Origin of the sequence: Micromonospora sp. 067-2 (assembly GCF_046549295.1) — a bacterium.
In the GTDB taxonomy this organism is placed as follows: Bacteria; Actinomycetota; Actinomycetes; order Mycobacteriales; family Micromonosporaceae; genus Micromonospora.
Genome location: NZ_JAJPWB010000003.1, coordinates 168841 through 224508, shown reverse-complemented (window position 1 = coordinate 224508; position 55668 = coordinate 168841). Strand labels below are relative to the sequence as shown.

55 protein-coding genes, 1 tRNA gene and 1 pseudogene (2 of these 57 cut by a window edge) are annotated in these 55668 nt (G+C 71.6%); 25 read left to right on the top strand and 32 right to left on the bottom strand.

The genetic code is table 11. From position 1 onward, the window contains the following. From ACLJN9_RS07740 to ACLJN9_RS07715, 6 genes are all read right to left on the bottom strand, one after another. Positions 1-21, bottom strand: the beginning of a protein-coding gene (locus ACLJN9_RS07740) for a type II secretion system F family protein (protein WP_410810797.1). The gene continues 882 nt to the left of window position 1, outside the view; the window shows 21 of its 903 coding nt (coding positions 1-21); the start codon lies at positions 19-21; the stop codon falls past the left edge of the window. A 7-nt stretch (positions 22-28) separates the two neighbouring features. Then, complete coding sequence (locus ACLJN9_RS07735) at positions 29-1573, bottom strand: ATPase, T2SS/T4P/T4SS family (RefSeq protein WP_410810408.1); 1545 nt, start codon at positions 1571-1573, stop codon at positions 29-31. Continuing rightward, on the bottom strand, positions 1563-2363 hold the full coding sequence (locus tag ACLJN9_RS07730; RefSeq protein ID WP_410810407.1) for a ParA family protein: 801 nt from the start codon (positions 2361-2363) through the stop codon (positions 1563-1565). The genes ACLJN9_RS07735 and ACLJN9_RS07730 overlap by 11 nt, the downstream gene beginning before the upstream one ends. A 2-nt stretch (positions 2364-2365) precedes the next feature. Continuing rightward, on the bottom strand, positions 2366-3025 hold the full coding sequence (locus ACLJN9_RS07725; RefSeq protein ID WP_410810406.1) for an SAF domain-containing protein: 660 nt from the start codon (positions 3023-3025) through the stop codon (positions 2366-2368). 34 nt (positions 3026-3059) lie between these two features. Next, a complete protein-coding gene (locus tag ACLJN9_RS07720; protein ID WP_410810796.1) occupies positions 3060-3929 on the bottom strand; it encodes a hypothetical protein in 870 nt (289 codons plus the stop codon). Between the two features lie 89 nt (positions 3930-4018). Further along, complete coding sequence (locus tag ACLJN9_RS07715) at positions 4019-4555, bottom strand: hypothetical protein (protein ID WP_410810795.1); 537 nt, start codon at positions 4553-4555, stop codon at positions 4019-4021. A 574-nt stretch (positions 4556-5129) separates the two neighbouring features. Between ACLJN9_RS07715 and ACLJN9_RS07710 the strand changes: the two genes are divergently transcribed. Further along, positions 5130-6047: a prepilin peptidase gene (locus ACLJN9_RS07710; protein ID WP_410810405.1), complete on the top strand. Its 918-nt coding sequence runs from the start codon at positions 5130-5132 to the stop codon at positions 6045-6047. A gap of 23 nt (positions 6048-6070) precedes the next feature. Here ACLJN9_RS07710 and ACLJN9_RS07705 read toward each other — a convergent pair whose 3' ends face one another. After that, positions 6071-6700, bottom strand: a complete 630-nt coding sequence (locus tag ACLJN9_RS07705; RefSeq protein WP_410810404.1) for a phosphatase PAP2 family protein — start codon at positions 6698-6700, stop codon at positions 6071-6073. A 151-nt stretch (positions 6701-6851) separates the two neighbouring features. Here ACLJN9_RS07705 and ACLJN9_RS07700 point away from each other — a divergent pair, with 151 nt between their 5' ends. Beyond that, positions 6852-9251: a glycoside hydrolase family 65 protein gene (locus ACLJN9_RS07700; protein ID WP_410810403.1), complete on the top strand. Its 2400-nt coding sequence runs from the start codon at positions 6852-6854 to the stop codon at positions 9249-9251. Between the two features lie 52 nt (positions 9252-9303). Here ACLJN9_RS07700 and ACLJN9_RS07695 read toward each other — a convergent pair whose 3' ends face one another. After that, on the bottom strand, positions 9304-9768 hold the full coding sequence (locus tag ACLJN9_RS07695; RefSeq protein WP_410810402.1) for a hypothetical protein: 465 nt from the start codon (positions 9766-9768) through the stop codon (positions 9304-9306). Positions 9769-9914: 146 nt separating this feature from the next. Here ACLJN9_RS07695 and ACLJN9_RS07690 point away from each other — a divergent pair, with 146 nt between their 5' ends. Then, positions 9915-10712 (top strand): SAM-dependent methyltransferase, encoded by a 798-nt coding sequence (locus ACLJN9_RS07690; RefSeq protein ID WP_410810401.1) that lies wholly within the window; start codon positions 9915-9917, stop codon positions 10710-10712. Positions 10713-10916: 204 nt separating this feature from the next. On the opposite strand, the gene ACLJN9_RS07685 is transcribed toward ACLJN9_RS07690, so the two are convergent. Continuing rightward, the gene (locus tag ACLJN9_RS07685) at positions 10917-11105 is read right to left on the bottom strand and encodes a hypothetical protein (protein ID WP_410810400.1); all 189 of its coding nucleotides are present in this window, start codon (positions 11103-11105) and stop codon (positions 10917-10919) included. Here ACLJN9_RS07685 and ACLJN9_RS07680 point away from each other — a divergent pair. Next, positions 11104-11478 carry a hypothetical protein gene (locus ACLJN9_RS07680; RefSeq protein WP_410810399.1) on the top strand — a complete coding sequence of 125 codons (375 nt, stop codon included), beginning with the start codon at positions 11104-11106 and terminating at the stop codon, positions 11476-11478. The genes ACLJN9_RS07685 and ACLJN9_RS07680 overlap by 2 nt on opposite strands. Here ACLJN9_RS07680 and ACLJN9_RS07675 read toward each other — a convergent pair. Next, positions 11453-12901 (bottom strand): serine/threonine-protein kinase, encoded by a 1449-nt coding sequence (locus ACLJN9_RS07675; RefSeq protein ID WP_410810398.1) that lies wholly within the window; start codon positions 12899-12901, stop codon positions 11453-11455. The genes ACLJN9_RS07680 and ACLJN9_RS07675 overlap by 26 nt on opposite strands. A gap of 44 nt (positions 12902-12945) precedes the next feature. On the opposite strand from ACLJN9_RS07675, the gene ACLJN9_RS07670 reads away from it, so the two are divergent. Continuing rightward, positions 12946-13494 (top strand): RNA polymerase sigma factor, encoded by a 549-nt coding sequence (locus ACLJN9_RS07670; protein WP_410810397.1) that lies wholly within the window; start codon positions 12946-12948, stop codon positions 13492-13494. Between the two features lie 44 nt (positions 13495-13538). Here the strand turns inward: ACLJN9_RS07670 and ACLJN9_RS07665 are convergent. The 5 genes and pseudogenes from ACLJN9_RS07665 to ACLJN9_RS07645 all read right to left on the bottom strand — a co-directional run. Then, a pseudogene (locus ACLJN9_RS07665) lies at positions 13539-13613 on the bottom strand (DALR anticodon-binding domain-containing protein); the annotation flags it as partial. A 101-nt stretch (positions 13614-13714) separates the two neighbouring features. Beyond that, positions 13715-16546, bottom strand: a complete 2832-nt coding sequence (locus tag ACLJN9_RS07660; RefSeq protein ID WP_410810396.1) for a hypothetical protein — start codon at positions 16544-16546, stop codon at positions 13715-13717. A 253-nt stretch (positions 16547-16799) separates the two neighbouring features. Beyond that, positions 16800-18023, bottom strand: a complete 1224-nt coding sequence (locus tag ACLJN9_RS07655) for a hypothetical protein (RefSeq protein WP_410810395.1) — start codon at positions 18021-18023, stop codon at positions 16800-16802. Positions 18024-18196: 173 nt separating this feature from the next. Beyond that, positions 18197-18370 carry a hypothetical protein gene (locus ACLJN9_RS07650; protein ID WP_410810394.1) on the bottom strand — a complete coding sequence of 58 codons (174 nt, stop codon included), beginning with the start codon at positions 18368-18370 and terminating at the stop codon, positions 18197-18199. After that, the gene (locus tag ACLJN9_RS07645) at positions 18367-18585 is read right to left on the bottom strand and encodes a flavin reductase (RefSeq protein ID WP_410810393.1); all 219 of its coding nucleotides are present in this window, start codon (positions 18583-18585) and stop codon (positions 18367-18369) included. The genes ACLJN9_RS07650 and ACLJN9_RS07645 overlap by 4 nt, the downstream gene beginning before the upstream one ends. 496 nt (positions 18586-19081) lie before the next feature. Between ACLJN9_RS07645 and ACLJN9_RS07640 the strand changes: the two genes are divergently transcribed. After that, the gene (locus ACLJN9_RS07640; RefSeq protein WP_410810392.1) at positions 19082-19306 is read left to right on the top strand and encodes a winged helix-turn-helix domain-containing protein; all 225 of its coding nucleotides are present in this window, start codon (positions 19082-19084) and stop codon (positions 19304-19306) included. A gap of 186 nt (positions 19307-19492) precedes the next feature. Here ACLJN9_RS07640 and ACLJN9_RS07635 read toward each other — a convergent pair whose 3' ends face one another. Next, on the bottom strand, positions 19493-19666 hold the full coding sequence (locus ACLJN9_RS07635; RefSeq protein WP_410810391.1) for a hypothetical protein: 174 nt from the start codon (positions 19664-19666) through the stop codon (positions 19493-19495). 454 nt (positions 19667-20120) lie between these two features. On the opposite strand from ACLJN9_RS07635, the gene ACLJN9_RS07630 reads away from it, so the two are divergent. Together ACLJN9_RS07630 and ACLJN9_RS07625 are read left to right on the top strand one after the other, a co-directional pair. Then, complete coding sequence (locus ACLJN9_RS07630; RefSeq protein WP_410810390.1) at positions 20121-20615, top strand: SMI1/KNR4 family protein; 495 nt, start codon at positions 20121-20123, stop codon at positions 20613-20615. 245 nt (positions 20616-20860) lie between these two features. Continuing rightward, positions 20861-21265: a DUF6188 family protein gene (locus tag ACLJN9_RS07625; protein WP_410810389.1), complete on the top strand. Its 405-nt coding sequence runs from the start codon at positions 20861-20863 to the stop codon at positions 21263-21265. Positions 21266-21665: 400 nt separating this feature from the next. On the opposite strand, the gene ACLJN9_RS07620 is transcribed toward ACLJN9_RS07625, so the two are convergent. After that, positions 21666-21740, bottom strand: a tRNA-Lys gene (locus ACLJN9_RS07620). 157 nt (positions 21741-21897) lie between these two features. Between ACLJN9_RS07620 and ACLJN9_RS07615 the strand changes: the two genes are divergently transcribed. Next, positions 21898-22980: an NAD-dependent epimerase/dehydratase family protein gene (locus ACLJN9_RS07615; protein ID WP_410810388.1), complete on the top strand. Its 1083-nt coding sequence runs from the start codon at positions 21898-21900 to the stop codon at positions 22978-22980. A 12-nt stretch (positions 22981-22992) separates the two neighbouring features. Here ACLJN9_RS07615 and ACLJN9_RS07610 read toward each other — a convergent pair whose 3' ends face one another. The 4 genes from ACLJN9_RS07610 to ACLJN9_RS07595 all read right to left on the bottom strand — a co-directional run bounded on the left by ACLJN9_RS07610 (position 22993) and on the right by ACLJN9_RS07595 (position 27037). Further along, on the bottom strand, positions 22993-24201 hold the full coding sequence (locus ACLJN9_RS07610; RefSeq protein WP_410810794.1) for a hypothetical protein: 1209 nt from the start codon (positions 24199-24201) through the stop codon (positions 22993-22995). 84 nt (positions 24202-24285) lie between these two features. Then, positions 24286-25032: a ZIP family metal transporter gene (locus ACLJN9_RS07605; RefSeq protein ID WP_410810387.1), complete on the bottom strand. Its 747-nt coding sequence runs from the start codon at positions 25030-25032 to the stop codon at positions 24286-24288. A gap of 41 nt (positions 25033-25073) precedes the next feature. Then, positions 25074-26264, bottom strand: a complete 1191-nt coding sequence (gene eis, locus ACLJN9_RS07600) for an enhanced intracellular survival protein Eis (RefSeq protein WP_410810386.1) — start codon at positions 26262-26264, stop codon at positions 25074-25076. 53 nt (positions 26265-26317) lie between these two features. Beyond that, positions 26318-27037, bottom strand: a complete 720-nt coding sequence (locus ACLJN9_RS07595) for a PP2C family protein-serine/threonine phosphatase (RefSeq protein ID WP_410810385.1) — start codon at positions 27035-27037, stop codon at positions 26318-26320. Positions 27038-27169: 132 nt separating this feature from the next. Between ACLJN9_RS07595 and ACLJN9_RS07590 the strand changes: the two genes are divergently transcribed. After that, positions 27170-28453, top strand: coding sequence for a benzoate/H(+) symporter BenE family transporter (locus tag ACLJN9_RS07590; RefSeq protein WP_410810384.1), 1284 nt, complete (start codon positions 27170-27172; stop codon positions 28451-28453). A 25-nt stretch (positions 28454-28478) separates the two neighbouring features. On the opposite strand, the gene ACLJN9_RS07585 is transcribed toward ACLJN9_RS07590, so the two are convergent. The 4 genes from ACLJN9_RS07585 to ACLJN9_RS07570 all read right to left on the bottom strand — a co-directional run bounded on the left by ACLJN9_RS07585 (position 28479) and on the right by ACLJN9_RS07570 (position 30938). Next, positions 28479-28850, bottom strand: a complete 372-nt coding sequence (locus ACLJN9_RS07585) for a hypothetical protein (RefSeq protein WP_410810383.1) — start codon at positions 28848-28850, stop codon at positions 28479-28481. A gap of 563 nt (positions 28851-29413) precedes the next feature. Beyond that, entirely contained in the window at positions 29414-29665 is a 252-nt protein-coding gene (locus tag ACLJN9_RS07580) for a hypothetical protein (protein WP_410810382.1), read from the bottom strand. Between the two features lie 79 nt (positions 29666-29744). After that, positions 29745-30206 (bottom strand): large conductance mechanosensitive channel protein MscL, encoded by a 462-nt coding sequence (mscL, locus tag ACLJN9_RS07575; protein ID WP_410810381.1) that lies wholly within the window; start codon positions 30204-30206, stop codon positions 29745-29747. A gap of 39 nt (positions 30207-30245) precedes the next feature. Beyond that, positions 30246-30938 (bottom strand): FadR/GntR family transcriptional regulator, encoded by a 693-nt coding sequence (locus tag ACLJN9_RS07570; RefSeq protein ID WP_410810380.1) that lies wholly within the window; start codon positions 30936-30938, stop codon positions 30246-30248. Between the two features lie 50 nt (positions 30939-30988). On the opposite strand from ACLJN9_RS07570, the gene ACLJN9_RS07565 reads away from it, so the two are divergent. Continuing rightward, positions 30989-32287 (top strand): CynX/NimT family MFS transporter, encoded by a 1299-nt coding sequence (locus ACLJN9_RS07565; protein ID WP_410810379.1) that lies wholly within the window; start codon positions 30989-30991, stop codon positions 32285-32287. A gap of 13 nt (positions 32288-32300) precedes the next feature. Here the strand turns inward: ACLJN9_RS07565 and ACLJN9_RS07560 are convergent, their stop codons facing one another. Beyond that, positions 32301-32657 carry an STAS domain-containing protein gene (locus ACLJN9_RS07560; RefSeq protein WP_410810378.1) on the bottom strand — a complete coding sequence of 119 codons (357 nt, stop codon included), beginning with the start codon at positions 32655-32657 and terminating at the stop codon, positions 32301-32303. 168 nt (positions 32658-32825) lie between these two features. Here ACLJN9_RS07560 and ACLJN9_RS07555 point away from each other — a divergent pair, with 168 nt between their 5' ends. From ACLJN9_RS07555 to ACLJN9_RS07530, 6 genes are read left to right on the top strand one after another with little or no spacing between them, the layout of a single operon-like run. Then, the gene (locus ACLJN9_RS07555) at positions 32826-33686 is read left to right on the top strand and encodes an STAS domain-containing protein (RefSeq protein ID WP_410810377.1); all 861 of its coding nucleotides are present in this window, start codon (positions 32826-32828) and stop codon (positions 33684-33686) included. Then, positions 33686-34096, top strand: a complete 411-nt coding sequence (locus ACLJN9_RS07550; RefSeq protein WP_410810376.1) for an STAS domain-containing protein — start codon at positions 33686-33688, stop codon at positions 34094-34096. The genes ACLJN9_RS07555 and ACLJN9_RS07550 overlap by 1 nt, the downstream gene beginning before the upstream one ends. Continuing rightward, a complete protein-coding gene (locus tag ACLJN9_RS07545; protein ID WP_410810375.1) occupies positions 34093-34509 on the top strand; it encodes an ATP-binding protein in 417 nt (138 codons plus the stop codon). Before ACLJN9_RS07550 ends, ACLJN9_RS07545 begins: the two co-directional genes overlap by 4 nt. Beyond that, on the top strand, positions 34506-35519 hold the full coding sequence (locus ACLJN9_RS07540) for a SpoIIE family protein phosphatase (protein ID WP_410810374.1): 1014 nt from the start codon (positions 34506-34508) through the stop codon (positions 35517-35519). Before ACLJN9_RS07545 ends, ACLJN9_RS07540 begins: the two co-directional genes overlap by 4 nt. After that, on the top strand, positions 35516-36871 hold the full coding sequence (locus ACLJN9_RS07535; RefSeq protein WP_410810373.1) for a sensor histidine kinase: 1356 nt from the start codon (positions 35516-35518) through the stop codon (positions 36869-36871). Before ACLJN9_RS07540 ends, ACLJN9_RS07535 begins: the two co-directional genes overlap by 4 nt. A gap of 1 nt (position 36872) precedes the next feature. After that, a complete protein-coding gene (locus tag ACLJN9_RS07530) occupies positions 36873-38411 on the top strand; it encodes a SpoIIE family protein phosphatase (RefSeq protein ID WP_410810372.1) in 1539 nt (512 codons plus the stop codon). A 38-nt stretch (positions 38412-38449) separates the two neighbouring features. Here ACLJN9_RS07530 and ACLJN9_RS07525 read toward each other — a convergent pair whose 3' ends face one another. Then, positions 38450-38716, bottom strand: coding sequence for a helix-turn-helix domain-containing protein (locus ACLJN9_RS07525; RefSeq protein WP_410810371.1), 267 nt, complete (start codon positions 38714-38716; stop codon positions 38450-38452). 90 nt (positions 38717-38806) lie between these two features. Between ACLJN9_RS07525 and ACLJN9_RS07520 the strand changes: the two genes are divergently transcribed. From ACLJN9_RS07520 to ACLJN9_RS07510, 3 genes are read left to right on the top strand one after another with little or no spacing between them, the layout of a single operon-like run. Next, complete coding sequence (locus tag ACLJN9_RS07520) at positions 38807-39343, top strand: PadR family transcriptional regulator (protein WP_410810370.1); 537 nt, start codon at positions 38807-38809, stop codon at positions 39341-39343. Then, positions 39340-40041, top strand: a complete 702-nt coding sequence (locus ACLJN9_RS07515; protein ID WP_410810369.1) for an ABC transporter ATP-binding protein — start codon at positions 39340-39342, stop codon at positions 40039-40041. Before ACLJN9_RS07520 ends, ACLJN9_RS07515 begins: the two co-directional genes overlap by 4 nt. Beyond that, a complete protein-coding gene (locus tag ACLJN9_RS07510) occupies positions 40038-41570 on the top strand; it encodes an FtsX-like permease family protein (protein WP_410810368.1) in 1533 nt (510 codons plus the stop codon). Before ACLJN9_RS07515 ends, ACLJN9_RS07510 begins: the two co-directional genes overlap by 4 nt. 40 nt (positions 41571-41610) lie before the next feature. Here the strand turns inward: ACLJN9_RS07510 and ACLJN9_RS07505 are convergent, their stop codons facing one another. Continuing rightward, a complete protein-coding gene (locus ACLJN9_RS07505) occupies positions 41611-41796 on the bottom strand; it encodes a hypothetical protein (protein WP_410810367.1) in 186 nt (61 codons plus the stop codon). Between the two features lie 79 nt (positions 41797-41875). Continuing rightward, positions 41876-43972: a S9 family peptidase gene (locus ACLJN9_RS07500; RefSeq protein WP_410810366.1), complete on the bottom strand. Its 2097-nt coding sequence runs from the start codon at positions 43970-43972 to the stop codon at positions 41876-41878. Between the two features lie 95 nt (positions 43973-44067). On the opposite strand from ACLJN9_RS07500, the gene ACLJN9_RS07495 reads away from it, so the two are divergent. Beyond that, positions 44068-45426 (top strand): FAD-binding oxidoreductase, encoded by a 1359-nt coding sequence (locus tag ACLJN9_RS07495; protein WP_410810365.1) that lies wholly within the window; start codon positions 44068-44070, stop codon positions 45424-45426. Between the two features lie 61 nt (positions 45427-45487). On the opposite strand, the gene ACLJN9_RS07490 is transcribed toward ACLJN9_RS07495, so the two are convergent. Next, the gene (locus ACLJN9_RS07490) at positions 45488-45919 is read right to left on the bottom strand and encodes a hypothetical protein (RefSeq protein ID WP_410810364.1); all 432 of its coding nucleotides are present in this window, start codon (positions 45917-45919) and stop codon (positions 45488-45490) included. A 46-nt stretch (positions 45920-45965) separates the two neighbouring features. After that, entirely contained in the window at positions 45966-48035 is a 2070-nt protein-coding gene (locus ACLJN9_RS07485) for a SpoIIE family protein phosphatase (protein WP_410810363.1), read from the bottom strand. A gap of 325 nt (positions 48036-48360) precedes the next feature. Between ACLJN9_RS07485 and ACLJN9_RS07480 the strand changes: the two genes are divergently transcribed. Both ACLJN9_RS07480 and ACLJN9_RS07475 read left to right on the top strand, forming a co-directional pair. Continuing rightward, positions 48361-52728, top strand: a complete 4368-nt coding sequence (locus ACLJN9_RS07480; protein ID WP_410810362.1) for a HAMP domain-containing protein — start codon at positions 48361-48363, stop codon at positions 52726-52728. After that, positions 52725-53279: a two-component system response regulator gene (locus ACLJN9_RS07475; RefSeq protein WP_410810361.1), complete on the top strand. Its 555-nt coding sequence runs from the start codon at positions 52725-52727 to the stop codon at positions 53277-53279. The genes ACLJN9_RS07480 and ACLJN9_RS07475 overlap by 4 nt, the downstream gene beginning before the upstream one ends. Positions 53280-53288: 9 nt before the next feature. Here the strand turns inward: ACLJN9_RS07475 and ACLJN9_RS07470 are convergent, their stop codons facing one another. Next, on the bottom strand, positions 53289-53786 hold the full coding sequence (locus ACLJN9_RS07470) for a GbsR/MarR family transcriptional regulator (RefSeq protein ID WP_410810360.1): 498 nt from the start codon (positions 53784-53786) through the stop codon (positions 53289-53291). A 91-nt stretch (positions 53787-53877) separates the two neighbouring features. On the opposite strand from ACLJN9_RS07470, the gene ACLJN9_RS07465 reads away from it, so the two are divergent. Next, on the top strand, positions 53878-54771 hold the full coding sequence (locus ACLJN9_RS07465; RefSeq protein WP_410810359.1) for an ATP-binding cassette domain-containing protein: 894 nt from the start codon (positions 53878-53880) through the stop codon (positions 54769-54771). Then, on the top strand, positions 54768-55668 hold the 5' portion of the coding sequence (locus tag ACLJN9_RS07460; protein ID WP_410810358.1) for an ABC transporter permease. 713 nt of this gene lie beyond the right edge of the window; 901 of the gene's 1614 nt are visible here — the first part of the coding sequence; its start codon is at positions 54768-54770; its stop codon lies off the right edge, out of view. The genes ACLJN9_RS07465 and ACLJN9_RS07460 overlap by 4 nt, the downstream gene beginning before the upstream one ends.

Below are 55668 nucleotides of genomic sequence, written 5' to 3'. Positions count from 1 at the left end.
GATCACCTCGAGGCTGCTCATCATCGGGTCACCGCCGGGCCAGTCGGGTCTGCCGAGGCCGGCGCCAGGCGCCGGTGCCGGCCTCGATCCACCTGGTCAACAGCCGGGCGTCGTAACCCACCCGCAGCAGCTGGTCGCGGACCCGTTCCGGTAGGTGCCGGGGGACCGCGCGCCCGTCCGGGCCGGGGCCGAAGACGGTGGTGGTGGTGATCCGGCCGGCCTCACCTGCGCCGATCACCTCCTCCACGTGCGAGACGAACCGGTGCTTGCGTCCGCCGATCGCGGTCTCGTCCTCGACGGTGACGTAGACGATGAGGTCGAGAGCGTTGCCGGCCATCCGGCGGGCCTGGTCGACGGTCATCTCGCGACCGTGCGCCAACGCCAACTCGACGATCCGTTCACCGACGCCTGCCGACGTACGGGCGTGGATGGTGCACATCGAACCCCGGCTGGTGGTCATCGCCTGCAACATCGGCACGATCTCCCGGGACCGCACCTCACCGACGATGATCCGCAGCACACCCATCCGCAGCGAGAGCGGGATCAGGTCGGCGATGGTCACCTCACCGGCCGGTCGGCCGTCGAAGCCGCGCTCACCGTGCCCCTCGCGGGCCTCGAAGCTCATCACCGCCCGGTGTCGCTCCCGACGGCGGGCCGGCAGCAGCTCCCGGCTCTCCTCCAGCAGCACGTACGGCTCGTCGGCCGGGATCTCGTTCATCAAGGCCCGGATGATCGTGGTCTTTCCGGCGCCCGCCAGCCCGGCGACCATGATGTTGAGCCCGGCGCGCATCGCGGCACGGAGGAAGTCGCGCAGCAGCGGATCGATCATCTCGTCCAGGTCGCCCCGGGCGCCGGCCACGTCGTCCAGGCTGACGTCCAGGGTGTTGTGCTTGCGGATCACCGCGTACGGGCGGTGGCTGACCAGGAACACCGCGGCCAGCCGGCTGCCGTCGGGCAGTTGCAGGTCGAGGGTGGGCTTCACGGTCGATAGCGACCGCTCGGTCGCGCCGGCCCGGCGGGCCGCCGCCTGGAGGATCTCCACCAGCTCGCTGTCGCTGTCGGCGATCGGCTCGGCCCAGTCCACCCCGCCGCCATGTCGGGTGATGCGCACCTGGTCGCAGCCGAGGATGTGCACCTCCTCGATGGTGTTGTCGACCAGCAGGGTCTGCAGCCGGCCGAGCCCGACCAGCTCGGCGGTCACCTGGTCGAGCAGCAGGCGTTCCTCGCCGGAGGCCATGGGCGTGCCGGCCCGGCGGACCGAGTCCGCGTACTCGGAGACCACCGCGACGGCCAACCGGGCCCGTTCGGTGTCCTCCTCGTCGACGGTGAACTCCCGGCCGCGCTGCCACTGGGTGAGCCGTTCGGTCAGCTCCCGGCGCAGCTCCCGGACCACCTGGAAGTCCATTCGGGGGCGGGGCGTCGGCTCCGGGGGCGCGCCGGCGGCGGGCGTCGGCGTCGGTGACGGCACCGCCACCGACTGGTGCCGACCGTTCGGCGTGGGCAGCGGTGGCGCGGTGGAGGTGGCGCCCGGCGGTTGCTGGCGCGGGTCGGCGGAGACCGGCTCAAACCGCATCCGGCACTCCCTGCCGCGCCGGCCACGCCAGCCGGGCCCGCCGTCGTTCCAGCAGCGCGCCGACCGGCACCTCCAGGGCGGCCGCCGCGCGCACCAGCGGCCGTCCGGCCCGCACCGTCCCGCCCAGGCCGAGCACCCCGGCGGTACGCGGATCGTGCGGCAGCCGCGCGATCACCGGCAGCTTCAGCGCGCGGCTGATCTCGGCCCTTCCGTGCCCTCCGCCGACCAGCAGCAGCCGCAGGGTGCCCGGGGGGACCCGGTGTTCGGCGAAGTCCCGCTCGATCGCGCTGACCACCGCCCGGGTGCCGGAGAGGTCCGGCAGGTGGGCCCGGGTCACCAGCAGCACCACCGAGGCGGCCCGCAGGAGAGGCCACGGGGGACCGCCGACGTGCAGCCGCCCGCAGTCGACCAGCACGTCGTAGCCGGGTGTGCCGCGGTCCAGGGCGTTGAAGTAGTCGGCGAAGCGTTGCCACAGCGGAGTGACGCTGCCGGCCTGGGTCGGGTCGACCAGCCCGGGCAGCAGCAGCCGTTCCCGGCGGGGCGCGTCCAGGTCGACCAGTTGGGACCAGAACGCGGTCTCCAGGTTGCCGTCGCGGAGCTCTCCCACCGCCAGCTCGCCGATGCCGCGCGGCCCGTCCAGTTGACCACCCAGGTAACCGGCAAGGATCGACCCGCCCGCCGGGTCGCACTCGGCGAGCACCAGCCGGCGGTGCCAGGCAAGTGCGCAGGCCAACGCCGAGGTGGTGACGCCAGGCGAGCCCTTCGCCGACACCAGCGCGATGATCGCCATGTTCAGGACGCCTCGGTCAGCACGACGGCGATCCGCTCCTGGGCGGCCAGTGCCACCACCGCAGGGACGTCCCGGACGGCGAGCGCCAGGTACAGCACCCTGTCGTCGTTCGCCGGGCTGTCCATGTCGATCACCGTGGCCGTGAACCGGGTGCCGGCGGTGGCGGCCCCTTCGGTGGCGTTGTCGTCCGGTGTGCTGACCAGGAGGACCTTGTCCCCGGGGTGCAACTCGCGCGCCGGCACCTGCGCGGTCTTCAGCCCGAGCGCGATCTGCTGCTGGCCAGGGCCGAGCAACGGGTCGTCGGTGACCTGCCCCAGGGTGAGCAGGGTGCCCGGGACGAGCGCCACCGCGGCTCGCTTGCCGATCACCTCGTCCAACCGTCCGGCGGGCACCGGGCGCAACCCCTGGCCGCCGGCGACCTGCACGGTGACCAGGTCGGCCTGGCTGATCTCTCCGCCCACCTGCACCGGCCGGGCCACCGCGAGGTAGCTGCCGGTGGCCCGGACCGAGGTGACCGCGAAGGCCGCGCCCAGCCCGCCCAGGGCGATCAGGAGTACGGCCAGACCGAGCAGCCCCGGGCGGACCCGCCGCTGACGGACCACCTTGGGTGGGCTGACCGGCGCGTCCACCGGAGTGGTCCCGTTGCGCGTCGCGATACTCACCGGGCCACCGCCCGGAGCAGCTCGTTCCTCGCGTTCATCGCGTCACCACCTGGAGTTCGTTGATCTGGATCGGCACGGTGCCGCTGGTCCGGGTCTGCAGGATCGGTTCGCCCTCGACGCCACCGTCGGTCCACCAGCGCACCTTCCAGTGCGTGGTGGCGCCAACCTGGTAGGTGCCGGCCTTCGGGTAGCCGCTGTCGTAGCCGCAGTCCGGGGAGGACTGACCGGCGCGACTGCCCTTCGGGTCGTACGGGGTGCCGGGACCGTCGCAGGGCACCTCCACGTCGTTGCCCATGTCCCAGACGATCTGGTCGACCTTCGCCTCGATGGAGACGGTCAGGCCACGGTCGGTCGCGGAGGCGCGCAGCGGGCCGAAGTAGTTGGCGCTCGGCGTCGCCCACATCCAGACCGGCAGACCGACCAGGCCGGGGCCGACGCTCTTGCGGGGCGCCACCCTGAGCCGCGCCGGAAGCAGCTTGATCGAGGCCAGGGCGCGACGCGCCAACTCCTGCGGGTCCGGCGGCGCGCCGTAGCCGGGTGGCGGCCCGTTCCGCAGCACCACGTCCTGCGCACCCAGGTCGCCGCCGTTGCAGGTCTGCAGATACCACTGCTGATCCTCGGGCGGCGCGACCGGCCCGTTTGTCACCTTGTAGTAGCAGCCGTCGCCGTTGTTGAACCAGCCCAACAAACTGTCGTAGCAGGGGATGGTCCGGCCGCCCCACTGGCAGACGCCGCCTCCACCGCCGCCGCCGGAGTTCCCGCCGCCGTTGTCCCCACCACCGCCGGGACCGCCCGGCGTGCCGGGCTCGTCGTCCCAGACGCTGCAGTCCGGCTGGTCGACGGGGCACTCCCCGCCGGGGTCGGCGCGCTTGGCGGCGAATGCCGGCAGCGTTCCGCCGACCATCAGCAGCAGCACGAGACCGATCCCGGTGAGTGCTCGGCGGGGCGTCCCGACCCGGGCGGTGCGGGCCGGGCCACCCCTTCCTCCCCAGGTCAGCACGGCTGGTCCTGGTGCCCCGCGCTGGACTTGATCAGCCACCGGCCGTCGGGATAGCGCGCGGCGGTGGCGGTGGCGAGGTGCCGGCCGCCGCCACTGCCCGGGACCACCCGTTGGTCCTTGGCGTAGACCAGCCGGTAGCCGGTCGCGTCCAGGCAGTCCTGGATGTCCACGGTGGCCGGGTTCGAGTCCAGGCTGACCGCTGTCACGGCCGGGTCGGACTTCAACGTCCCGGTACGCAACGCGCCGTGCTCCTTGGCCTCGCGAATGGACACCCGGACCCGAGTGAGCAGCGGATCGGCGAGGAACCGGGACAGTTCCGGCGCGTATGGATCACTGCGTCGGCTCGCCGTGCGCGAGGCCGTGAGATAACCGGAGTACGCGTCGAGCGCCGCTTTCTCGGCGGCCCGCCTTTCGACCTCCGGAGCCACGGCCTGCGCGTCGCCCCGGGTCGCGACCGGCCGTTCGGCGGCCTCCCGTCCGCTGCCGCAGCCGGTGCATGACACCGCCGCCACGACCGTCAGCAGGCAGATTGCCGCTCGTCTGAGCTGCCGTCCGCGCACCGTCGAGCCTCCTCGTGGTCGCACCGGCGCGGTGAGGTGCTCACCGCCGCCGGGCATGCGGAAGCGCGCCCGGATCAGCACATCCGGAGCTGTTCTTTGCGCTTCTGCATTCACCGATACGGATCTTTTACAAATGCCGGGTCCTGTGTCTTCCGGTTGTTGAGGTGAGGCTTGCGTCACACCCAAGGGGCGAGCATAGGCTGACGCTCGCCGATGCAACAGAGGCAATTCAACTGAACACTCTCCGTGATGACAGGTGGTGGTGGTGGGTGTCCGGCCTACGCTCCGAGCGATTGCCGACCGAGAGGTCGCCCAGGGGTGGGCGGCGCACGCCGTGGCGGTCAGGCCCTGGCCCCTCCGCGGGTCCCGGGAGTGGGACATCGCGGCGTCATCCCGGCATCCGGCCGGGGCCAGCGCCCGACCGGCGCGTCCTGTCGAACGGCGCACCGGCCCGGTCGGCTCCCGCCGAGGACGCCGTCCGGCGGCCGGTCACGCCTGTCGCTTTCCGCGCCATCCGTCACACCCAAGCGATCGTCCGGTCACGATGCGTGTTCGCCCGCCCGGGCCACGCCCCGCGCCCAGTGGCGTCGACATGGCGCTGACCGGGCCCTCGGCCGCCGCCTCGGGTCAGGAGAACCCGCCCGATCGGGGAGCCGCACCCCCACCGTCCGGCGGTACGACGACACCCGGTGAGCCGGCGCCGAACGTCCGCGCACCGGCTGTCGAAGCCGCACGCTCCCCGCTCTCGGCCGTGCCGGCGATCCTGGCGGTCAGTCCGCTGCTGCGGTTGGCCGCCCTGCGCCACGCCGTACCCCCGGGGACCGCCAGCCGGACCGGCTGCGACGCCTGCGGTACGACGGTCGTCCTGACCCGGCCCTGGCCGGCGCTCGGCCCGGCCGGCCGGTGCGGGGGCTGCCGGGCCCGGGTGGGCCCCCCGCCGGGCACGGTCGAGCTGGCCGTACTCGCCGCCGTGGTCCTGCTGGCGCTGGTCGACGCGCCGGTCGGTGCGCTGGCGGCGCTGGCCTGGTGGCTCGGCTGGACGATCCCGGCGGTCTTCGTCGACGTGGCCGTGCACCGGCTGCCGGACCGGCTCACCCTGCCGGCGGCGGCCGGGACCTGGCTGCTGCTCGGCGTCGCGACCCTCGGCGACGCTCAGACCGGGCCGTGGCTGCGTGCCGTCACCGCCGGTGCGGGCCTGGCCCTGCTCTTCGCGGCCAGCACGCTGCTGCTCGGCCGCCGTGGCTTCGGCCTCGGCGACGCCAAGTTGACGCTCGGCGTGGGCGCGCTGCTCGCCTGGTACGGATGGCCGGTCCTGATGTTCGGGATGCTGCTCTCGTTCGGGCTGTCCGCCATGGTCAGCCTGGGCCTCCTGGCCACCCGTCGAGCCGGCTGGGCAACCCATCTGCCCTTCGGCCCGTTCCTGCTGCTGGGCACCGTGGGCGCCCTCCTGGCAGCCACCTGACCCCCGCGCTGCCCGCGATCCTGTCAGGGGCGGGGTCGACCGGCCAGGTCGGGGACCGGGTGGCGGGCGCGGTTGGGCCGGCGGCGGAGCGCCCCGGTTGCCACGCGGGCCAGCAGCGGGGTGACCAGCGCGGCGACCAGGGCGCCGAACAGCACGCCCGCGGCCACGTCGTGCGGGTAGTGCACGCCCACGAAGACCCGGGAGAAGGCGGCCAGGGCGGCCAGCGGCAGCGCGACAAGTCCGAGTCGGCGGGACAGCAGCAGCGTCGTGACGGCCAGCGCACCCGCCAGGGTGGCGTGGTTGCTGGGGAACGACCAGTCTCCCGGGGGCGGGCAGGTACCCGCGATGATCGCCGAACCCATCGTCCGGCACGGGCGTTCCTCGTCCACCACCGTCTTGAGCCACTCGCTGCCCGCGTACGCCAGGAGGGTCGGCACCGGCGCGACCAGGGCGAGTGCCCGGTCGTGCGGGCCGCCGGCCCGGCGGCTCAGCGCGGCCAGCAGCAGCAGCGCGCCGAGCAGCAGGATGATCGCCTCGGTGGCGTGCCCGACGAACCACTGCACGGGCTGCGGGCTGCCGGCGGCGACGCCGACCACGTCGCGGTACCACTCGGCGCTGATCTCCGGAACGTCCATGCTGCCGGTGTCGGCCATGACATCACCTCACCAGATGTTCATACCCCGTTCATCTGGGAGACAGGGTGGGAACTGGCCAGGGGGCAGAGGAGGAGGTGTTCTTCGTTCAGCGATCACACAGTCGACTCTGCTTCTCTGGACAGGGACGTCGGCACCCACAGGAGGCTCTGTGCACACCAGTTCGACCACCGGCCCACCGCCGTCCGCTGACGGGTCGGTGGACGGGGAGACCTGGCGGATCCGGCGTACGGCGGCAGACCTCGATCGACTCGGCGAGACCGAGTCGATCTTCGCCTTGAGCAACGGGTGGATCGGCTGGCGCGGCGTCCTCGACGAGGGCGCGCCGTGCGGGATGCCGGGCAGCTACGTCAACGGGCTCCACGAGCGGCGTGAGTTGGGCTACCCCGAGGAGGGGTACGCCTTTCCGCAGGCCAGTGACACCGTCATCAGCGCCCCGAACGCCGCGCTGATCCGGCTCTGGGTCGACGACGAGCCGCTGGACATCCGGACCGGGACGCTGCGCAGCCACGAGCGACTACTCGATCTGCGCGCCGGTGTGCTGCGCCGGGAGACCGAGTGGACGTCGCCCGCGGGGCGGAGGGTTCGCATCCGCAGCACCCGGCTGGTGTCCCTGCCGCGCCGTCCGGTCGCCGCCGTCCGATACGAGGTCGAGCCGCTGGACGCCCCCGTCGAGCTGCGGGTCTGCTCGGACCTGCTGGCCAACGAGCCGGTGCCGGAGCGCTCGGACGACCCCCGGGCAGCGACGGTGCTTCCCCACCCCCTGACCGCCGAGGCGAACCGCGCGGCCGACCTCGACGGGGTGCTGGTGCACCGCACCGAGCGCAGCGGCCAACGCGTCGCCGTGGCGGTCAGCCATGTGGTGGACGCGCCGGCCACGGTGACCACCACCGGGGACTGCACCCCGGACCGCGTCCGGTTGACCATCACCGGTCGGCTGCATCCGGGCGAGCGGCTGCGGCTGACCAAGTTCGCCGCGTACGAGTGCGCGTCGGTCGACGGGACGCCCCCCGGCGAGTTGGCCGACCTGGTGGCCGCCGAGGCGGACGCGGCCCGCGCGGACGGCTTCGACGCGCTGCTCGCCGACCAGCGGGCCACCCTCGACGCGGCCTGGCAGGTTGCCGACGTCCTGCTCGACGGCGACCCCGAGCTCCAGCAGGCGGTCCGGTTCGCGATGTTCCACCTGATCCAGGCCGGCCGTCCGGATTCCGACCGGACCATTCCGGCCAAGGGGTTGACCGGCAACGGCTACGACGGGCACGTCCTCTGGGACACCGAGAGTTACGTGTTGCCGGTGCTCACCTACCTGGCCCCGGCAGTGGCCCGCTCGGCGCTGCGCTGGCGGCACGCCCACCTGCCGGAGGCCCGGGAGCGGGCCGCCGAGCTGCGGCTGACCGGCGTCACCTTCCCGTGGCGAACCATCGGCGGCCGGGAGTGCTCCGGCTACTGGCCGGCCGGCACCGCCGCGCTGCACGTCAACGCCGACATCGCCGACGCGGTGCTGCGCTACGTGGCGGCCACCGACGACAGGCGTTTCCTCGCCGAGCAGGGGCTGGAGCTGTTGGTGGAGACCGCCCGACTGTGGCACGGCTTCGGCCACTGGTCGGACGACGGCGCGTTCCACCTGCACGGGGTGACCGGCCCGGACGAGTACGCCGCGCTGGTCAACGACAACGTCTTCACGAATCTGATGGCCAGGCGCAATCTGCGGGGCGCGGCGGACACCGCCGAGCGTCATCCCGACCTGGCCGGCCGGCTCGGCGTGGACCCGGCCGAGGTGTCGGCCTGGCGCGCCGCAGCCGACGCGGTCTTTGTTCCGTACGACCGGGAGCGTGCGGTGCACCAGCAGGCCGCCGGGTTCACCCAGCAGCCGGAGTGGGACTTCGCGAACACCGACGAGGACCACTATCCGCTGCTGCTGCACTACCCCTACCTGGAGCTGTACCGCAAACAGGTGGTCAAGCAGGCCGACCTGGTGCTCGCCATGCTGCTCTGCCCCGGTGAGTTCACCGCCGACGAGAAGGCCCGCAACCTGGCCTACTACGAGGCCCGCACGGTCCGCGACTCGTCGCTGTCGGCCGCACCGCAGGCCGTGCTGGCCGCCGAGGTCGGGCACCTGGACCTGGCGTACGACCTGTTCGCCGAGTCGGTTCTGCAGGACCTGGCGGACCTGGGCGACAAATCCGCCGACGGGCTGCACCTGGCCTCGCTGGCCGGGGCATGGCTCGCGCTGGTGCAGGGCTTCGGTGGGCTGCGCGACGACCGGGGAGGGCTCTCCTTCGACCCCCGGCTGCCCCGGCGGATCGACCGGTTGGCGTTCAGCCTGCGCTGGCGTGACCATCGGCTGCGGGTCACGCTGACTCCCGCCGAGGCTCGCTACGAGCTGCCCGACGCCGCGCCCGAGGCCGTGGTCGAGCTGTGGCACCACGGCGAGCAGGTGCGGGTCACCGGTGCCGCGCCGGTCGTCCGGCCGATGCCGCCGCTGCCCGACCCCGGCCCGGAGCCGCACTCACCGCCCGGTCGCCGCCCGTCCCGCCGCTCGGCGGGCTGACCCGTCACCGGGCCGGCCGCCACGGTGCCGGGCCGGTCGGCGGCGGGGATGGTCAGGTCGGCCCGGGCCCGCCGGCCATCCGCTCGCGGACGGCCTCCAGCGCTTCGAAGGCGTACGCCCAGTTGTGGCACTTGAAGCTGCGTAGGCCGTCGATCGCGGTGTGGCAGTCGGCGCAGCGGACGCCGGGGATGGCGTCGGGCACCTCGGTGTTGACGTATCTGTGCTCGCCGAGGATGACGGTGGCGATCATGGTCTTGTCGTGCAGGCCGGAGAGCGCCGACGAGACGATGTCGTACCAGGTGACCCGCCGGCCGCACTTCGGGCAGTCCGGATCGTCGCCGCTGACCCAGAGCGGGGCGCCGATGCTGCGCGCCGGCATCCCGAGCAGCTTCTCCAGCCGCCGGACGTCCGACTCCGGCGTGGTCCACCGGTGCCGGCCGGGCAGCGACGCGGGTGAGTCGTACACGGCACGGAACAGATCGTGGTCGACCCGCACGGTCTCCCGCTGACTGGTCATCGGCATGGCTCCTCGATGAGTCGGTGCCCCCACCGTCGTCGGCGGTGACCAGGGGCGCAGCCGGATCAACGACAGGAGGGGCCAGCGGGTCGTCGCCCCGGGTGCTAGACATCGAGATCCGACCTCACCGTCGAAGGGACCCCCTCGTGACCGACCTGCCGGCACCCGACACGACCGACGTCACCGCCCGACCCAACGTCGCCCGGATGTACGACTACTTCCTGGGTGGGAGTCACAACTTCGCCGCCGACCGGGCCGCCGCCGAACGGGTGCTGGAGATCTTCCCGGAGACCGGGGTCGCCGCCCAGACCAACCGGCACTTCCTGCGCCGGGCCGTCCGGTACGCCGCCGAGCAGGGCGTCCGCCAGTTCCTCGACATCGGTGCCGGGCTGCCCACCCAGGGCACCGTGCACGAGGTGGTGCAGGCGGTGGCCCCCGACGCGCGGGTCGTCTACGTCGACTACGACGAGGTGGCCGTCGCGTACGCCCGGCAGTTGCTGGCCGGCGCGCCCGGGACCGCGGTCATTCAGGGCGACCTGCGCCGGCCGGACGAGCTGCTGGCCCACCCGGACGTGCGGGGCATGCTCGACCTGGACCGCCCGGTGGCGGTGCTGCTCCTCGCGGTGTTGCACTTCGTGTCGGACGAGGCCGACCCGTGGGCGGCGATCGCCCGGCTGCGTGACGCCTCCGCGCCCGGTAGTCACCTGGTGCTGTCCCACCTGACGCTGGACGGCATCGCGCCGGAGCTGGCCGAGCGGGGGCAGGCCGTCTACCGCGCCAGCAGCGCCCCGCTCGTGCCCCGCACGCACGCCGAGACGCTGCGCTTCTTCGACGGGTACGACCTGGTGGAGCCCGGCCTGGTGGCGACCACCCGGTGGCGGCCGGACGGCGACCCGGAGGCCGTGGAGTCGCACGGGTACGCGGGGGTCGGCGTCCGCCCCTGATCCCTTTCCCCTCCGGTCGCCGGCTGTCCAGCGTGGCGTGACGTGCCTCACAAGTCGGTACGGCGAACAGACTCCGGTCCGGGGGCATCGAACCCTACGACAACAAGACCGCGTCATCAGCCAGGAGTCAACGATGCGTGTAATGCCTGTGGTCGGAACCCTCACCTGCCTCCTGCTCGTAGGGGCGTGCACCTCACCCGCGCTTCAGAGTGGCGACGCTGCGCCGGCCGGGTCGCCGGGGCAGACGACCAGCGCGCCCACCACGGACACGTCGGCATCACCCGTGCCACCCACGCCGTCCGCGTCGTCCACACCGTCTGTCCGGCCATCGAGCAGCGCCACCACCACGCTCGTCCTCGGCCCGGCTGGCATCGGCTCGCTGAAGCTCGGCATGACCCGCCAGCAGGCCACCGCGACGGGGCTGCTGGGCGACTTCGGCCCGACCGCGTTCTGCACGAGGGGACACCTTCGCGCCGCCCCGAACGAAAAGGGTGTCGTCCTCCTCTCCAAGACTCTGGGCATCGCCACCATCGACGCGTACGGCAGTGTCACGACGCCCGAGGGAGCGCACATCGGCATGGCAACCGCCGAGATACGTCGGCTCTACCCCGCGTGGAAGCCGGTCGACGGGGACTCGGGCGCGACCGACGGTCGCGGCAACGTGAAGGTGCCCGGCAACAGCAAGGCCTCCTACCGCATCGTGACGAGAAAGGGCGTCGTCACCGAGCTGACCCTGCAGTTCACCAACCAGAACTGCTACGAGTAGACGGACCCGACCGGGCGGCCTGCGGTGCCAGCGAGCTGGACAACCGCAGGCCGGCCAGGATCTCGTCGGTCAGGTCGGCGTCGCCGACCTGCTTGATCTGCAGGTAGACGCCGAAGCCGCGCCGCGGTACGGCGAGCACCACCTCGCTGAACGAGACCGAGGCACCACATGTTGTCCACCGCCGCACCCGCGCCGCGCTACCGCCCACGTCCACGGTGCGGTCCGGTTGTCGGACGCAGGACGTGTGGCTGGGGAACGCGGGCTCCGGGCCGCCGGCAAGCAGGGCTCTGCTCGCACCGACGAACACACCGGGGATTCCACTCGCCGGATCCGGCCAGACCGCAAGGTCCGGGGCAACCACGAGACCCGGCGCGTCACCAGCGGGAAGTCGCAGCGCCGACGGGTCCCAGCCGGCGTCCTTCAACTGACCGGCCCAGCTCGGCGGCACCGCTACCGAAAGAGCACCAGACACATCGTGTACGCGTACCCAGCCCGACCGAGCCGGCAGCGCGGCGCTGGAACCCGTCGTCGCCAGAACCGCGGCCAGAGCAGTCCCGACGCCGACGACCCGCCCCAGCCCTCGCACGACCCGGCCACGGTTCGTTCCCCGTTCCATCGAGGCGATGACCCGGTGCAGCGCCTCGATCATGGCCTCGGCAGATGCCCAGCGTTGCCGCGGGTCCTGGTGCAGCGCGCGTCGCACCACATCGTCGACCATGGAGGGAACGCCGGGCCGTACCTGGGACGGCCGGGGCAACGACCGGCCACCCCTGCCCGCGCGGCTGGCCTGCTCCGGCGGCTGGCCGGTCAGCATGTGGTACATGGTCGCGCCGATCGCGTAGATGTCGGCGCGGATGTCCAGGCCGCCACCGGGTGTCGCCTGCTCGGGTGGCATGTAACCGGGTGTACCGGCGGCGATGGTGAAGCCGGACGCGTTCGCGAGGGCCTTGGCCAGGCCGAGGTCGGCGACGAGCACCCGATCCCGGTCCGCGGCCGGCTGAAACAGCACATTGGACGGCTTGAGGTCACGGTGCAGCACACCGGCCTCGTGCAGCACGGCGACGGCACCGGCGATGTCGACCGCGACGAGCAGTGCCTCACGTACCGGCATCGGCCCCGAGTCGAGCCGATCCGCGAGGGTGCCACCGGTCGCGTACGGCATCACCAGATACGGCCGCCCGTCCGGAAGCTCACCGACGTCGAGCACACGCACGAGCAGGCTGGAATCGGTGCGCCGCATGATCCGCGCCTCCTGCGCGAAGCGCTCCCGCAGGTCGGCGTGGTACGACCAGTTGTCTGCCAGCACCTTGATCGCGACGGACGCGTCCAGAGCATCGTCGGCACCGAGCCACACGGTGGCGAACGCTCCGGAACCGATACGACGCACAATGCGATATCGGCCGATCCTGTCGGGTACTGACACGCCCGTATTATGGCCGACACAACGCTGAGGAACGGGGCCTGAGCATGTTGAACGATCTTGAAATCGAGGAGATCGCCAGTCGCGCCGCCACGGGCGACGCCGCCGCTCTCGACGGACTGCTGATCAGGATCAGCCCGCAGGTCATGCGGCAGTGCCTGCGCTTCCTCCCGTGTCGGCAGGACGCCGAGGAGGCCTGCCAGGATGCCCTCCTGCAGGTCGCCCGCAACATCGGCGGCTTCGCAGGACGCTCGAAGTTCTCCACCTGGTTGTACGTCGTAACGGCCAACTGCGCCCGGCAGACGTACCGGAGCCTCAAGCGCCGGGCCGTCGAGCAGCCCACGCCGCTCCTCCCGCTCGATGCCGCAGACCCACGGAGTACGAGTGTGATCGCGGGTTCCCGGCTCGACCTGATGGACGCGCTGGAACGACTGGAGGCCCACCGGCCCGAGCTGGTCGCCCCGTTGGTGCTGCGCGACCTGTGCCAGTTGACCTATGACGAGATCGCCGACCACCTCGCCATTCCGCTCGGCACCCTGAAGTCACGCATCCACGAGGCGCGACGGCACGTACGCGCCTCGCTGCAGGCCGCCTGACGCCACCAACCGCCACCGTCAGGTCCCATCCATCCCGACACTGATCACATCCGTTCGGGAGTCCGGATGTCGAGCAGGTGAAGCCCCTGCCGGAGCACCCGCGCGGTCAGGTCGCAGAGCATCGGATGTAGCGCGATCGGGGGTGTCGGCAACGGCCGGCCCCCCTGGCGTCCTGAACACTGACGCCGGAGGGGCCGGCCGTTGCGCAGCGCGGTCGTCGTCAGGCGCCGTTGGCCACGTAGATGCCGTACCGGGTGGCATCGGTGTCGGTGCCGTCCGCCTTGTGGCCGATCACCGACAAGGTGTGCGTCTCGTAGCTCTGTGCCGGCGTGTAGGTGATCGATGCCTTCCCGTTGCTGTCGGCCGGCACGTCCGTCGACGGGCCGCCGTCGATCTGCCAGGAGAAGGACACGATTCCCGCGGTGCCGCCGCTGAACTCGAAGGTGCCGGGAACACCGCCACCGCCCGACCAGGTGCCGTCCGGATACTGGGCGCTCGCGACGTAGGGCGCGTTGCCGACCGTGAAGTCGTAGTCCGTCACGGGTGAGAGTTCGCCGCCCGCCGTCAGGCTCTGTACGTGCAGCGTGTTCGTGCCATTGCGTTCGAACGGCACCGCGACCTGCGTCGACGTGCCGTCGGTGCTGGCCGGAAGGACCTGCTCCGGACCGTCGTTGACGCGGTAGTGGTACTCGGTCACCTCGCCGAACAACTGGGTGCTGAAGTAGAAGTATCCGGTCCAGCCGATCCCCTTGCGCGACCAGTCGTAGATGCTGTAGACGTCGACCTTGTTGTCGCGGACATCGAAGGGCTCAACCCGCAGGTCCGATTCGGTGCCGTCCGCACCAACGCTCGTGACCCGCACATCGTTGTAGCCCCACGAGCCCGGCGTGTACGTGACCGTCGCGGTGCCGTCGGGACCGGCCGCGATCGTCTCCTCGTCGGCGCCGTTCAACGAGTAGCGGTAGGAGGCGACATCCGGCAGCCCCGGGTGGAAGGTGAACGTCGCCGGCCGGCCGACGGTGCCACTGCCCTCGGGCGTGTGCGTGACCACGGGACCGGACCAGATGCCGAACGTGTAGGTGGTGGCGGGCGATCGCGTACCGTCCGACAACAGCGCCTGGAGGACCACGGCATTGTCGCCGGCGTGCTTCGGCGTGACCGAGATGTAAGCGTACGGATTGCCCTCGTTGGACACGGTCTGCTCGGCGCCGCCGTCGAATCGGTAGACGAATCCCGTCAGGTTCGGCAGCTGACTGTTCAACTCGATGCTCAGCGGCACGCCGACCCCGTCCCGGCGCGGCCAGCTGTTCAGGTCGTTGGCGTAGGCGGTCGGACGCGTGTCGATGACGTTGAACTGGTAGTCCGCGTCCATCGACGTCGATCCATCTGAGCGCACCGACCGTACGGTCATCGAATGCCAGCCCGGCGTCGCCGTCCACGGCAGTACGGCAGTGTCGTCGTCCGCCGCCGGAATGGTCTTCCACTCGTCGTCGAGGTTGTACTGGTAGGCGACGACATCGTTGCTGTGCGGGGTGAACCGGAACGAGCCGGATGTGCCCGCGACCTGATCGGTGTCCAGGTTGAACTCCGCCGACTCCACGCCGGGGGCGTCGGTGACCCAGACCTGCACGGTTTCCTGCCCGATCAGCTTGTTCTTGGCGTAGCTCCGGACGGCCACCTCGACCTGGCCGGTGGCGGCGAACGTGATGGGACCGGTCGCCCGGCCGTCGACCGCTGGGAGGCGGACCTCCGGGCCGTCCTTGAGCTGGTATCCGAAGGCGGTGGTCTCGGGCTTCGACGCGACAAAGGTGATCGTGCTCGGCAGGCCGACGCCCTTCACCGTGACATCGGCGTGCGGTGCCGTCTCGGCGACCCGGAACCGGTAGTCCTTCTCGGGCCCGCGGTTGCCCGCCGCGTCGACGGACGCGACATAGAGGTCAGTCTCGAACCGCAGCTTCGGGGTGTACTTCAGGATCGCCTTGCCGCCCGGGCGCTTGGCCGGAATCTGCCCGTAATATCCCATCGAGTCACGCCAGACGAACGCGACGACGTCACGGTCGCCGGCACCGTCGAAGCGGAACGTCCCCTCGATGCCGGTGCCACCGCCCGGGGTGTCGCCCTCGGGATAGGTTCGCGACGAGACCTTCGGCGGATTCGCCGGGGCGGTCCGGTCCATGACGAGGTAGCAGTTCGCGCTCCACGGACCCTGGTCGTAGTAGTCGCTGGCCTGTGCCTGCCAGGCGAGGAGCGTGCCGTCGGCGTACTGGCTCAGGTCGGTGCCGTTGTAGTCATTGAACTCCCGACGCTGATCGGGATGGTCCACCGGCCAGATCGCGTACAGCACCCTCGGGTGGTCGCCCTCGTCGGCATCAGTGGCGGTAGCTGCGAACACCGTGTTCCGCGCCGCCGGCGACGGCTTGACCAGCGTGCCGCACGGTCGGTCCGGGTACGCCAGATGGAGGCGCGTGACCGTGGGCGGATGGTTCACGGTCGCACTGAGCACCGGCTTGTCGAAGGTACGACCGGTCCGCGCGTCGGCTTCCTGATCGGCGGTGACCCGGAACTCCAGGGTGATGCTCTTCTCGTGCCGGCCCAGCGCCGCGTTGACCGTGGCCACCATGTCGAAGCCCAGGTAGCTCGGGCAGTAGTAGGCACCGGCGCCCCGCTTGGCGCTCAGGAGCTTCTCAAGCTCGGCCGGCGGGCGCAGCCAGGTCGTGTTGCCCTTGACCGGGCGGGTCCGCCACACCTCGATGGTCGCCGGGGCGGAGCAGTCGGCGACCGTATTCTCGTTCGTCCACAGGTACGAGTTGTGGACGACCGTACCCTTCAACCTGGTCAGGTCGTACGTGAAGTAGGAGCGATAGGTGTGCGTCCGGCCGGCGTCGTCGCGGGACGTGCCGACCGGCGGTGCCACCGCCGCATCGACGACCTTCGCGTGTGGATTCTGCGAGTCGAGATAGGCCCAGCTCGTCAGAGGCGTATTAAACGAGTCGGCGGCCGAGGCCGGAGCGACGGTGGTCAGCACAGCGGCCGTGACGGCGAGGACCGTCATCGGGATAGCAGCTCTGAGGCGTTTCATGTGGACGTCTACCTCCCCGTGGCGGCACCCCGATCGACGCCGACGGGCGTCATCGTAGCGAGGAGGCGCCATCCCTAGGGGGCGGCTTTCGACGCCGCCGGCACCCGCGGTTGGGTACCGCAGTTGCCGTAGAACGGCGAGGCCCGGGGCAGTTGTTAGGTCGCGGTAGTCGTGCTCGATGCCCCAGAGGCTCTCGGCCCGCCCCGAACGGTCGAGGTGGACCGGCTCAGACGCGCGGTTCGATCGACGGGCCTGGCACGTACTCGAGCATGACCGCCCTCAGGTGGCGCGGGTTGGTGGGAAGATCGGCCGCGCCCACCGCGAACATCAGCGTGCTGCCCGGTGTCCCGGCGATCCCGTGCAGGCTCATGCCCACCGCGTCCTGCGGCTGCGGCGCGGGCATACCGACCCACGCGCCCGTGCTGTACGCGGCGAGCGCCGCGCTCGGCGCCGGAGAATTCTCGATCAACCACGGCACTCCGGCTGGGTCCGTCGCCACGTCGGGCAGCGCGCCACCCGGCGCGTCCGGGAGCACCTCGAACGATCCGCCGCGGCCGCGCACGGCCAACCCATTGTCGCCGACCGCCCACAGCTCACCGGACGAGCGACCTCCGAGCGCTTTGAACGAGGACTCCTGGTCGTTGATGCCCACCCGGACCGTACGCCAGCCTGAGCCACTCCAATGGAAGAGCAGCGGACCCTTGAACCCCTTCCACGCGCCGTTTCCGGCGGCCCAGACGTCATCCGGGCCGAAGGCCCTGATCGCGGTGAAGGTGCAGAAGTTCGGCATGCCACCGAGGGACGTGCCGCCGGTGCGGCACTCGGCGGGCGACTGGTGCGACCGCCAGGACCGGCCGTCCCACTGCTCGATGATCACATCGCTCTGGTGATTGCCCACGACCCAGGTCTGTCCACCCACGACGGTCAGCCCCGTGATCAGCGCATAGCTCTTGCTCATGCTCTGCGGGAACGGCACCTCGCGCCAGGCTGTCCCGTCGTAGTGCAGGACGTGCGATACCTGGTCCTCAGGGTTGGCGGCGGCGGTGCTGCCGACCGCCCAGACGTTCGAGGGCGAGTCGGCCGCGACAAGGTCGATCCGACCGTGCCACGCGATCGCCGGCAGCGCCGCGCGTGCCCAGCGCGTCCCGTCCCACTGCAGGATCAACGGGCTTCCGGTGTCGTCCGGCCGATCCGGTGAGTAGCCCTCGCTGCCGACGGCCCACGCGTGCGTGGCGTCCACCGACACGACGTCCCACAGCACACTGGTCGGCCCGGCCAGCTCCGGCAGCGTTGCCAGGCGCCAGGCTGGCGGCGGCGCGTTGGTGATGACGGCTTCGGGCGACCCGGTGGCGGCGGTCGCGGAGGGCTGCGAGGTGCTCGTTCCGGCGCGCTCGCCGGTGCACCCCGACGCCAGCAGGACAAAGGCCAACGCCACGGCAATCTTGCGCATGGCGCCGATGATCGCAGGTCGCCGCCACCTCGGGATCCGGTTGATCAACCCGCTCCGCGGACGTTGACCATGGCGAAGGCGTTAGGCAGGTTCACGGCGATCACTCGGCGGCGGACCTGAGTCATATGATTCGGCTGACGCGGTCGCTGTACTTCGCTGCTGTAGTTCTGGCCTCAGACGAGGCGCTGGATGCGGACCTTCGGGCGCTCGTTCCTCAGGTGGCCGTGCTTGTGTTGGCGGACCTGCTCGTCCCAGACCTCCTGGTCGTAGTCGGGGTCCGGCGGGATCCATTTGTGGGAGCCATCGCTGTAGTGGAACTTGTCGTCCCCGGGTCGCAGGATGCTCATCGGGTCCAGCCGAGGAACCGTTGGTGCAGGTGACCGGCGGGAACGTGAGCGAGGTCGGGGGCGGCGTCGACGAGTTGGGCGGCCAGGTAGAGGGCGAGTGAAACCGGGGCGTGGTCGTACTCCGCTCGCAGCTCTCGACGACGGGTGTGGCAGGGCCAGTCGGAACCGCAGCCGCCGCAGGTCCAGGCCGGCGTGATCGGGAGGTGGGTCGTCATTGCGGGCCGTCCTGACTTGGCCAGTGACCGCGGTTGATCGGGATGCGGTGGCGGCTCCGGCATGGCAGGTCGGCTCCGCAGCGGCAGACGCGTCGCCAGTGCCGCCAGGACCAGATCGACTGGTGGCGTCGGGTCAGGGTGAGTGCCACTGCGATGACGTACTCGTCGTAGGACACGCGTCGCCGGTTGCTCTCCGACCTTCGCTGCCAATCGCCGGAATTGCCAGTCGCATAGCCGGAACCTGCGGTCGAAGCAGTTGCATCGTTCGGTCTGGTCACGACGCCTCCCGTCGACGCATGGGGTCCCGTGGGCACCCGGTCAGCCGTGCCCGGAGACAGGGCACCCACGGCAGGACGACCCGACCGCCAAGCTGGGTAGCCCCACAAGCAACATAGGACGCAATGTGCGCAGGGTCAACAGCTGCGACACATAGCGTTGTAAGTCGAGCCGAGGGTGTGGTCTGCTTGCACCAGCCGCCAAGCTGGGAGCACCACCTATGTCTGAAGCTGCATACCTACAGGTCGCCAGAGATATCCGAGAGCAGATCAGCTCCGGCCAGTTGAAGCCGGGCGACAAGTTGCCGTCCTTCGCTGCCCTGTGCGAACACTACGACGTCAGTAATACGGTGATCCGCGCCTCGATGCTTGTTCTCAAAGCCGAGGGCTTGATCGACGGCCGGCAAGGCAAAGGCGTCTACGTCGCCAACCCGCTTCCCCGATAGGGCTCGGGGCACTCGCCGAGCCAGGGACGCCTCGCCTACAAGCTCTGTTCGTCTCGTCCGGCGGTGTCCGTCCGCGTCTGTGACCTCGGGCGGCTGCCCGCGCCCGGTCGCTGCCGGCCGTACTTGTCCTGGCCAATTGCTGTCGCCGTTGCTGTCGAGCGGCAGTGGGAAGCGGCCGGGCTGTCCCTACTGCCTGAGGTTCCAGTAGTGTCGCTGAACACCGAACTCCGCCGTGGCCTGTTCCATGGCATCGGCAACGGAGTCATGCACGGTGTCGGTCATCTCCTCGCCGCTGTCGTCGCAGTAGAACAGGTAGGCCTGCGGCTCATCACCGTCGTACTGCACGATGCGCAAAACCACTGGGGGCGGCACCTCGACGTGACCTCGGCCAGAACCCTGGGCTCTACTACGTCGACCATATGAGGGCCTTCTGCCAGTGGGACCTTTGCCCAGGAGGGTTCACTCTCAGCTTTGGAATCGAGTTGAGTCAAGGTCGCCAGGCGTGTTAAGGGCTGGTCGTGGGCGCACGGGCGACCCGGCCAAGCTCTACGACTGGCCTCTACTGGCCGACCTTCACCGGGTCCACCAGTCAAGGATCGGGCACGGACTCGGGTGGGCCTGAGGCTTGAAACCTGAATTCCTCTCATGCCGGATGGATCGTGGCGAACCGGGCGGATCGCCGCGTTGAACTGGGCGAAGTCTTCTGTTGTCTGACAGCCGTTTACAGCCCTTCTCGGTGTCAGTTGTGCCCGTCTTACGCCCGAGGATCTAACCGAGGTGACTGGGACTGAGGCCAACCGACTACCGTCGACCCGTGTTCGATCCCGCAACTGTCTTCGACGGAACTGGCCCGCTGGGGGACCCGCTCACCGACGAGGTTCTGCGGGCGGTGGAGGCGCAGCTTGGACACCAGCTGCCCGCCGCGTACGTCGACTTGGCCCGTCGACACAACGGCGGCTCCCTCGCCCGTGACGCCCACCCTGCACCGAGCCGAACCTCCTGGGCTGAGGACCACGTTGGCGTGTACAGACTCGCGGCGATCGGCCGAAATGCTCGTTTCAGCCTCTGCGGTGAGGTCGGCAGCGCATTTTGGGTAGCGGAATGGGGCTACCCCGCCATCGGCATCTACTTCGCCGACTGCCAGTCGGCGGGTCATGACATGGTCGCCCTCGACTACCGCTCGCCCGGTGAGCCGGCCGTTGTGCACGTCGACCAGGAGTGGAACTACCAGATCACGGTCCTCGCCCCCGACTTTGAGACCTTCATGACAGGCCTCGTCGACGAATCCACGTACAACGTGGACGACTGACTCACGCATCACGAGTCGGTCGGGGTCTGCTGGTCGGCGTCGGCCACGCCGGTCGAACCCTCGCCATCGAAGACGCGAACACCACCTTCCGCATCCACGACGGCGACCAACTCCTCACCGAAGTCCCCCGCACTACGACCAAGCAGATCGCTAGATTCAAGGCCCGCAAACCCGAACCTCCACGCCAGCGCGCAACGCCGACCGACACCTAGATCACGAAAAGCCCGATGAGAGTTCCCACCTCGTTGGCCGGCTGCCGTGTCGACCGGACAGCCTTCGACTACCAAGTTCGCCTCAGCCTCTCCGCGCTCGCCCCCGCCGGCCACCGCGTTGACGCCGAACTGGTCATCGAAACGTCGTTTCTGCTCCTCGACCCGAGCGGGCAACGGCACGAACTTGAGCCCGACACCGGTGCCAGCCTGGCACCCGTGCTGGAATTGTTCAGCCAGACCATCAGCAGCGTTGAGATCCGTGGCAAGGGCGCCCTCCACCTGACCTTCGACAGCGGCATCGAGCTACACGTCGGTCCCGATCACATCTACGAGTCCTGGCACCTCACTGGCATCGGGGTCGACCCCGTCACCGTCGGCCCAGGCGGAGAGACCGACTGGCAGCTTCCTCCCCAGCCCGAACCGCGTCACGCCCGGTAACATCCACAATCCTGATCGTCTAGCCGGACGTGTCACGGATCAAGTGACAACGATCCGTAACGCATCAACTGGAGCCGACATCGCCGGCTGCCGACGCTTCGTACGTGCGTTCGATTTGCGCTGGCCGTGGACGTGCGGGGCCGCTGGTGGAACGGCGTGTGAGGCCGGATGGGACGGCGCGAACTTCGGTGTTGTCGGAGGGGATCGCTGGATCGTGCGGGGCCGCCTCGGAGACGATGAGGGCCACTGGTTGCCGAAATAGGATTGCCCGCGCGGCCTGACAGGCGACCTCCTGCGGAAGGCAGACGGCAAGCGGCGGGAACCCTCCACCGGCCAAGATCGTAGCTAGGTTGTGCCCAATAATCTTCGACTAGCGTCTTCTCAGCTCAGAAGTGGTTTGTGGTGGGCCGCCAGGGACTCGAACCCTGAACCTATGGATTAAAAGTCCACAGCTCTGCCATTGAGCTAGCGGCCCGCGCGCTCAGGTTACCCGACACCACCGGCCGGCGACTCTTGGCTTCCGGCCGGTGGTCGATGCCCGCGGTACGCGAAGGTCATCTGACAATCAACGCGATGCCCGGCTGTCGGGGTGGGCGTGGTTGACCGGCCGCTGGGCGGGTACGGGGTCGGACATGCGGATCGTGGTGGTGGGGGCGAGCGGCAACGTCGGTACGGCGGTGCTGCGGCGGCTGCGCCGGGAACGGGGCGTGGAGCTGGTCGGCGTGGTCCGACGGTTGCCCGGGCCGGACGCCGGTGAGCCGTACGACCGGGTGGAGTGGCACTCCTGCGACATCGGCGCGCCGGGGGCGGCGGCACAGCTCGCCGAGGTGTTCGACGGCGCGGACGCGGTGGTGCACCTGGCCTGGCAGATCCAGCCCAGCCACGACCAGCGGGCGCTGCGTCGGACGAACGTCGACGGCAGCCGGGCGGTGTTCGATGCCGTGGTCCGGGCGAGCGTGCCGGCGCTGGTCTTCGCCTCTTCGGTCGGCGCCTACGCGCCCGGCCCGAAGGACCACCCGGTCAGCGAACGCTGGCCGGTCACCGGGGTCTCCGGCTCGTCGTACAGCGAGCACAAGGCCGAGGTGGAGGCGCTGCTGGACGGGATCGAGCGGGAGCACCCGGCGCTGCGGGTGGTCCGGCTGCGACCGGGGCTGATCTTCCAGCGCCACGCCGGCGTGGAGATCACCCGCTACTTCCTCGGCCCGTTCGCGCCGGTGCGGCTGCTGCGCTTCGGGCGGATTCCGCTGGTTCCCAGCAACCCCCGGCTGCGGATGCAGGCGGTGCACGCCGACGACGTGGCCGACGCGTACGCCCGGGCGGTTCTGGGGGATGCGCGCGGTGCCTTCAACCTCGCCGCGGACCCGGTGCTGACCCCGGAGCTGGTGGCCCGGCACTTCCACGGCTGGACGGTGCCGGTCGCCGCCCCCGTGCTGCGGGCGGCGGCGGCGCTGACCTGGCGGGCCCGTCTGCAGCCGGTCGACGCCGGCTGGGTGCAGCTGGGCCTGAACGCGCCGCTGATGTCCAGTGAGCGCGCGGAGGCCGAGCTCGACTGGCAACCCAAGATCAGTGCGCTCACCGCGCTCAAGGAACTCCTGGCCGGGATGGCCGACGGCGACCACACCGGCAGCCCGCCGATGGCCGGGACGCCGGATCTGCCGGGCCGCCCGGCGGGCCTGCTCCGCGCCCGCGCGGCCGGCCAGGGCAACCCCTACTGAGGTACGCCTGCGTCAGCTCAGCTTCGAGCCGGTGACCGTGGGGTTGCGGGCGCCGAGGAAGAAGATGCCGGGAAAGCCCTGGGTCTCGAACTTGCCGCTCGGGTTGCGGCGCAGGGTGGACTTCTCGATCGTCATGGTGCCGGTGCGGTTGTTGCTGACGAAGAAGATCGCGCCGCCACCCTCGTTGGCCTTGTTGTTCTCGATGACGGTGCCGGCGACCCGCACGGTGAACTCGTTGCCGTCGCAGTAGATCGCGCCGCCGCTGCCGCCACCGGGCGAGCCGGACTTGGCCGGGTTGGCGCCACTGCCGATCGCCTCGTTGTGGCTGAGCACGCTGTTCAGCACCACCCAGGAGACACCGATGCTGCTCAGAGCGCCCCCGTTGGAGCAGGACCCGCCCTGGCCGGCGCTGCCGCCGAAGGTGCTGCCGACCACGTACACGGGCCTGTTCTCGTACTGGCTGAGCACCCGGATGGCCGCGCCGCCCAGGTCCGGGCCGCTGCGGTCGCAGCGGTTGCGGACGAAGCGGGAGTTGACCACCTTGAACTGCCCGCCGCGTACGAAGATCGCCCCACCGCCGCCACCCTCGGCCAGGTTCCCGGTGGAGTTGCCGTCGGCAAAGGTCAGGTTCTGCACGGTGAGCTGCGGGTGATCCTGGTTCTGGCAGTGCGAGGTGGTCCAGCCCTGAGCCTCGTCGCAGGTGTTCATGTAGAGGATGCGGCGCTGCCCCTGACCGCTGAGCGTGACCCTGCCGCCGCCGTCCAGCACCACCTTCGGCCCGTTGGCGTTGCGGACCTTCGCGGTGGCGGTCATCTTGATCGTCACCGGGGCCGGCCCACAGTTGAAGGTGATGACGCCGCCGGCCGCGACGGCCTTCACGACCGCCGCGGAGGTGCAGCTCGCCGGGGTGCCGGTGCCGATGGTCCGGGTCGGCTTCGAGGTGTCCACCGCCCGCGCCGCGGCCGGCACGGTGGCGTTGCCGTTCGGGTTGCCGGCGGCGAGCACCTTGCCGGCCGGCGGGGCCGGCTTCGGGCTCGCGCTGGCCACCGGGCTCCCCGAGGCCCCCGGCGTCGCGGGCGCGACGCCCGCCGCACTGGCCGACGGCGCCACCGTCGGCGCGGACCAGCCGGCCTGCGAGGCGGGGGTCGGGTCGCCGGACGCGCAGGCGGGAAGGGTCGCGGTGGCGACACCGAGGACGAGTAGAGCGGCAAGCGACGTCATGCGCACCCCGTGATGCTAGGAGCCGGACGGCGTCGCGGCGAATCCGCCGTGCCGTCTTAATGCCTGGCTAAGGCTGGACGGCGATCAGGCGTGGGAAATGGCGAAGGCGGTCAGGAAGCCGGCGACCGTGATCAGACCGACCAGCAGGTGTGCGTCCTCGAACGCCTCCGGCACCATCGTGTCGGTGATCATCGCGAGGATCGCCCCGGCGGCCAGTGCGGTGATCCCGGCCAGCACCTCCGGCGGTGCGCCACCCAGCAGGGTGTTGCCGAGCAGTGCGGCCAACCCGCTGACCAGTGCGATCGCGGTCCAGAGCAGGAAGACGTACCGTCGGGACCGGCCGGCCTGGCGCATGCCGGCCGCGCTCGACAGCCCCTCCGGCACGTTGCTGAGGAACACCGCCGCCACCGTGACCGTGCTGACCGCGCCGCCTGCGAGCAGGCTGGCGCCGATCACCACCGACTCCGGGATTCCGTCCAGCAGCGCCCCCACCGCGAGCGCCGAGCCGGAACCGGGTTGCTGGCCCTCGGTGGGCTGTGCGCCCGAACGCTTCCGGTTGCGCGCGCCGTGCCGGGCCAGGGCCACGTTGGCCACTGTGTAGAGCACCGCACCGCCGGCCGCGCCGATCGCGGTGGGCAGCAGCCCGCCCTGGTCGTGCGCCTCCGCGATCAACTCGAACGACACGGCGGAGAGCAGCACACCCGCCCCGAACGCCATGATCGACGCGATGACGCGCTGCGGCACCCGCGCGAACCAACCGGCCGCCGCCCCGACCAGCAGGGCCGACCCGGCCAGCAGTCCCCATCCACCCGCCTGCAACCACTCCGGCATTCGGAAGGCCTACCCGGTGGGCCGGGTGCGGCAAACCGCGCTCAGAAGTCGGCAAAGAGGTACGGCACCCGGCGGGGGAAGATGGCGCGCAGCTCCGCGGCGGCGTCCGCTGGCACCTCACCCAGCTCCCGCAACGGCAGTTCGGCGGGATCCAGCACCCCGTACGCCAGGGCGGAAAGGCCGGCGGCGGTCAGCGTGGCCGTCGGCACCCGGACCCCGGCGCCGGGCCCGAGTTCCAGCGAACCGGTTGTGCCGTCCAGCAGGTGGCTGCCGGCCAGCCACCGGTCACCGGTCAGCTCGACCCGGACTCGACCCGGGCCGGCGGGCAGCCCGGTCAGCGCGTCCAGCGACAGCAGCCGGGCCATCGGCGCCGACGAGCCCGGCCGGGCCGCCCGTGCCTCGACGTGCACGGCCAGGTCGGTCAGCCACAGCTCGGGCAGCTCGTCCGCCGGGACCTGGACGGTGATCCGCTCGACCTGGTCCACGTGCCGGGCGAAGAACTGCAGCAGCAGCGCCCGGGCCAGCGGGTCGGCGTACAGCAGCTCGTTGCCGATCAGCGTGCCGCCGTGGTCGTCGATCTGGTACGTGATCGCGCCGGTGACCGCGCCCTCCACACGGGCGGTGAGCAGCCAGTGCTCGTCCCGGTCGCGCAGCCCGACCGCCCGGTGGTCCGGGAAGACCGAAAAACCGTGCCGCTGTTGCAGGCAGCGCTCGGTGAAGGCCCGCCACACGGAATAGGCGGCGCCGATCCGCTCCCAGCCCACCTCGCCGGGCAGTTCGGCACGGAGCAGTGAGCCCAGGTCACCGGGGGCGAAGGTGACCGTGCGCGGTTTGGGCAGCCCGACATACCCGAACCGGGCATAGAAGCTGGGCCGGAACGGGTAGAGCGCACTGAGTGGGTGCCCCTCGTCGCGCATCTCGTCCAGCAGTTGGTGCAGCAGCGTCCGGACGTGCCCCTGCCGGCGGGCCAGCGGATGGGTGGCGACCCCGGCGACGCCGGCCATCGGCAGCACCACCCCACGGAGGTTCTGCCGCATCGGGATGGCCGAGACGGCGGCCAGCGTGCTGCCGTCCTCCTCGACGACGAGCGTCCGGTTGCCCGACTGGTAGGGCAGGTAGTCGCGAAAGGACTCGATCCGGGCGGCACCGAGCGGTGATGACTCGAAGGCGTACGCGGCCAGCGGGAAGCTGGTGGTGAGCCGTTCGTCGGCGTTCACCCGGCGGATGGTCATCGACCCATCTCAACCGGCGACGTGGCGGGCCGCAACCGGATTCGGCAATCCGGTCACCGGGCCAGAACGTCGGAGACGACGACGGTGACGTTGTCCGGTGCGCCGGCGTGGTGGGCGAGCTTCACCAGCTGTTCGCCGCACTGCTGGCGGTCGGCGTACATGCTCAACGCCGCCGCGATGGCCTCGTCCTCGACGTAGTCGGAGAGGCCGTCGCTGCACAGCAGCAGCCGGTCACCGGACACGACGGTGAGCACGCCGATCGCCGGCGGGGTGTCGGCGCCCTGCACCGCCCGGGTCACCAGGGACCGCTGCGGGTGGTGTCGGGCCTGCTCGGGGGAGAGCGTGCCCTGGTCGACAAGCGCCTGGACGAACGTGTCGTCCCTGGTGAGCTGGGTCAGCTCCCCGTCGCGCAGCAGGTAACAGCGGGAGTCGCCGACCTGGGCCAGCACCAGCGTCTCCCCGGCCAGCAGCGCCGCGGTCAGCGTGGTGCCCATTCCCTCGCGGGTCGGGTCGACGGTGATGGCTGCGTGGATGCGCTGGTTGGCGGTGCTGACCATGGCGCGTAGGGCGTCGGCGGCGCCGTCGGGGTCGGTCGGCGGGGCCAGCTCGTCCAGGATCCGGATCACGATCTCGCTCGCCACCTCGCCCGCGGGGAGCCCACCCATGCCGTCGGCGACGGCGATCAGGCGGTCACCGGCGAGGGCGGAGTCCTCGTTGTTGGTCCGGATCAATCCGATGTCGTTGAGGATGGCCGAGCGGAGGATCAGCGTCATGGGGTCAAGCTTGCCAAGAACACCCCACCGCCGTCTCTACGCCCACCGCCTGTGTCGGGAAAACAGTGCTGCGGCCCTCGGTTATCGTGCTAGACGCTGTCGTTCCGTGGACGGAACTGTCGGGGGGATCAGATGGCCGGACGCGCGCAACCGGTGCTGGCCGGCGCGGTGACCGCGCTGGTCGGCTTCGCCAGCTCGTTCACCGTCGTGCTGGCCGGGCTACGGGCCGTCGGTGCGTCCGACGCGCAGGCAGCCTCCGGCCTGCTCGCGCTCTGCGTGGCGTGCGGGCTCGCCGCCGCGTGGCTGGGCTGGCGGCACCGGCTGCCGATGAGCGTCGCCTGGTCCACACCGGGTGCGGCGCTGCTGGTGGCGACCGGGCCGCCGCCGGGCGGTTGGCCGGTCGCCGTGGGCGCGTTCCTCGTCTCCGGTCTGCTGATCGTGGCGGCCGGGTTGTTCCCGCCGCTCGGCCGGGCGGTGGCCGCCATCCCGAAACCTGTGGCCGGCGCGATGCTCGCCGGGGTGCTGCTGCCGCTGTGCACAGCGCCGGTCCGTGCGCTGGTCGAGCTGCCCACCGTGGCCGGCCCGGTGGTGGTCGGCTGGCTGCTGCTGCACCGGTTCGCCCGCCGCTGGGCGGTGCCCGGCGCGCTGCTGGTGGCGGTGGCGGCGATCGCGTTGACCGCACCGCCGGCCGGCCTCACCAGTGCCGCGTTGATCCCGTCGGTCACCCTGACCGCGCCGGCCTGGAACGCGTCCGCGCTGGTCGGGCTCGCCCTTCCGCTGTTCCTGGTCACCATGGCCGCGCAGAACGTACCGGGCATGGCGGTCCTGGTCGGGTACGGCTACCGTCCGCCCTTCGGCGCCGCGCTGCGGGCCACCGGTCTGGCCAGCCTGCTGGCCGCCCCGGCCGGCGGGCACGCGGTGAACCTCGCGGCGATCACCGCCGCGCTGGCCGCCGGCCCCGACGCGCACCCGGACCCGGAGCGTCGGTGGGTCGCCTCGGTCACCGCCGGCATCGGTCTGGCGCTGCTCGGGCTGGGCGCCGGCGTGGCCACCGCGCTGGTCACGATCGCACCGCCGATCCTCATCGAGGCGGTCGCCGGGCTGGCCCTGCTGGGTGCCCTGGCCACCGCGCTCGCGGCGGCGGTGACCGAACCGGCGACCCGGGAGGCCGCCGTGGTCACCTTCGTGGTGACCGCCTCCGGGGTCACGCTGGTCGGTGTGGGCGGCGCGTTCTGGGGGTTGGTCGCGGGCTGCCTGATGCTGCTGCTCTTCCAGCGCCGTTCACCCGCCGCCCCGAGCCCGCCACCGGCCGACGGGCCACCGGCCGACGGGCTACCGGCCGACGGGCCGGAAAGGTCAACACCGGATCACGGAGATCGGGGCATCCCCGCCGACCGGACACCCCAGCATCATTGATCTCGTGGGGATCTTCGTGCTGGGGTCACTCCTCGGGCGGCAGATCGGCCACGCCCACGGCGAGAAGAACGCGGCCGTCGGCCACCGACCCGATCCGGTCGGCCGGCACGTAGACCGCGCCGGTGCGGGTCAACCCGGTGGAGACCTTCAGGTAGCCGCTGTGCAGCAGCCGCGCGGCCAGATCGGCCGGAACATCCGGCTCCTCGACCGCGGTCGCCTCGATCAGCTCGTCCAGGCTGCTGCCCGGGTCGGCGGTCGGCGCCTGGACGGTCACCGCGTTCGGGTCGCCCCGCTGGACGAGGTCGACGGTCCCGACCTCGGTGCCGGCGGAGTCGATCACCGGCATGCCGGTGGTGATCCGCGAGATGGTCGCCTGCTGCTCGTCCTGCTGGTCCATCCCACCGCGGTTCCCGGGGTGGTGCGCCGCTAAACGCCGTCGCCGACCGGCCCGACGCTCAACCAGCCCGGCAGCGGCAGCGGAAAGCGCCAGCGCTAGCGGAAAGCGGCAGTGCCAGCGCCAGCGCCAGCGCCAGTGGAAAGCGGCAGCGCTAGCGCCAGGGGAAAGCGCCAGCGCCAGAGGAAAGCGTCAGCGCCAGGCGCCAGCGGCAGTAGCTCGGGGGATGAGCGGCACCGCACGAGGGCGAGCGGTCTGAAGAGCATGATGACTGGGTGGCATAAATATGCCTCAGGGGCATCACCGTCGAGAGCAACACCGCCGCCCGGCTGGAGCAGCGGCGGCGGCGGCGACGGACTCAGCCGCCCGGACCGCGCTCAGCCGGTCAGCCGCCCGGACCGCGCTCAGCCGGTCAGCCGCCCGGACCGCGCTCGGCCGGTCAGCCGCCCGGACCGCGCTCGGCCGGTCAGTCGCCCGGACCGCGCTCGGCCGGTCAGTCGCCCGGACCGCGCTCGGCCGGTCAGTCGCCCGGACCGCGCTCGGCCGCCCAGACCGCGCTCAGCCGGTCAGCTGTTCGGCGGGGTCCAGCCGCCCGGCGGTCTTGGCGACAGCTCCCGCCAGGTGTCCGAGCCGTCGAGCAGCGCCCGCACCGTCTCCTCGGCCTCGTCCGCACTGCCGTACTCGTAGAACCGGGAGATGCCCTCGGCGCCGCCAGCCCGCTGCTCGACGTGCCACTGGTCGGCGTCCACCCGCAGGAAGACGTCCCGCCGGGCCAGCCGCCCCCACTTCCCGTTCCACCAGTGCTTTCGCTGCTCCATGGGCGGACTCTATCGAACACACGTACGAGAAGGTGCGGCCCCTGCGGGAATCCCACAGGGGCCGATGTGCATCCGTCGGTCAGCGCGGCGCCGGCGGCTCGGTGCGGCGGCCCAGCACGTCGTCCAGAGCTCCACGCTGCTGGCCCGGGGTGGTGTGGCCGGCGGAGACCAGCGCGTCCCGGATCTCGGTGAGCAGCTTGACCTCCTCGCTGGGCGCGGCCGGCGGCGGCTCCTCGCCGCGCCGACGCCGCTCAGCCAGCCGGTTCATCGGGTAGACGACGAAGAAGTAGAGCACCGCCGCGGTGAGCAGGAACGTGATCAGTGCGTTGAGGAACTGCCCCCACTCGATGTAGTTGTTGGTGCCCAGTTTCACGCGAGCGCCGGGACCCGCGGACGTTGCGCCCACCATCTTGATCAGCGGCTGCAGGAACGAGTTGGTGAAGGCGGTGACGACTGCCGTGAACGCGGCACCGATGACGATGCCGACCGCCAGGTCGACGACGTTGCCGCGCATGATGAAGTCTTTGAAGCCCTTGAGCATCCGTACTCCCGAGGTGTCCGATTCTTTGTCCGGCACAACCTATGCCCCGGGAGGGTGCTCCAGAAAAGCGCCGGCTTCGATCGCCGCCAGGGCCTGGTCGCCCGCCCGGATCGCCTCGACCAGTCGCGCATGGTCGACGTAGCGCTCGGGTGTGAGCGCGTCCCCCATCGCCTGGGCGACGGTGCTGCGTAGGGCGGCGCCGAACGAGGCGTACAGCTCGGCGAGCATGGCGTTGTGCGCGGCGGCGACGACTGCGGTGTGCAGTGCCGCGTCGGCGTCGACGAACTCGTCCAACCGGCCGCCGCGCCAGGCCGCTTCGCGCTCGGCGAGCGCGCCGTCGAGCGCCGCCAGGTCGGCCGGTGTACGCCGCAGCGCGGCAAGTCGGGCGGCCTCCACCTCGAAGGCGCGCCGCACCTCGATGACCTCGGCCATCCGGTCGTCGCCCATCTGGCGGGCCACGACCGGTGCCAGCTCGTCGGTCGACACCACGTACGTGCCGGAGCCCTGACGGCACTCCAACACCCCGGCGTGCACCAGGGCACGAACCGCCTCGCGGACGGTGTTGCGCCCGACGCCCAGCGCGGCGACCAGCTGTGGCTCGGTGGGGATGCGCCCGCCGACCGGCCACTCGCCGCCCAGGATGCGGGCGCGGAGCTGCTCGGTGGTCTGCCGGACGCGGTGGCCGCGCGGCGGCACCGGTGGCGCGGTGGCGGAATCGAACGACGGTGGCACTGGTTACATCACCGGTCCCAAATTCATCCCATGATTGTAGGCTAGAGGTCATGACCCCGCCACCGACCGCCGCCGCGGCGCTCGCCGCCCCCGTCGCCGTTCCGCCCGGCTCGGAGCGCGACCCCGGCTCGGAGCGCGACCCCGGTGCGGGTCGTCGGACCCGGCCGGCGACCGGCGGCGCCCTCGTGCTGGTCGGGATGCTGCTGATCGCGCTCAACCTGCGCGCTGCGGTCACCAGCCTCGGTGCCCTGCTCGACGAGATCCGCGACGGGCTGGGGCTCTCCGGGGTCACCGCCGGCCTGGTCACCACCCTGCCGACCATCGCGTTCGCCGGCCTCGGCGCGCTCACCCCGTGGCTGGTCCGCCGGGTGGCGCCGGCCCGGGTGCTGGTGATCGCCATGCTCGCGCTGGCCACCGGCCAGGTGCTCCGGGTCACCACCGACTCGACCTGGATCTTCGTGCTCACCAGCGCGCTGGCGCTGTCCGGCATCGCGGTCGCGAACATCCTCCTGCCGATGCTGGTCAAGCTGCACTTCCCGCACCGCACCGGCCTGGTCACCGGGGCGTACACGATGGCGCTGACGGTGGGCACGACGGTGGCCGCGGCCACCGCGGTGCCGATCGCGCACGCCTTCGGGTCCTGGCGTGCCGGGCTCGGCATCTGGGCCGGGATGGCCGCGGTGGCCGTACTCCCGTGGGTGCCGTTGGCGTTGCGGGCCCGGACGGCCGCGCGCCGGACGACCCCGACGGCGGCCGTTCCCGTGGCGACGCGGGTCCGGCCGGCGCGGACCCGGCTGGGTTGGGCGATGGCCGTCTATTTCGGTGCCCAGTCGCTCAGCGGTTACGCGATCATGGGCTGGCTGGCCCAACTGTTCCGCGACGCCGGCTACCAGCCCGAGTCGGCCGGGCTGCTGCTCGCCGGGGTGACCGCGCTCGGTGTGCCGATCGCCCTGCTGATGCCCACCCTGGCCGGCCGGCTGGCGACCCTGCGCCCGCTGGTGCTCGGGCTGAGCGCCGCGTCGACGCTGGCCTACCTGGGGTTGGCGCTCGCTCCGCACGACGGTGCGCTGCTCTGGGTGGCCCTGCTGGCGATCGGCCAGGGCGCGTTTCCGATGATCCTGACCACCATCGGTCTGCGCGCCCGCACCGCCGAGGGGACCGTCGCGCTCTCCGCGTTCGCCCAGAGCACCGGGTACGTGATCGCCGCCCTCGGCCCGCTGATGGTCGGCATCCTCTACGAGGTCACCGGCGGCTGGACCGCCCCGGTCGGGTTCCTGCTGGCCGCGATGGCCGTGCAGACGGCGGCGGGCATGGCGATCGCCCGCCCCCGCTACGTCGAGGACGAGTGACGAGCGGTAGCGATCAGGAGGAGGCCGGCGTCGGCTCGCCGGTGACGGCCTGATCCACCGTCGGGTAGGTGTGCAGCACCTCGACCAGGCCACTCACCTCGAGGATGCGCAGCACCCCCCGCTGCGGCGCGGCCAGCCGCACCACGCCGCCGGTCTCGTCGCAGCTGTTCTTGGCGCGGACGAAGACCGACAGCCCCGTCGAGTCGCAGAACGAGACGTCCGCCAGGTCGAACACCAGCCGGTTGCGACCCTTGTCGAGCAGGTCGGTGATCTGGTCCTGCAACTGCGGTGCGGTCGCCATGTCCAGCTCGCCCGCGACCGACACGACGACCACGTCGCCGCGCTGTTCCGTGTGCACCGTCAAGGACATTCGCCAGACCTCCTGTTATCGACAGGAACGGTATCCCACGAACAGGGTCGGACGCAGAACGGGAGCCAGGATCCGGCGGCCATCATCATTTCCGTTGCTACGGAGCAAGTAGTTGATCAGTTGCCGGTGATAGAGTCCGGCCCGTTCCAGGTCGAGGGGGGTTTCGCAATGGCGTTGAGCGCCGAGGAAAGTGGTCGACTCGCCGCGTTGCTGAGCGGGCACGCCGAACGGGTCACGTCTCGGTGGACGGAGATCGTCACCAGTTCGTTGCGCGGCCGACTGAGCCAGGCGGAGCTGCGCCGACAGGTCCAGGACCTGCACCACGCCATCGTGACGACCGGCGAGCAGGGCAGCATCGACCTGACCGCCGAGACCGCCGCCGAACTGCGCGCCGCGCTCTCCGAGCTGTCCCGTGGCAGGGCACGGCAGGGCTTCTCCGCCACCGAGACCGCGATCAGCGTCTTTGCGCTCAAGGACGTACTGGCCGGGCTGGTGCAGGAGGCCGGTGGCGACAACGCTCTGCGCGACTACGTCGCCTTCTCCGGGCTGGTCGACGAGCTGGGCCTGTTCACCTTCGAGAGCTTCGTCCGCACCCGGGAGAGCCTGATCGCCGACCAGGCCGAGCAGCTGCTCGAGCTCTCCACCCCGGTGGTCAAGCTCTGGGAGGGCGTCGTCGCCGTTCCGCTGGTCGGCACCCTGGACTCGGCCCGGGCCCAGGTGGTGATGGAGCGGCTGCTGCAGACCCTGGTCGACACCGGCTCCCCGTACGCGATCATCGACATCACCGGTGTGCCGGCGGTGGACACCCAGGTCGCCCAGCACATCCTGAAGACCGTGGTGGCCGCCCGGCTGATGGGCGCCGACTGCATCATCTCCGGCATCCGCCCGCAGATCGCGCAGACCATCGTCGCGCTCGGCATCGAGTTCGGTGACATCGCCACCAAGGCGAGCCTCGCCGACGCGCTGCGCCACGTGCTGCGGCTGACCGGCGTGGACAACGCGCGCCGGCAGTCACGCCGGGACGTCTGATGGAACGGGTGCCGATCCTCAAGATCGGTGACATCCTGCTCGTCTCGATCCAGGTCGACATGTCCGACCAGATCGCCGTCCAGCTCCAGGAGGACCTGGCCGAGCGGATCGTCGCCACCGGCTGCCACGGCGTCATCATCGACATCACGGCGCTGGACATCGTCGACTCCTTCGTCGGGCGGATGCTCTCCACCATCGCGTCGATCTCGAAGGTCCTCGACGCGGAGACGGTGGTGGTCGGTATGCGCCCCGCCGTCGCCATCACCCTGGTCGAACTGGGGCTGTCGCTGAACGGCATCCGTACCGCCCTGAATGTCGAGCGCGGCATGGAGCTGATCGCGGCGGCCCGCGCCGACGAGCACGAGTACCAGCTCGACGACGATCCGGACGCCGAGGCGGCCACGCCGTGACCACGGGCGTCGACCTGGGCCCGCAGGCGCAGGCGATCGGGAGTGACGAGGACGTGGTGCGCGTCCGGCAGATGGTCCGTGCCGTGGCGGTGGCCGTCAAGCTCTCCCTGGTCGACCAGACCAAGGTGGTCACCGCTGCGAGCGAGTTGGCCCGCAACACCCTGGTGTACGGCGGCGGGGGCTCGGCCGAGGTGACGACCGTGGACAACGGACGCCGAAAAGGTGTCCGGATTGTCTTCGCCGACTCCGGGCCCGGCATCGCCGACCTCGATCTGGCCCTGACCGACGGCTACACCACAGGCGGTGGGCTCGGGCTCGGGCTCAGCGGGTCCCGTCGACTGGTCGACGAGTTCGAGATCGAGACGTCCGCGGAGACCGGCACCCGCATCACGGTCACCAAGTGGTCCAGGTGAGCGGAGACGCCGTCACGGACAGCGGCATCTGGTTCCAGGTGGAGTCCGGCGGCGCGGCCAGCGCCGTCCGGCGTGCAGCCGAGCGACTCGGCGCGCAGGTGGAGATGGGCCAGTCGCGCATCGCCGACCTGGCGATCGTCGCCGCCGAGCTGACCAGCAACCTCGTCAAGCACGCCGACGAGGGCTTCCTGCTGCTCCGGCCGGTCCGCCGGGCCGGGGAGGCCGGTGTGGAGCTGGTGGCGATCGACTCCGGCCCCGGCATGGCCGATCTGACCGTCTCGTCCCGGGACGGGCACTCCACCACCGGCACGCTCGGCATCGGCCTGGGCGCCATCTTCCGGCAGGCCAGCTGGTTCGACGCGTACTCCCTGCCCGGCCGGGGAACCGTCCTCGCCGTGCAGGTCTGGCCGGCCGAGCCGGCGCGGCCGTCGTGGGCCGGCGCCCTCGCCCGGCCGCTGCCCGGCGAGACGGTCAGCGGCGACGGGTACGCCGTGCGGGTCGCCGACGGGCGGCACCAGGTGCTGGTCAGCGACGGCCTGGGGCACGGCCCGCTGGCCGCCGCCGCGACCGAGGCGGCGCTGGCCGCGTTCCGCGACGCCCCGGCCGCACCGCCGGCCGTGGTGGTCAGCCACCTGCACCGGGCCATGTCGCACACCCGTGGCGCGGCCCTGGCGGTCGCCGAGCTGGCACCGGCGGACGGCATACTGCGCTACGCCGGCCTGGGCAACATCTCCGGCGTGGTCGTCGAGGGCGACGGCAAACGCCGAGGGCTGGTGTCGCTGCCCGGCATCGCCGGGCACCAGCGGCCGACGGTCCGGGAGTACGACTATCCGTTCGGGCCGGCTGCCCGGCTCGTCATGCACAGCGACGGTGTGGTCGACCGCTGGCGGTTGACCGACTATCCGGGCCTGGCGGAGCGGTCCCCGCTGGTGATGGCGGCGACCCTCCTGCGGGACGCCGGAGTGCGGCGCGACGACGCCTGCGTGTTGGTCGCGAGGTCCTGGGAATGACCGAGCCGCGTGTGCCGCCGCTGCTGCAGATGGCGCTGCGGGTCGAGCACGACATCTTCGTGATCCGCCAGCGGGGCCGTGAGGTGGCCGCGGTGGTCGGTCTGGAGCACCAGGACCAGATCCGGATCGCCACGGCCCTCAGCGAGGTGGCCCGGGACCTGCTGCGGATGAGCGGAGGCGCGGACGTCTCCTTCCGCGTCGAGGCCGGCGTCGACGGTCGGTTCCACCTCCGCGCCGAGCTGGCCCCGGTGACCCCGCTGCCCGATGGGTACGAGCCACAGTCCGGCGCCGTGTCCCGACTGGTCGACACCCTGCGCGTGTCGCGCGTCGAGGGGGCTACGGTCGTGGGGATGTCCCGACGAGTCCCGGCCAACGCGCCGACGCCGACCCCGGAGCGGCTCGCCGAGTTCCGCGCCGAACTCGGCCGTACCGCGCCGGCCAGCGCGCTCGACGAGTTGACCGCGCAGAACGGACAGCTCATCGCGGCGCTCGACGAGGTGCGCAGCCAACGCGACGATCTGGCCGTGCTGAACGAGGAGCTGGCCGAGACCAACCGCGGGGTGCTGGCGCTCTACAACCAGCTCACCGAGGAGCTGGAGGAGACCAACCGGGGCGTGGTCGCGCTCTACGCCGAGTTGGACGAGAAGTCGGCCCAGCTGCGCGCGGCGAGCGAGTCCAAGAGCCGGTTCCTGGCCAACGTGAGCCACGAGCTGCGCGCCCCGGTCACCGCGATCATCGGGTTGGGGCGGTTGCTCACCGACACTGCCTCCGAGCCGCTCACCGGGGAGCAGGGCCGCCAGGTCGAGCTGATCCGCTCGTCGGCGGCGGACCTGCTCGGGCTGGTCAACGAGCTGTTGGACCTCGCCAAGGCGGAGTCCGGCCGGATCGAGCCGGACTGGGCTGAGGTCGACCTGCGTCAGCTCTTCGGCCAACTGCGCGGGACCCTGCGCGCGCTGGCCACCCGACCGGAGGTGGAGCTGGTGGTCGAGGAGCTGCTGTCACCGGCCGTCCTGCGCAGCGACGAGGTGCTGCTCGGCCAGGTGCTGCGCAACCTGCTGCACAACGGGTTGAAGTTCACCGAGCGCGGCGAGGTGCGGCTGCGGGCCCGGCAGAGCGACGACCGGTGGAGCTTCACGGTCAGCGACACCGGCCCCGGCATCGCGCCGGAGCTGCACGAACGGATCTTCGAGGAGTTCTACCAGGTGCCGGGCGCCACCCGGGTCGGCGGCACCGGCCTCGGCCTGCCGTACGCCCGGCGCCTCGTGACGCTGCTCGGCGGGACGCTGGAGTTGACCAGCGAACCTGGCCGGGGCAGCACGTTCACGATTTCCCTGCCCGTGGACGGAGCGTGACGTGGACGGCGGGCCGGCGACCGTCCTGGTGGTCGATGACAGTCATACGAAGCGCTATCTGCTGGTCAGCTGGCTGACCCGGGCCGGGTTCACCGTGATCGAGGCGGAGAACGGCGCCGAGGCCCTGGCCCGGGTCGAGGTGGAGCGGGTCGACCTGGTGGTGCTCGACGTCCGGCTGCCCGACCTGAGCGGCTACGAGGTCTGCGAACGGATCAAGGCGGCGCACCCGGCGATGCCGGTGATCCACGCGTCGGCGCACGCCGTGGACGTGGCCGACCGCGCCCAGGGGCTGACCCGGGGCGCCGACGCCTACCTGACCGAGCCGATCGAGCCGGAAGAGCTGATCGCCACCACCCGGGCGGTGCTGCGCTACTACCAGGCCCGGCAGCGCGCCGAGCTGCTCGCCGAGCGACTGCTCGTGCTGGCCGACACGACGTTGGCGGTGCACGCCGCGTCGACCTTCGCCGGGCTGCTCGAGGCCGCCGCCGAGGGTGCCGCGCAGATCTTCAAGAGCCCGGTGGCGGTGGTCGCCGAGACGTTCGACGGCGACTGTCTGGCCGCGATCGCCCCGGGCCCCGGCGCCCGGGCCACGCTGGTGCCGTGGGTCGTCGACGACACCGGGGTGCCGACCGGCGCGACGGTGCGGGTGCAGGACCCGGCGGCCTGGGGGCTGGTCGAATGGCCGGCGGGCGACTCGGTGACGGTTGCCGCTGCCCGGCTCCGGGAGGATCGGGCACCGCTGTACGTGGTGGTCCCCACCGGCACCCAGACCGCCCGGACCCCGGTGCTGGTGCAGCTCGCCCAGGCGGTGGCGGCGGCGGTGGAGGCGCAACGCTCGTTCGACGAGGAGCACCGGATCGCGGTCACCCTCCAGCGCAGCCTGCTGCCGCGTCGACTGCCCGAGGTGGTCGGCCTGGACCTGGCGGTGCGCTACGAGCCGGCCAGCGCACAGACCGAGGTGGGGGGCGACTTCTACGAGTTGGTCATGCTCGACGGGCACCTGCTGCTGGCGATCGGCGACGTGGCGGGCCACTCGTTGCACGCGGCGACCGTGATGGCCGAACTGCGGCACGCCGTGCGGGCGTACGCCGTGGAGGGCCACCAGCCCGGCGAGATCCTGCACCGGGTCAACGAGCTGATGCGGACCCTGCTGCCGACCGAGATCGCCACGCTCTGCGTGCTGCTGCTGCACCCGCCGACCGGGCGGATCCGGCTGGCCAGCGCCGGTCACCTGCCGCCCGTGCTCAGCCTGGACGGCAAGGTGGAGTTCGTGCAGCACACCGCACCGCTGCTCGGCGTCCGCGCTCCCCGCCCGGCCGACCTGGAGTTCGTGCTACCGGCCGGGGCCACGCTGGTGTTCTACACCGACGGGCTGATCGAGCGTCGGGACGCCACCATCGACGAGGGGCTGGCCGCGTTGGCCGCGCTGTGCGGCACGGTGGACGAGGATCTGGACGCGTTCTGCGCCCGGCTGCTGGTGGAGCTGGCCCCACCGGAGATCCACGACGACGTCGCCGTGGTCGTGCTGCGCCGCCGCTGAGGTTGCCCAGGGCGGTGCGCGGTCCGTCGACCCGGGCCCTACAGGACCGATCGGGCGTACGCGGCGGGCGACACGCCGGCCACGGCGGTGAAGTCGCGGACCAGGTGGGCCTGGTCGCTGTAACCGAGGTCGGCGGCGAGGCCCGCCCAGTTCGGTGGCCCACCGGCGGCCTGCTCGACGGCCTCCTGGAGCCGGTAGCGGCGGATCACCCATTTCGGGCCGACCCCCACGTACTCGAGGAGGCGCCGTTGCAACCGGCGGACCGGGACGTCGTGCCGCGCGGCGAACTCGTCGACCTGGACCACCTCCTCGGCCAGACCGGCCGCACACCCACCTGGCCGCCCACCTCCTGACGGTGGTTGACAGGTGTATTCGCTGAGTGAATAGTGACAGGCGTGTCGACGCCGCACCTTCTACTCGGGCTGCTGGCCGGCGGCAGTCGGCACGGCTATGAGCTCAAGCGAGCACATGACGAACGGCTGCCCCAGGCCCGGCCGCTGGCATTCGGGCAGGTCTACGCCACCCTCGGCCGACTGCAGCGCGACGGCCTGGTGGCCGCCGCCGGGCAGGGTCGGTCGGCGGGTCCGGACCGCACGGCGTTCGCGCTGACCGGCGAGGGCCGGGCAGCACTGGACCAGTGGCTGTCAACCGTGGAGCCACCCATGCCGTACGTGGCCAGCACGCTCTTCACCAAGGTCGTGGTGGCCCTGCTGGTCGCCGACGTCGACCGGGCCCGGTCCTACCTGATCGCCCAGCGGGCCGCGCACACCACGCGGCTGCGCGAGTTGACCACGGTCAAGGCCGATCCGGTCGCCACCCTCAGCGATGTGGTCGCGGCGGACTTCGCGATCGTCCACCTCGACGCGGACCTGCGCTGGCTGCACGCCACCCTGGACCGGGTCGCCGACTGGCACCGGGAGGTGCATCCGTGACGCAACTCCAGGCTCGCGGGCTGGTTCGGGCGTACGGCCCGACGCCCGCCCTGCGCGGCGTGACGCTCGACGTGGCCGCGGGCGAGATCGTGGCCGTCACCGGCCCGAGTGGCTGCGGCAAGTCGACCCTGCTGCACTGTCTGGCCGGGATCCTCCGCCCGGACGCCGGCGAGGTCACCTGGCGGGGTCATCGCATCGACTCCCTGTCGGAGGCGGCCCGGTCCCGGCTGCGGCGCACCGAGTTCGGGGTGCTGTTCCAGTTCGGCCAGTTGGTCGCCGAGCTGACCGCGGCGGAGAACGTCGCCCTGCCGCTGCTCCTCGCCGGCACGGGGCGGCGAGAGGCGCGGACGGCGGCGCTCACCTGGCTGGAGCGGTTCGGGGTGGCCGAGCTGGCCGACCTGCGGCCCGGTGAGATGTCCGGCGGTCAGCAGCAGCGCTGTGCCACCGCTCGGGCGCTGGTCACCGAGCCGCGGGTGCTCTTCGCCGACGAGCCGACCGGCGCCCTGGACACGCTCACCGGTGAGCAGGTGCTCACGCAGTTGGTCCGGCTGGCCCGCGAGCAGCAGACCGCCGTCGTGCTGGTCACCCACGAGCCGCGGATCGCGGCGTACGCCGACCGCGAGGTCATGCTGCGCGACGGCATGGTCGACCACACCGGCCTGGGGCTGGACGTTCCGCTGGCCGGCGGCATCCGGTGAGGCCGGGCACCCTGGTGCGGCTGGCGCTGGCCGGCACCCGCACCGACACCGCCCGGGTGCTGCTCACCGCGCTCAGCGCCCTGCTGGCGACCCTGGCCGGGTTGGCCGCGCTCACCGTGCTGGCCATCCCCACGCCCGCGGCGACGGACGACAACCCCAACAGATACTCGGAGCAGTACCTCGACGCCCTGCTCGTGGAGCCCGGGTTGCGCGGCGGGGTAGCGCTCGCGCTGCTGCTGCTCATGATCCCGGTGCTGGCACTGGCCGGGCAGTGCGCCCGGCTCGGTGCGCCAGCGCGGGACCGCCGGCTGGCCGCGCTCCGGCTCGCCGGCGCCACCCCCGGCCAGGTCACCAGGCTGGCGGTGCTCGAGACGGGTGTTGCCGCGCTGCTCGGCACGCTCGTCGGGCTGGGCACCTACCTGGTCGCGCGGGACCTGCTGCACCGTCCCGACCAGCGAGGCCATCTGGCCCTGCCCACCGACGTGCTGCCGGCGCCCGGTGCGATGGCTGCCGTGGTGCTGGGCCTGCCGGTGCTCGCGGCGCTGACCACCACGCTGATGCTGCGTACCGTCACCACCACGCCGCTCGGAGTCACCCGCAGGGCCCGCCGGACACGCGGCCCCAGGCCCTGGGCGGGGCTGATGATCGGGCTGGGTCTGCTCTCCTTCGCCTCGATCCGTTCGGTGTTCACCCGCTGGGAGGGCGACGAGGGGCTGCTGATCTGGCTGGTGCCGCTTCTGTACCTGGCAGGCGGCCTTGCGGCAATGATCGGAGTGGTGGTCGGCACCGGGTGGATCTCGTACAACTCTGGCCGACTGCTGCGCCGACACGCCCGCCGCCCGGCGGCGCTGCTCGCGGCGGGCCGGCTGATGGCCGATCCGTGGGCCGGCAGCCGGACATTCGCCGCGCTGCTCGCCGCGTTGATCTTCGGAGCGGGCGCGGCCGCCATGCGAGCCAGCTTCACGCTCCAGGGTCAGATAGAGCGCGAGCAGAACCGGCTGGCCGGGTTCGACGGTGGCAACGACCCGTTCTACCTGTCCACGATGGACCTCGTCGACACCGCGGTGGCGGTGGCCGTGCTGATCGCCACGGGCGGCTTGATCGTGGCGCTCGTCGAAGGGATAGTCGCGCGCCGCCGCGCCTACGCGGCCCTGGTCGCCACCGGGGTGCCGCGCGGCACGTTGAGCCGGTCGGTGGCCTGGCAGGCACTCGCCCCCGCCGTGCCGGCGATCCTGCTCGCCCTCAGCGTGGGCATCCTGCTCGGCCGAGGGCTGGCCGGGCCGGTGTCGTCGAGCGGGTCGTCACAGGAGATCTGCGAGGCGGCGGCCGAGGTGTGCGCCGACCCCGCCACACGCGAGCCCTACGTACGGGTCGTGGAGCTCCCCACGGTCGACCGGATGCCCGACGTACCGCTGGAGCAGCTGGCCTGGCTCGGGGCCGGCGCGCTGGCCGCGGTGCTGGTGACGGTCGGCGTCGGCCTGCTCTTCCTGCGGCTCAGCACCGCGGTGGAGGAACTACGCACCACCTAGGCCGGTGCTGCCCCGAGCGTCTCTCGGGCGAGGGCCGCGGTCAGGCGCTGAGCAGGCCGGTGGTGAGTGCGACGAGCGTGCCCGCGACCGTTGAGCAGCAGCACACCAGCAGGCCGGCGACCACGGCGAGGATCAACCAGACCCGGCGGTCCCGGGCCAGCGCCGCCACGCTCGGCCGCCGAACGGCCTCGACCGGCTCGCTGTCACCCTCCGCGGCACCGGTCACACGGGCAAGTCTAGGCCCGGGCATCGGCGGACGTCCGGGCGTCCACGCTGCCCGGACTCCGCGGTTGTCGGCCGACCCGTCAGGCGCGGCCGATGCGGTCCAGGATCCAGGCGTTGATGAACGCCTCCTCGCGCCAGGAGTCGTAGCGGCCGCTCGGACCACCGTGCCCGGCACCCATCTCGGTCTTGAGCAGGTAGTCGCCGCCCGGGGCGACCGCCCGCAGTCGGGCGATCCACTTCGCCGGCTCGGAGTAGAGCACACGGGTGTCGTTGAGGCTCGTCACGGCGAGGATGGCGGGATAGTCCACGGCCGCCACGTTCTCGTACGGCGTGTAGGACTTCATGTACGCGTACACCTCGGGGTCGTCGAGGGGGTTGCCCCACTCCTCCCACTCGGTGACGGTCAGCGGCAGCGACGGGTCGAGGATCGAGGTGAGCGCGTCCACGAACGGCACCTGCGCGACGATGCCGGTGAACGCGTCGGGGGCCAGGTTGGCCACCGCGCCCATCAGCAGGCCGCCGGCCGAGGCACCCCGGGCGACCAGCCGGTCGTTGGCCGTCCAACCGGCCTTGACGAGGTGTCGGGCGCAGGCGACGAAGTCGGTGAAGGTGTTCTTCTTGGCGAGCATCTTGCCCTGGTCGTACCAGCGCCGGCCCAGCTCACCGCCGCCCCGGATGTGCGCCACCGCGAAGACCACACCACGGTCCAGAAGGGACAGTCGGGCCACGGAGAACCACGGGTCCATGCTGGCCTCGTACGAGCCGTACCCGTACAGCTCGCAGGGGGCCGAGCCGTCGCGGGGCGTGCCGACATGGCACACCAGCGAGATCGGCACCCGCGTGCCGTCGTCGGCGAGTGCCCAGTCGCGGTGCTGCTCGTACTCGGCCGGGTCGTACGGCCGTCCGTCCGGGCCGGGCAGCACGGGCTTCTGCCTGCGCAGCACCATCTGACGGGTGACCAGGTCGAAGTCGTAGATCGAGTCGGGGGTGACCAGCGAGGAGTAGCGCAGCCGAACCTGCCCGGCGCGGTATTCCGGGTTGGCGTCCAGGCCGACGCTGTACAGCGGCTCGGGAAAGTCGATGTCGTACTCGCCGCCGCCGCCGACCGGCAGCACCCGCAGCCCGGTGAGCCCGTCGGTGCGCAGCGACACCACGAGGTGGTTGGCGAAGGCGTCCACCGCCTCCAGCCGGGTGCCGGGACTGTGCTCGATCAGCGGCACCCAGTCGCCCGGTGTGTCCGCCGAGGTGAACGCGAGCGCGAAGTCCTCGGCGCCGTCGTTGTGCAGGATCAGGAAGCGGTGGCCGTGGTGCTCCACCGCGTACTCGATGCCCTGCCGGCGGGCCGCGATAACAGCCGGCGCGCCGGTCGGGTTGCCGGCCGGGATCACCCACACCTCGCTGGTGACCTTGCTGTGGATGTCGATCAGGATGAAGTTCTCCGACCGGGTCAGCTCCACACCCACCCAGAACCGCTCGTCGTCCTCCTGGTGGACGACCACGTCGTCGGTGGCGGCCGAGCCGACGGTGTGCCGCCAGACCCGGTTCGGCCGCCAGGCGTCGTCGACCGTCACGTAGAACAGCACCGAGGCGTCGGCCGACCAGGCGGTGCCGTAGAACGTGTCCGGAACCTCGTCCGGCAGCAGCTCACCGGTGTTCAGGTCCTTGATCCGCAGGGTGAACCGCTCGTCGCCGGAGAAGTCGGTGGAGTATGCCAGCCAGCGCCCGTCCGGGCTGACGTCGAAGGCGCCCAGCGAGAAGAAGTCGTGCCCCTCGGCCAGCAGGTTGCCGTCGAGCAGCACCTCCTCGCCGTCCAGCGGGGCGCCGTCCGCGCTGACCGGCGGGTTGGTCTCGCCGTCCCGGACCACACGGCGGCAGTGCACCCCGTACTGCTGCCCCTCGATCGTCCGGGTGTAGTACCAGTGCCCATCCTTGCGGGTCGGCACGGACAGGTCGGTCTCCCTGGTGCGCCGGCGGGTCTCCTCGAACAGCGTCGTACGCAGCTCGGCCAGGTGCGCCGTGCGCTCGTCGGTGTACGCGTTCTCGGCGGTCAGGTAGGCGATCGTCTCCGGGTCGTCCTTGGCCGCCAGCCAGGCGTACTCGTCGGTGACGGTGTCGCCGTGGTGGGTGCGCTCGGCGGGCACCCGCTTCGCCGCGGGCGGGGCAGTCTCGGTGGTCACGGCGCCACGTTACCGGCCGGCCCGCCCGGTGTGCCGGACCAGCGGCATCCCGATAGTCGCCACCACCGCATTCGAACACATGTACGATGGCCGACATGGCGGCAGCAGCGCACTCCCTCGGTCGGTCCGCGGCTCTCGAGATCACCCGGCGGTTGACGGCGATCTGTGGTCCCCCGTTCGCTCGACAGGGTGGGCCGGCCGACGAGGTGGCCGGGCGACCGGCCCGCTGGGTGGCGGTGCCGGGTGGTCCGCACGCCGCGGCCGAGGTCCTGCGGCTCGCCGCCACACACGACCTGTCAGTGGTGCCCCGGGGCGCCGGCACCAAGATCGACTGGGGTGCCACGCCCGTGCAGGTCGACATCATGCTCGACACCGGCCGGCTGGCCGGCATCGGTCACGAGCCGGTCGGCGCGCCGGTGGTCGAGGTGGGTGCCGGCACCCCGCTGCGGGCGGTGCAGGCCACGCTGGAGCGCACCGGGCAGCGGCTGGCCGTGGACGCCCCGTCGCCCGGTGCCACCCTGGGCGGGGTGCTCGCCGCCGGTGAGGCGGGCCCGCTGCGACACCGCCACGGCAGCCCCTGCGACCAGCTCCTCGGCGTCCGCTATCTGGGCGCCGACGGTGAGCTGGTCAGCGCCGGCGGCGGCGCGCCCGGCCTCGACCTGGCCCGGCTGCTCTGCGGCTCGCAGGGCGCGCTCGGCGTGTTGGTCTCGGCGAGCCTGCGGGTGCAGCCGGTCCCGGCCAGCCGGCTCTGGGTGTCCCGGCCGGTGTGGACGCCGCTGGAGGTGCACGACCTGGTCCGGATGATCCTCGCCGCACGACTGGAGCCGGCGGCCATCGAGCTCGACCTGCCGGGTGGGGCACCGAGGCCCCGGTCGCCCTACCCGCCCGGCCACCCGGGGGCCACCGCCCGGGAGCGCCACCCCTCGATGTCCGGGCGGGCCGGCGCCCCGTCCCGGGCGGGCAGCCTGGTGGTGCTGCTCGAGGGCGGGCCGGCCGACGTCACGGAGCGCGCCGAGCGACTGGTCGGCCTGCTACACGGCGAAGCCACCGTCACGCACTCCCCACCGCCGTGGTGGCGCCGCTACCCGTTCGCACCCGGCGACACGGCGCTGCGACTGGAGGTGCCGATCAGCGACCTGCACGCCGCTGTCTACGCGTTGCGCGACGCGGCCGGTGCCCCGGTGCCGGTGCGGGGTTCCGCCGGGCTGGGCGTGGTCCACGCGGCGCTGCCCGGCGCGATGCCCGCCGACCGGGTGGCGTCCATTCTGGCCGCCGTCCGTGGGGTCCTGCTGGCCCGACAGGGCCGCTGCGTGGTGGTGTCCGCGCCGGCCCCGGTGCGGCAGGCCGTCGACCTGTGGGGTGAGCTGGCCGGCCTGACCCGGCTGCGAGCAGCCAAGGAGCACCTCGACCCGGAGCATCGGCTCGCCCCCGGCCGCCTACCCGGAGGGCTGTGAGTCGGGCGTGCCGTGACGGGCGGGGCCGTGATCACGCAGGCGCGCCGCTATAGCCGAGCGGTCAGTCCAACCACCACTGGCGCATGTCCGCCAGCAGTGGCGTGAACCGGACCACCAGCACCAGCAGCAGGCCCACCGCGCCAGCCAGCAGGAGCACCCGGCTCGTCCTGGGCAGGACAGCGCGTTTGCGGGCGACCAGCACCACCGCGACAAGCGCCAGCGGCGGCCCGAGCGTCTCTCCCGCCAGATAGAGCACCGCCACCACACCGTAGAGCCAGAAAAACGGGTTGAGCGCGTGGTCGCCGAACGGGATGACGTCCTTGGGGTCGTAGGCGCCCGTCAGCATCTCGGCCGAGCCGACCCCGGCAACCGCCATCCGGCTCAGGTAGAGCAGGAGCACGACGAGGAACGCCCCGAGAAACGCCAACTGCCCAACGATCAACGCTCGGATCGCCGGCCGGGAGGACGACGCTGCCTGCACAACACTCGGCATGGCCGTCAATCTAGTCGGCCCGCCGGTACGGCGAGGGCCCGTGCGGTCAGGTCGCGTCGTTGCGGACGACGAGGATGGCGATGTCGTCCCGGGGCCGCTCGACCGAAAAGTTGATCGCGGCGGCACGCAGACGGGCGGCCACCACGTCGGCCGAGTAGCCGGCCAGAGGCGCGGCCGCGTCCCGCAGCCGGTCGGTGCCGAACAGCTCCCGGCCGCGCCGCCGCTCGGTGACCCCGTCGGTGTAGAAGATCAGAGAGTCACCCGGGGCGAGGGTGATCGCCGCCGTCGGCGAGGTGATCGTGTCGAGCAGGCCCAGCGCGGTGCCCCCGATGCCGACGAAACCGGCGCCGCCCGCCCCGGCCAGCAGCACCGGCCGGTCATGCCCGGCCAGGTGCAGCGAGACGTCCAGGCGGTCGCCGTCGCCCGGCCCGACCGCCGCCAGGGCCAGCGTGCAGTATCGGCCGCCGCCCCGCTCGACCAGTGTCTCGTTGAGCCGGGCCAGCGCCTCCGGCAGCGGCTTGCCGTCGCCGACCAGCACCCGGATGACGTCGCGAACCAGCCCGGTGACCGCAGCCGCCTGGACGCCCTTGCCCGAGACGTCCCCGATCACCACCAGCCAGCGCCCGTCGGGCAGTGGCACCACGTCGTAGAAGTCGCCGCCCACCTCCGCGTCGTCGCCGGTCGGGACGTACTCGGCGGCGAAACCGATCCCGTCGACCAGCGGTAGCACGGGTGGCAGCAGGGACTGCTGGAGCGTCTGCGCCACCCGGCGGCGCTCGGCGTGGATCCGGGCGTTCTCGATGGCCAGCGCGGCCCGCCGGGCCACGTCCTCCAGCACCGCCACCTCGTCCGGGTCGTGCCGGTGGCGCTGGTGCCGCCCCACCGCCAGGGTGCCGAGCCGCTGCCCGCGCGCGATCAACGGGACCGCGAAACCCTCCATCGGTCCACCGAGCGGTATCTGCGCCGCACTGCGGGACGCCTCACGCAGCCGGGCCTGGATCGAGTCCGGATCGGTCTCCGCCAGCACCTTGTGCAGCTGCGGAAGCACCGACTCGTCGGCGTGGGTGGCCGCCGCCAACCGGAGCCGGCCCCACTCGTCGGTGGTGTGCACCGCGCACCACTGGCCGAGCCGGGGCACGACCAGCTGCGGGATCAGAGCCATGGTCAGCTCGACGTCCAGCGACTGGGCCAGCAGTTCACTCGCCTCGGCCAGGAAGGTCAACCACGCCTGCCGGCGTACGTCGGCCCGCCGCAGCCGGTCGTTCTCCAGGTGCAGCGAGAGCCGCTCGGCGGTGAGCACCGCCAGCGGCCGGGCGTACGCCGACGGCGCCGCGTCCAGCTCCAGCTCTCCGGCGTACGGGCGGTTCACCGTCAGCGGCACCCTGAGCAGCTCACCGTCGGCGCGGGGTTGCCGGCCGAAGCGGGCCAGCACCTGGGGACCCTGCCCGTCGCCCCGGTCCAGGCGGATCGTGCCACCGGCCGCGCCCACCATCTCGCCGACCCGGCTGAGCAGGCTGGTGGCGAAGTCGGGCAGCGGGTCGTCCGCGTACACGTCGGGTGCGGTCTGCATGAGTTCGCTCATCGCGCCGGCGCTCGGCGCGGAGCTGTCGACGGCGGCACCGGGGCCGGCCGACGTCGACGTGCCGCCGGCGCTGGCCCCCTCCGGCGGGTCTCCGCCGGGGCGGTCGATCCGGAACCAGACACCCTTGCCGGTGGGCAGGTACGTGGTGCCCCAACGGCTGGCGAAGTGGTCGACCAGCAGCAGCCCCCGCCCCCGCTCCGAGACCTCGTCGATCTCGGTGGTGTCGTTGCGGGTGCCGACGGTCAGCTCGTCGCCCGTTCCGGGCGCGAAGTCGGAGACGGTCACGGACAGCCCGACCTCGTCCGCGACGACCTCGATGTCCAGTTCGGTGCGGGCATGTTCGACGGCGTTGGTGGTGAGCTCGGTGGTGAGCAGCAGGGCCTCGTTGGCCAGTTCGTCGAGGGCCGCCTCGGTCAGCACCGAGCGGACGACGGCACGGGCGGCGGCGGGCGTACGGCGGTCTGCGGGCAGGCGGACACGCCGGACCGCCCCGTTGCGGGCCCCGGCCGTCGCGGGCCCCGCCCCGGCTGACACCCTCGTATCCTCCACCGTCGCCGGGCCGGGTGCCAACCCGATCGGGCATCGCGCGGCCCGCGCGACGGAAGGGCACCTCAGCTGAACCAGCGCCGGAGTGGGGGATCCCTCTCGGCATGTGCCGGATCGGGCCGTCGACAGCTGGTGTGGCACCCGGGCGAGGTGTGCGACGCGGCGTACCGGATCGGTCTTCATCGCGCGGATCTGCGTGTGTGCTGGGCCAACCGGCGGGTCGCGCACCCTGGCACTGCGGCTCGCGCGGGCACAATATGGGGAGCCGGCGTGTCCGAACGGGCCGGCGGCCCCCCGAGTTGAGCGAGGAATCATGACCACGGCGAAGCAGTCGGTGGCGGATCCGTCCGCGCCCGACCACGAGGCGCTCCTCGACGAGTTGACCGAGGCGCTGCGACGGGTCCGTCACGGCGATCTGAAGGTTCGCCTGCCCCGCCGCGCCGGCACGGCCGGTGAGGTGGCGGACGCCTTCAACGAGGTGGTCTCGCTCCAGGAGCGGCAGTATCTCGACCTGCGGCGGATCAGCCGGATCGTCGGTCGGGACGGCCGGCTCACCGAGCGGCTGGACGACGAGGGGCTGGACGGCTCCTGGGCGGAGGGGCAGCGGGCGATCAACTCGTTGATCGACGACCTGGGCCGGCCGACCACCGAGATCGCCCGGGTCATCGTCGCGGTCGCGGACGGCGACCTGTCGCAGCACATGGCCCTGGAGATCGACGGGCGGCCGCTGCGCGGTGAGTACCTGCGCATCGGCCGCACCGTGAACACGATGGTCGACCAGCTGTCCTCGTTCTCGAACGAGGTGACCCGGGTGGCCCGTGAGGTGGGCACCGAGGGCAAGCTGGGCGGCCAGGCCGACGTCCGGGGCGTCGCCGGCACCTGGAAGGACCTCACCGACTCGGTGAACACGATGGCGTCGAACCTCACCTACCAGGTGCGGTCGATCTCACAGGTGTCCACGGCCGTGGCCAAGGGGGACCTGTCCCAGAAGATCACCGTGTCGGCCAAGGGTGAGGTCGCCGAGCTGGCGCACACCATCAACTACCTCACCGACACGCTGCGGCTGTTCGCCGAGCAGGTGACCAGGGTGGCCCGCGAGGTGGGCACCGAGGGCAAGCTGGGTGGCCAGGCCGAGGTGCCGAACGTGGCCGGCACCTGGAAGGACCTGACCGACAGCGTCAACTCGATGGCGTCGAACCTGACCGCCCAGGTGCGGAACATCGCCCAGGTCTCCACGGCGGTGGCGCGGGGTGACCTGTCGCAGAAGATCACGGTGGCGGCGCAGGGCGAGATCCTGGAGCTGAAGGACACCGTCAACACGATGGTCGACCAGTTGTCGTCGTTCGCCGACGAGGTGACCCGGGTGGCCCGTGAGGTGGGCATCGAGGGCAAGCTCGGCGGCCAGGCCCAGGTGCGGGGGGTCTCCGGCACCTGGCGCGACCTCACCGAGAACGTCAACCAGCTCGCCGGCAACCTGACCAGCCAGGTCCGCAACATCTCCCAGGTCTCCACGGCCGTCGCGCGCGGCGACCTCTCGCAGAAGATCACGGTGGATGCCCAGGGCGAGATCCTGGAGTTGAAGAGCATCGTCAACACGATGGTCGACCAGTTGTCGTCGTTCGCCGACGAGGTGACCCGGGTGGCCCGTGAGGTGGGCACCGAGGGCAACCTGGGTGGTCAGGCGCAGGTCAAGGGCGTCAGCGGTACGTGGCGTGACCTGACCGACAACGTGAACTCGATGGCGTCGAACCTGACCAGCCAGGTCCGCAACATCGCGTCGGTGACGACGGCGGTGGCCAAGGGTGACCTGTCGCAGAAGATCACGGTGGATGCCCGGGGTGAGATCCTGGAGTTGAAGTCGACGGTGAACACGATGGTGGACCAGTTGTCGTCGTTCGCCGACGAGGTGACCCGGGTGGCCCGTGAGGTGGGCACCGAGGGCAAGCTCGGTGGTCAGGCCCAGGTGCGCGGCGTCGCCGGTACCTGGCGCGACCTGACCGACAACGTCAACTCGATGGCGTCGAACCTGACCGCCCAGGTGCGGAACATCGCCCAGGTCTCCACGGCGGTGGCGAAGGGTGACCTGTCGCAGAAGATCACGGTGGATGCCCGGGGTGAGATCCTGGAGTTGAAGTCGACGGTGAACACGATGGTGGACCAGCTGTCGTCGTTCGCCGACGAGGTGACCCGGGTGGCCCGTGAGGTGGGCACCGAGGGCAAGCTCGGTGGTCAGGCGCAGGTGAAGGGTGTCTCCGGCACCTGGCGTGACCTGACCGACAACGTCAACTCGATGGCGTCGAACCTGACCGGCCAGGTCCGCAACATCGCCTCGGTGACCACCGCCGTGGCCAAGGGCGACCTGAGCCAGAAGATCACGGTGGACGCGCAGGGCGAGATCCTGGAGCTGAAGTCGACGGTGAACACGATGGTGGACCAGCTGTCGTCGTTCGCCGACGAGGTGACCCGGGTCGCCCGTGAGGTCGGCATCGAGGGCAAGCTCGGTGGTCAGGCGCAGGTGAAGGGCGTGTCCGGCACCTGGCGTGACCTGACCGAGAACGTCAACCAGCTCGCCTCGACCCTGACCACCCAGCTGCGGGCCATCGCGCAGGTGTCCACCTCGGTGACCCGGGGTGACCTGACCCAACGAATCGCGGTCAAGGCGCAGGGCGAGGTCGCCGAGCTGAAGGACAACATCAACCAGATGATCGTCACCCTCCGGGAGACGACCAAGAAGAACGCCGAGCAGGGCTGGCTGGATTCGAACCTGGCCCGGATCGGCGGCCTGTTGCAGGGCCAGCGCGACCTCGGCGAGGTCTGCCGCATGATCATGACCGAGGTGACCCCGCTGGTCGACGCCCAGCTCGGCGCCTTCTTCCTGGCCGACGACTTCGACGGCAGCATGCGGCTGCGGCTGACCTCCTCCTACGGATACGTCGCTCGGGGCCACGACGTCACCTTCGGCCCGGGTGAGGGCCTGGTCGGGCAGACGGCGCTCTCCCGCCGGACGATCCGGGTCAGCGCCTCACCGAACAGTCGGCTCACCCTGCGCTCCGGCCTGGCCGAGACGCCTCCGTCCGACCTCGTGGTGCTCCCGGTGCTGTTCGAGGGGGAGTTGCTCGGGGTGATCGAGTTCGCCAGTGTGGCGGCCTTCTCCGAACTGCACCTGTCGTTCCTGGAGCGGCTGGTGCTCACGATCGGCATCGCGGTCAACACCATTCAGGCCAACCGGCGTACGGAGGAACTGCTGGCCCAGTCGCAGCGGCTCGCGCACGAGATGCAGGAGCAGTCGGCGGAGTTGCAGCGCACCAACGCCGAGTTGGAGGAGAAGGCGACCCTGCTCTCCGAGCAGAAGGGCAACATCGAGACGAAGAACCGGGAGATCGAGTTGGCCCGGCTCGGCCTGGAGGAGAAGGCGCAGCAGCTCACCCGGGCCTCGGCGTACAAGTCGGAGTTCCTGGCCAACATGAGCCACGAGCTGCGGACGCCGCTGAACTCGTTGCTGCTGCTGGCCCGGTTGCTGGCCGAGAACTCGGAGCAGAACCTCAGCCCGAAGCAGATCGAGTTCGCACGGACGATCCACGGCTCCGGTTCCGATCTGCTCCGGTTGATCGACGACATCCTGGACCTGTCCAAGATCGAGGCGGGCCGGATGGACGTCGAGCCGACCGAACTCCGGTTCGCCGAACTTCGTGGCTACGTCGAGCAGGCCTTCGCCCCGCAGGCGGAGGAGAAGAACCTGGACTTCCAGGTACGGGTGAGCAGGGATCTGCCGCCGGCGCTGGTCACCGACGCGCAGAGGTTGCAGCAGATCCTTCGCAACCTGCTCTCCAACGCGGTGAAGTTCACCGACAACGGCGCGGTGACACTGCGGATCGCCCCGGCGGCGGAGAACGCGATCTTCGACGTGCCGGCGCTGACCAACGCCCAGCAGGTGATCGCCTTCACCGTGATCGACACCGGGATCGGCATCTCCGACGACAAGCTGTCGATCATCTTCGAGGCGTTCCAGCAGGCGGACGGGACGACCAGCCGCCGCTACGGCGGCACCGGCCTGGGCCTGTCGATCAGCCGTGACCTGGCTCGGTTGATCGGGGGCACCATCACCGTGTCGTCGGCGCCCGGGCAGGGGTCGACCTTCACCCTGTTCGTACCGCAGGTCTTGGCCCCGGACGCGGTGGTCGCGCCCCAGCTGCCGTCCGCGCAGCGCGCCGGGCTGCCGTCGTCGCTGCTGATGCCGCCGATCGAGCTGCTGCCGGCGCGACCGGAGGCGCCGGCCACCCGCCAGCTGGACGGGTCGACCGTGCTGATCGTGGACGACGACGTGCGCAACGTCTTCGCCCTGACCAGCGCATTGGAGCTGCACGGGATGACCGTGCTGTACTCGGACAACGGAGCGGACGGTGTCCGCCTGCTGGCCGAGCACCCGGAGGTGAACATCGTGCTGATGGACGCCATGATGCCGGACCAGGACGGGTACGAGACCACGCGCCAGATCCGCCGCAACCACCGGTTCGCCGACCTGCCGGTCGTCTTCCTGACCGCGAAGGCGATGCCGGGGGACCGCGAGTCGGCACTTGCGGCCGGCGGCAGCGACTACATCACCAAGCCGGTCGACCTGGACGATCTGATCGAGCTGATGTCGTCCTGGATCAGCGGCAGCCGGACCAAGGAGACCTCGTGACCCAGTTGGCCAAGGCGCTGCTCGTGGACGACCGGCGGGAGAACCTGATGGCCCTGGAGGCCATCCTCCAGGGCCTGCCCGTCCAGTCGGTGGCGGTGGAGAGTGGCGAGGCGGCGCTCAAGCAGTTGCTGGTGGACGACTTCGCGGTGATCCTGCTGGACGCGCAGATGCCGGACATGGACGGTTTCGAGACTGCCGGCCACATCAAGCGCCGGGAGCGGACCCGACACGTGCCGATCATCTTCCTCACGGCCGCGGACCGGGACGCCCAGCTGGCTCTTCGCGGTTACCAGGTGGGCGCGGTCGACTACCTCACCAAGCCGTTCGACCCGTGGGTGCTGCGGGCCAAGGTGTCGGTCTTCGTCGAGCTGTGGGTGAAGACACGGCAGCTGGCAGCCCAGTCGGACCTGGTACGGGAGCGCGACACGCAGTGGCGACGGCTCACCGATGCGGTGGACGAGGCCACGACCCTGCTCCGGTCCGACGAGCCGGAGGCCCGGGACCGGGCGGTGCGACTGCTCGAACACGCCCGCTGGGGCAACACCGCCTGACGGGGGTGCTCAGTCCTCGCCGGGCCGGACATGGCCGGTGGCGGCTCGACGCGCCCGCCACCGCTCGCCCAACGAGTCGATCTCTTCCTGCACGAAGAGGAAGAAGTCCCGCATCTCGGCCACCCGTTCGCCGGCGGTCGTATCGGGGCCGTTGAGGGCGGCCACTCCGCCCTCGGCCGCGTCGATGAACGTCTTGTAGAGCCCGGTCTTGGTGATCGTCGCCTCGTACCAGGGGTTGTCCGGCATGCGGTAGCGGTCCCGGCGGGAGCGGGGGACCGGCTCACGGATCAGCATGCGGAACTGGGTGAGGTAGCGGACTGCGCCGCTGACCGCCGCCGCGCTCACCCCGAGCCGCTCGCCGATCTCGGCGGCGGTGAGCGGGTCGTCGGCGCTCATGACGGTGAACAGAACCCGTGCTGCCATTCGTGGAAAACCGACCTCGGCGAAGGTCAGGGCCATCCGCTCGACGAAGAGATGCACCGGATCGTGGCCGTCGACGGCTGCCATGGCGGTGTCTCCTGCCTCTCGCGTGGGACCCGATGGTGCCCTGACTTCCACTGTCTTCACAACTTTGTGAAACGAGTGTAGCTTCCGATACATGGATAGTCCCATTGAGGTGTCCGGCCTGGTCAAGACCTTCGGTCGGACCCGGGCGCTCGACGGCCTGGACCTGACCGTCCACGCCGGCGAGGTGCACGGCTTCCTCGGCCCGAACGGCGCCGGCAAGTCGACCACCATCCGAGCGCTGCTCGGCCTGCTGCGGACGGACGCGGGGGCCGTCCGCCTGCTCGGTGGCGACCCGTGGCGCGACGCGGTGGCCCTGCACCGCAGGCTCGCGTACGTGCCGGGTGACGTGACGCTCTGGCCCAACCTCTCCGGCGGCGAGGTCATCGACCTGCTCGGGCGGATGCGCGGCGGCCTCGACCCGGCCCGGCGGGCCGAGCTGCTGCAGTCGTTCGAGCTGGACCCGCGCAAGAAGGGGCGCGCGTACTCCAAGGGCAACCGGCAGAAGGTCGGCCTGGTGGCCGCTCTCGCCTCGGACGTCGAACTGCTCATCCTGGACGAGCCCACCTCCGGCCTGGACCCGCTCATGGAGGAGGTCTTCCAGCACTGGGTCCGCCGGGCGAAGGCCGACGGTCGGACCGTGCTGCTGTCCAGCCACATCCTGGCCGAGGTCGAGGCGCTCTGCGACCGAGTGACGATCATCCGCGGCGGTCGGGACGTGGAGACCGGCACCCTGAGCGAGCTGCGCCACCTGCGACGCACCTCGATCGAGGCCGACCTGACCGGCCCGGCGGACGGGCTCGGCCAGCTGGCCGGCGTGCACGACCTGCGGGTGGACGGGACCCGGGTGCGCTTCGACGTGGAGAACGCGGCGCTCGACAGCGCGTTGCGCCGGCTCACCGACATCGGTGTACGCAGCCTGGTCAGCCAACCGCCCACACTGGAGCAGCTGTTCCTGCGGCACTACCAGGCCGAGGTGCCCGCATGACCGCGTTCACCGGCACCCGGCACCTGGTGCGGCTGATCCTGCGCCGGGACCGGGTCGTGCTGCCGATCTGGATCCTGCTGCTGGCCGCGCTGCCGGCCAGCTACGCCGCCACCTACGCCGAGCTGTACCCGACCGCCGCCGAGCGGGCCAGCTATCTGGCCGGTACGGCGAGCAATCCGTCGATCGTGGCCCTGCTCGGCCCGGTGTACGGCGACAGTGTCGGCGCGCTCACCGTGCAGCGGGCCGGTCTCCTGGCGTTGATCGTCGCGCTGATCAGCGTGCTCACCGTGGTACGGCACACCCGGACGGAGGAGGAGGCGGGCCGGCGGGAGCTGCTCGGCGCGACCGTGCTCGGCCGGTACGCCGGGCTGACCGCCGCGCTGCTGGTGACGTACGCCGCGGATGTGCTGCTCGGGCTGCTCACCGCCGCCGGCCTGGTCGCCGCCGGCCTGCCCGGCGTGGGTGCGGCGCTCTTCGGTGCCGGGGTGACGCTCACCGGCGTCGGCTTCGCCACGGTCGGTGGGCTGGCCGCGCAGCTCACCGAGAGCGCGGGCGGCGCTCGGGGGATCGGTCTGGGTGTGCTCGGGCTGGCCTTCGTGCTGCGGCTGGCCGGTGACGCCGGGGGGTCCGGCGGGGCCGGCGGACGCGCGGAGTGGCTGAGCTGGCTGTCCCCGCTGGGTTGGGCGGCCCGGGGGCGGGCCTTCGCTGGCGAGCGTTGGTGGGTGCTGCTGCTGCCGGTGCTGTTCAGCGCGGTGATCGCGCTGGTGGCGTACCCCGTCTCGGTTCGTCGGGATGTCGGCGCCGGGGTGTTTCCGCCGCGGCTGGGCCCGGCCGGCGCCGGCGCGGGGCTGGCCGGCCCGTTCGGGCTGGCCTGGCGGCTGCATCGCGGTCAGTTGC

Excerpts from the sequence above, each read along its gene's own strand:
- ACLJN9_RS07640 (WP_410810392.1), top strand. The coding sequence starts at position 19,082 with ATGTCTGAAGCTGCATACCTACAGGTCGCCAGAGATATCCGAGAGCAG.
- ACLJN9_RS07490 (WP_410810364.1), bottom strand. The coding sequence starts at position 45,919 with ATGCCGAGTGTTGTGCAGGCAGCGTCGTCCTCCCGGCCGGCGATCCGA.
- ACLJN9_RS07495 (WP_410810365.1), top strand. The coding sequence starts at position 44,068 with ATGGCGGCAGCAGCGCACTCCCTCGGTCGGTCCGCGGCTCTCGAGATC.
- ACLJN9_RS07660 (WP_410810396.1), bottom strand. The coding sequence starts at position 16,546 with ATGACGGTCCTCGCCGTCACGGCCGCTGTGCTGACCACCGTCGCTCCG.
- ACLJN9_RS07685 (WP_410810400.1), bottom strand. The coding sequence starts at position 11,105 with ATGCCGAGCTTCAGCGAGCCGATGCCAGCCGGGCCGAGGACGAGCGTG.
- ACLJN9_RS07650 (WP_410810394.1), bottom strand. The coding sequence starts at position 18,370 with ATGAGCATCCTGCGACCCGGGGACGACAAGTTCCACTACAGCGATGGC.
- ACLJN9_RS07680 (WP_410810399.1), top strand. The coding sequence starts at position 11,104 with ATGACCCGCCAGCAGGCCACCGCGACGGGGCTGCTGGGCGACTTCGGC.
- ACLJN9_RS07735 (WP_410810408.1), bottom strand. The coding sequence starts at position 1,573 with ATGCGGTTTGAGCCGGTCTCCGCCGACCCGCGCCAGCAACCGCCGGGC.
- ACLJN9_RS07480 (WP_410810362.1), top strand. The coding sequence starts at position 48,361 with ATGACCACGGCGAAGCAGTCGGTGGCGGATCCGTCCGCGCCCGACCAC.
- ACLJN9_RS07560 (WP_410810378.1), bottom strand. The coding sequence starts at position 32,657 with ATGTCCTTGACGGTGCACACGGAACAGCGCGGCGACGTGGTCGTCGTG.
- ACLJN9_RS07670 (WP_410810397.1), top strand. The coding sequence starts at position 12,946 with ATGTTGAACGATCTTGAAATCGAGGAGATCGCCAGTCGCGCCGCCACG.
- ACLJN9_RS07720 (WP_410810796.1), bottom strand. The coding sequence starts at position 3,929 with ATGGTCGGCGGAACGCTGCCGGCATTCGCCGCCAAGCGCGCCGACCCC.
- ACLJN9_RS07565 (WP_410810379.1), top strand. The coding sequence starts at position 30,989 with ATGACCCCGCCACCGACCGCCGCCGCGGCGCTCGCCGCCCCCGTCGCC.
- ACLJN9_RS07655 (WP_410810395.1), bottom strand. The coding sequence starts at position 18,023 with ATGCGCAAGATTGCCGTGGCGTTGGCCTTTGTCCTGCTGGCGTCGGGG.
- ACLJN9_RS07585 (WP_410810383.1), bottom strand. The coding sequence starts at position 28,850 with ATGGACCAGCAGGACGAGCAGCAGGCGACCATCTCGCGGATCACCACC.
- ACLJN9_RS07555 (WP_410810377.1), top strand. The coding sequence starts at position 32,826 with ATGGCGTTGAGCGCCGAGGAAAGTGGTCGACTCGCCGCGTTGCTGAGC.
- ACLJN9_RS07645 (WP_410810393.1), bottom strand. The coding sequence starts at position 18,585 with ATGACGACCCACCTCCCGATCACGCCGGCCTGGACCTGCGGCGGCTGC.
- ACLJN9_RS07705 (WP_410810404.1), bottom strand. The coding sequence starts at position 6,700 with ATGGCCGACACCGGCAGCATGGACGTTCCGGAGATCAGCGCCGAGTGG.
- ACLJN9_RS07610 (WP_410810794.1), bottom strand. The coding sequence starts at position 24,201 with ATGACGTCGCTTGCCGCTCTACTCGTCCTCGGTGTCGCCACCGCGACC.
- mscL (WP_410810381.1), bottom strand. The coding sequence starts at position 30,206 with ATGCTCAAGGGCTTCAAAGACTTCATCATGCGCGGCAACGTCGTCGAC.
- ACLJN9_RS07695 (WP_410810402.1), bottom strand. The coding sequence starts at position 9,768 with ATGACCAGTCAGCGGGAGACCGTGCGGGTCGACCACGATCTGTTCCGT.
- ACLJN9_RS07615 (WP_410810388.1), top strand. The coding sequence starts at position 21,898 with ATGCGGATCGTGGTGGTGGGGGCGAGCGGCAACGTCGGTACGGCGGTG.
- ACLJN9_RS07710 (WP_410810405.1), top strand. The coding sequence starts at position 5,130 with ATGCGTGTTCGCCCGCCCGGGCCACGCCCCGCGCCCAGTGGCGTCGAC.
- ACLJN9_RS07535 (WP_410810373.1), top strand. The coding sequence starts at position 35,516 with ATGACCGAGCCGCGTGTGCCGCCGCTGCTGCAGATGGCGCTGCGGGTC.
- ACLJN9_RS07550 (WP_410810376.1), top strand. The coding sequence starts at position 33,686 with ATGGAACGGGTGCCGATCCTCAAGATCGGTGACATCCTGCTCGTCTCG.
- ACLJN9_RS07605 (WP_410810387.1), bottom strand. The coding sequence starts at position 25,032 with ATGCCGGAGTGGTTGCAGGCGGGTGGATGGGGACTGCTGGCCGGGTCG.
- ACLJN9_RS07595 (WP_410810385.1), bottom strand. The coding sequence starts at position 27,037 with ATGACGCTGATCCTCCGCTCGGCCATCCTCAACGACATCGGATTGATC.
- ACLJN9_RS07580 (WP_410810382.1), bottom strand. The coding sequence starts at position 29,665 with ATGGAGCAGCGAAAGCACTGGTGGAACGGGAAGTGGGGGCGGCTGGCC.
- eis (WP_410810386.1), bottom strand. The coding sequence starts at position 26,264 with ATGACCATCCGCCGGGTGAACGCCGACGAACGGCTCACCACCAGCTTC.
- ACLJN9_RS07590 (WP_410810384.1), top strand. The coding sequence starts at position 27,170 with ATGGCCGGACGCGCGCAACCGGTGCTGGCCGGCGCGGTGACCGCGCTG.
- ACLJN9_RS07465 (WP_410810359.1), top strand. The coding sequence starts at position 53,878 with ATGGATAGTCCCATTGAGGTGTCCGGCCTGGTCAAGACCTTCGGTCGG.
- ACLJN9_RS07730 (WP_410810407.1), bottom strand. The coding sequence starts at position 2,363 with ATGGCGATCATCGCGCTGGTGTCGGCGAAGGGCTCGCCTGGCGTCACC.
- ACLJN9_RS07470 (WP_410810360.1), bottom strand. The coding sequence starts at position 53,786 with ATGGCAGCCGTCGACGGCCACGATCCGGTGCATCTCTTCGTCGAGCGG.